The 40,560-nt window shown below is 71.6% G+C and carries 33 protein-coding genes; 16 read left to right on the top strand and 17 right to left on the bottom strand.

Annotated elements, in window-relative coordinates; genetic code table 11:
• Positions 1 to 138 precede the first annotated feature (138 nt).
• The 4 genes from ACFW6B_RS38965 to ACFW6B_RS38950 all read left to right on the top strand — a co-directional run bounded on the left by ACFW6B_RS38965 (position 139) and on the right by ACFW6B_RS38950 (position 2,567).
• Positions 139 to 477: a YnfA family protein gene (locus ACFW6B_RS38965; protein ID WP_386604243.1), complete on the top strand. Its 339-nt coding sequence runs from the start codon at positions 139 to 141 to the stop codon at positions 475 to 477.
• A gap of 68 nt (positions 478 to 545) precedes the next feature.
• Positions 546 to 1,313 carry an SDR family NAD(P)-dependent oxidoreductase gene (locus tag ACFW6B_RS38960; RefSeq protein WP_386604241.1) on the top strand — a complete coding sequence of 256 codons (768 nt, stop codon included), beginning with the start codon at positions 546 to 548 and terminating at the stop codon, positions 1,311 to 1,313.
• Positions 1,310 to 1,513, top strand: coding sequence for a hypothetical protein (locus ACFW6B_RS38955; RefSeq protein ID WP_386604239.1), 204 nt, complete (start codon positions 1,310 to 1,312; stop codon positions 1,511 to 1,513). The genes ACFW6B_RS38960 and ACFW6B_RS38955 overlap by 4 nt, the downstream gene beginning before the upstream one ends.
• A 184-nt stretch (positions 1,514 to 1,697) precedes the next feature.
• Positions 1,698 to 2,567, top strand: coding sequence for a hypothetical protein (locus tag ACFW6B_RS38950; RefSeq protein ID WP_386604237.1), 870 nt, complete (start codon positions 1,698 to 1,700; stop codon positions 2,565 to 2,567).
• 42 nt (positions 2,568 to 2,609) lie between these two features.
• Here ACFW6B_RS38950 and ACFW6B_RS38945 read toward each other — a convergent pair whose 3' ends face one another.
• Entirely contained in the window at positions 2,610 to 3,803 is a 1,194-nt protein-coding gene (locus ACFW6B_RS38945; protein ID WP_386604236.1) for an RtcB family protein, read from the bottom strand.
• 202 nt (positions 3,804 to 4,005) lie between these two features.
• On the opposite strand from ACFW6B_RS38945, the gene ACFW6B_RS38940 reads away from it, so the two are divergent.
• The 3 genes from ACFW6B_RS38940 (at position 4,006) to ACFW6B_RS38930 (ending at position 7,533) form a co-directional block, all read left to right on the top strand.
• A complete protein-coding gene (locus ACFW6B_RS38940) occupies positions 4,006 to 4,878 on the top strand; it encodes a DUF3558 domain-containing protein (protein WP_386604234.1) in 873 nt (290 codons plus the stop codon).
• A 147-nt stretch (positions 4,879 to 5,025) separates the two neighbouring features.
• On the top strand, positions 5,026 to 5,928 hold the full coding sequence (locus ACFW6B_RS38935) for a DUF3558 domain-containing protein (protein ID WP_386604232.1): 903 nt from the start codon (positions 5,026 to 5,028) through the stop codon (positions 5,926 to 5,928).
• Between the two features lie 162 nt (positions 5,929 to 6,090).
• Positions 6,091 to 7,533 carry a DUF2637 domain-containing protein gene (locus ACFW6B_RS38930; protein ID WP_386604230.1) on the top strand — a complete coding sequence of 481 codons (1,443 nt, stop codon included), beginning with the start codon at positions 6,091 to 6,093 and terminating at the stop codon, positions 7,531 to 7,533.
• A gap of 46 nt (positions 7,534 to 7,579) precedes the next feature.
• Here the strand turns inward: ACFW6B_RS38930 and ACFW6B_RS38925 are convergent, their stop codons facing one another.
• The 4 genes from ACFW6B_RS38925 to lysS all read right to left on the bottom strand — a co-directional run bounded on the left by ACFW6B_RS38925 (position 7,580) and on the right by lysS (position 13,354).
• Complete coding sequence (locus ACFW6B_RS38925; RefSeq protein ID WP_386604228.1) at positions 7,580 to 8,347, bottom strand: helix-turn-helix transcriptional regulator; 768 nt, start codon at positions 8,345 to 8,347, stop codon at positions 7,580 to 7,582.
• A gap of 79 nt (positions 8,348 to 8,426) precedes the next feature.
• Positions 8,427 to 8,810 (bottom strand): hypothetical protein, encoded by a 384-nt coding sequence (locus tag ACFW6B_RS38920; RefSeq protein WP_386604226.1) that lies wholly within the window; start codon positions 8,808 to 8,810, stop codon positions 8,427 to 8,429.
• A complete protein-coding gene (locus tag ACFW6B_RS38915; protein ID WP_386604224.1) occupies positions 8,807 to 11,206 on the bottom strand; it encodes a nitric-oxide reductase large subunit in 2,400 nt (799 codons plus the stop codon). Before ACFW6B_RS38915 ends, ACFW6B_RS38920 begins: the two co-directional genes overlap by 4 nt.
• A gap of 405 nt (positions 11,207 to 11,611) precedes the next feature.
• Positions 11,612 to 13,354, bottom strand: a complete 1,743-nt coding sequence (gene lysS, locus ACFW6B_RS38910) for a lysine--tRNA ligase (protein ID WP_386604222.1) — start codon at positions 13,352 to 13,354, stop codon at positions 11,612 to 11,614.
• Between the two features lie 167 nt (positions 13,355 to 13,521).
• Between lysS and argS the strand changes: the two genes are divergently transcribed.
• A complete protein-coding gene (gene argS, locus ACFW6B_RS38905; RefSeq protein ID WP_386604247.1) occupies positions 13,522 to 15,288 on the top strand; it encodes an arginine--tRNA ligase in 1,767 nt (588 codons plus the stop codon).
• A gap of 22 nt (positions 15,289 to 15,310) precedes the next feature.
• Here the strand turns inward: argS and ACFW6B_RS38900 are convergent, their stop codons facing one another.
• A complete protein-coding gene (locus ACFW6B_RS38900) occupies positions 15,311 to 19,498 on the bottom strand; it encodes a hypothetical protein (RefSeq protein ID WP_386604220.1) in 4,188 nt (1,395 codons plus the stop codon).
• Between the two features lie 143 nt (positions 19,499 to 19,641).
• Here ACFW6B_RS38900 and ACFW6B_RS38895 point away from each other — a divergent pair, with 143 nt between their 5' ends.
• From ACFW6B_RS38895 to ACFW6B_RS38885, 3 genes are all read left to right on the top strand, one after another.
• Positions 19,642 to 20,535, top strand: coding sequence for a DUF4253 domain-containing protein (locus ACFW6B_RS38895; RefSeq protein WP_386604218.1), 894 nt, complete (start codon positions 19,642 to 19,644; stop codon positions 20,533 to 20,535).
• Positions 20,536 to 20,657: 122 nt separating this feature from the next.
• Positions 20,658 to 21,350 (top strand): RNA polymerase sigma factor, encoded by a 693-nt coding sequence (locus ACFW6B_RS38890; protein ID WP_386604217.1) that lies wholly within the window; start codon positions 20,658 to 20,660, stop codon positions 21,348 to 21,350.
• Positions 21,343 to 22,473, top strand: coding sequence for a CU044_5270 family protein (locus ACFW6B_RS38885; RefSeq protein WP_386604215.1), 1,131 nt, complete (start codon positions 21,343 to 21,345; stop codon positions 22,471 to 22,473). The genes ACFW6B_RS38890 and ACFW6B_RS38885 overlap by 8 nt, the downstream gene beginning before the upstream one ends.
• On the opposite strand, the gene ACFW6B_RS38880 is transcribed toward ACFW6B_RS38885, so the two are convergent.
• From ACFW6B_RS38880 to ACFW6B_RS38870, 3 genes are all read right to left on the bottom strand, one after another.
• The gene (locus tag ACFW6B_RS38880; protein ID WP_386604213.1) at positions 22,406 to 23,632 is read right to left on the bottom strand and encodes a PLP-dependent aminotransferase family protein; all 1,227 of its coding nucleotides are present in this window, start codon (positions 23,630 to 23,632) and stop codon (positions 22,406 to 22,408) included. The genes ACFW6B_RS38885 and ACFW6B_RS38880 overlap by 68 nt on opposite strands.
• Positions 23,633 to 23,794: 162 nt before the next feature.
• A complete protein-coding gene (locus ACFW6B_RS38875) occupies positions 23,795 to 24,697 on the bottom strand; it encodes an SAM-dependent methyltransferase (RefSeq protein WP_386604210.1) in 903 nt (300 codons plus the stop codon).
• A 75-nt stretch (positions 24,698 to 24,772) separates the two neighbouring features.
• Positions 24,773 to 26,251, bottom strand: coding sequence for a helix-turn-helix domain-containing protein (locus ACFW6B_RS38870; RefSeq protein WP_386604208.1), 1,479 nt, complete (start codon positions 26,249 to 26,251; stop codon positions 24,773 to 24,775).
• A gap of 211 nt (positions 26,252 to 26,462) precedes the next feature.
• On the opposite strand from ACFW6B_RS38870, the gene ACFW6B_RS38865 reads away from it, so the two are divergent.
• Positions 26,463 to 27,215, top strand: coding sequence for a DUF4232 domain-containing protein (locus ACFW6B_RS38865; RefSeq protein ID WP_386604206.1), 753 nt, complete (start codon positions 26,463 to 26,465; stop codon positions 27,213 to 27,215).
• Positions 27,216 to 27,272: 57 nt separating this feature from the next.
• On the opposite strand, the gene hemB is transcribed toward ACFW6B_RS38865, so the two are convergent.
• Complete coding sequence (gene hemB, locus ACFW6B_RS38860) at positions 27,273 to 28,265, bottom strand: porphobilinogen synthase (protein ID WP_386604204.1); 993 nt, start codon at positions 28,263 to 28,265, stop codon at positions 27,273 to 27,275.
• Between the two features lie 244 nt (positions 28,266 to 28,509).
• Between hemB and ACFW6B_RS38855 the strand changes: the two genes are divergently transcribed.
• Positions 28,510 to 30,537, top strand: coding sequence for a fibronectin type III domain-containing protein (locus tag ACFW6B_RS38855; protein ID WP_386604201.1), 2,028 nt, complete (start codon positions 28,510 to 28,512; stop codon positions 30,535 to 30,537).
• A 12-nt stretch (positions 30,538 to 30,549) separates the two neighbouring features.
• On the opposite strand, the gene ACFW6B_RS38850 is transcribed toward ACFW6B_RS38855, so the two are convergent.
• Positions 30,550 to 31,587 carry a helix-turn-helix domain-containing protein gene (locus ACFW6B_RS38850; RefSeq protein ID WP_386604199.1) on the bottom strand — a complete coding sequence of 346 codons (1,038 nt, stop codon included), beginning with the start codon at positions 31,585 to 31,587 and terminating at the stop codon, positions 30,550 to 30,552.
• A gap of 288 nt (positions 31,588 to 31,875) precedes the next feature.
• Positions 31,876 to 32,307 carry an ATP-binding protein gene (locus ACFW6B_RS38845; protein ID WP_386604245.1) on the bottom strand — a complete coding sequence of 144 codons (432 nt, stop codon included), beginning with the start codon at positions 32,305 to 32,307 and terminating at the stop codon, positions 31,876 to 31,878.
• A 60-nt stretch (positions 32,308 to 32,367) separates the two neighbouring features.
• Between ACFW6B_RS38845 and ACFW6B_RS38840 the strand changes: the two genes are divergently transcribed.
• Complete coding sequence (locus ACFW6B_RS38840; RefSeq protein WP_386604197.1) at positions 32,368 to 33,252, top strand: helix-turn-helix transcriptional regulator; 885 nt, start codon at positions 32,368 to 32,370, stop codon at positions 33,250 to 33,252.
• A complete protein-coding gene (locus ACFW6B_RS38835; protein WP_386604195.1) occupies positions 33,249 to 33,446 on the top strand; it encodes a DUF397 domain-containing protein in 198 nt (65 codons plus the stop codon). Before ACFW6B_RS38840 ends, ACFW6B_RS38835 begins: the two co-directional genes overlap by 4 nt.
• Before the next feature lie 69 nt (positions 33,447 to 33,515).
• Here the strand turns inward: ACFW6B_RS38835 and ACFW6B_RS38830 are convergent, their stop codons facing one another.
• The 5 genes from ACFW6B_RS38830 to ACFW6B_RS38810 all read right to left on the bottom strand — a co-directional run bounded on the left by ACFW6B_RS38830 (position 33,516) and on the right by ACFW6B_RS38810 (position 39,277).
• A complete protein-coding gene (locus tag ACFW6B_RS38830) occupies positions 33,516 to 35,219 on the bottom strand; it encodes a uroporphyrinogen-III synthase (RefSeq protein ID WP_386604193.1) in 1,704 nt (567 codons plus the stop codon).
• A complete protein-coding gene (hemC, locus tag ACFW6B_RS38825; protein ID WP_386604191.1) occupies positions 35,216 to 36,175 on the bottom strand; it encodes a hydroxymethylbilane synthase in 960 nt (319 codons plus the stop codon). The genes ACFW6B_RS38830 and hemC overlap by 4 nt, the downstream gene beginning before the upstream one ends.
• Positions 36,172 to 37,872 (bottom strand): glutamyl-tRNA reductase, encoded by a 1,701-nt coding sequence (locus ACFW6B_RS38820; protein ID WP_386604189.1) that lies wholly within the window; start codon positions 37,870 to 37,872, stop codon positions 36,172 to 36,174. Before ACFW6B_RS38820 ends, hemC begins: the two co-directional genes overlap by 4 nt.
• Positions 37,869 to 38,633: a redox-sensing transcriptional repressor Rex gene (locus tag ACFW6B_RS38815; protein WP_386604187.1), complete on the bottom strand. Its 765-nt coding sequence runs from the start codon at positions 38,631 to 38,633 to the stop codon at positions 37,869 to 37,871. Before ACFW6B_RS38815 ends, ACFW6B_RS38820 begins: the two co-directional genes overlap by 4 nt.
• Positions 38,634 to 38,986: 353 nt before the next feature.
• The gene (locus ACFW6B_RS38810) at positions 38,987 to 39,277 is read right to left on the bottom strand and encodes a glutaredoxin family protein (protein ID WP_386604185.1); all 291 of its coding nucleotides are present in this window, start codon (positions 39,275 to 39,277) and stop codon (positions 38,987 to 38,989) included.
• A 213-nt stretch (positions 39,278 to 39,490) separates the two neighbouring features.
• On the opposite strand from ACFW6B_RS38810, the gene ACFW6B_RS38805 reads away from it, so the two are divergent.
• Complete coding sequence (locus tag ACFW6B_RS38805) at positions 39,491 to 40,432, top strand: HAD family hydrolase (protein WP_386604183.1); 942 nt, start codon at positions 39,491 to 39,493, stop codon at positions 40,430 to 40,432.
• Positions 40,433 to 40,560: the final 128 nt, after the last annotated feature.

Raw genomic sequence — 40,560 nt, 5'->3', positions numbered from 1 at the left:
GTACATCACATGCCCGTCGCCACCGACGCTCACATCTCCGTCCAACGGCGACGGGCGGATGTACCGGCACGGCCCCGACCCACCCACCGGCCCGGCTCCGCCCCACCCACCGGCCGAGCCCCCTGACACAGTGACCCCATGCTGATCGCCCGCTCCGCGCTCCTCTTCGCCCTCGCCGCCCTCCTGGAGATCGGCGGCGCCTGGCTCGTCTGGCAGGGCGTCCGCGAACACCGCGGCGCCCTCTGGATCGGCGCCGGAGTGATGGCGCTCGGCCTGTACGGCTTCGTCGCCACCCTCCAGCCGGACGCCGAGTTCGGCCGCGTCCTGGCCGCGTACGGCGGAGCCTTCGTGGCCGGCTCCCTCGCCTGGGGCGTGGTCGCCGACGGCTACCGCCCCGACCGCTGGGACGTCACCGGCGCCCTGATCTGCCTGGCCGGAGCCGCCGTGATCATGTACGCCCCCCGAGGAGGCAGTTGAGCCCCGCCTATCCTGGCCGGAGAAAACCCGCAGACCGCATACCGCAGACACCTCCGAGGAGCAGCCGTATGACTCCCGCCGCCCCGTCCCGTATCGCCGTCGTCACCGGTGCAAGCAGCGGAATCGGCGCCGCGACGGCCCGGCAGCTCGCGGCCGAGGGCTACCGCGTCGTCCTCACGGCCCGCCGCAAGGACCGCATCGAGGCACTGGCGGAGGAGATCACCGCGGCGGGCGGCCAGGCCACCGCGTACGCCCTGGACGTCACGGACCGCACGGCGGTCGACGAGTTCGCGACCGCCTTCAAGACGATCGGCGTGCTGGTGAACAACGCGGGCGGCGCGCTCGGCGCCGACCCTGTCGCGACGGGCGACCCGGCCCAGTGGCGCCAGATGTACGAGACGAACGTCATCGGCACCCTGAACATCACCCAGGCCCTCCTCCCGGCGCTCACCGCGAGCGGCGACGGCACGGTCGTCGTCCTGTCCTCCACGGCGGGCCACGGCACGTACGAGGGCGGCGGCGGCTACGTGGCCGCCAAGCACGCCGAGCACGTGCTCGCGGAGACCCTGCGCCTGGAGATCGTCGGCACGCCGGTCCGGGTCATCGAGGTGGCCCCCGGCATGGTCAAGACCGAGGAGTTCGCCCTCACCCGCTTCGGCGGCGACAGCGAGAAGGCGGCCAAGGTCTACGCGGGCGTCGCCCAGCCCCTCACCGCCGACGACGTCGCCGAGACGATCACGTGGGCCGTCACCCGCCCCAGCCACGTGAACATCGACCTCCTCGTCGTCCGCCCCCGCGCCCAGGCGTCGAACACAAAGATCCACCGAGAACTGTGACAACGGACGAGACACCCGCCCCACAGCCGCCGCAGCAGCCGCAACAGGCGCCCCAACCGCCGCCCCCGGCCGACGAACAGGCCCGCCTGGCCCTGGAGAAGAAGCGCGAACGGTATGTCTGGTACTACCTGGCGTACTTCCTCTTCGGCATCCACATCGTGGCCTTCGTCATGATCTACGCGGTCATGTCCACGAAATGACCCACCACCCGAGAACAAAGCAGACCTGTTCCGGACATAACTCACACGAGTGAACTCACTCGATCACCCGCACGTCCCCCGAACCCCCGACCTAGGCTCGCGCCACAACATCAAACACGACGGCCCTCGGCCGGGACTGCCATCCCGCCCGAGGGCCTGACCAGCACGGAAGTGAGGCTTCCTGGTGGCTGAACGCGAGCCTAACGCGGTCCCCCGCGCTCCGGAGCAGACCCGCAGCACGGCAACGGGTTTCATGGACCTCGAAAACCCCGAGTACGCCTACATGTTCGGCTTCCTGCAAGCCGATGGGCATCTCTCCGGGGGAACGGGTCGGAAAGGGCGCATGACCGTCGAACTCAGCGCTCGCGACGTCGACATTCTGCGCGAGTTCCAACGCCTGACCCCGTACAACAGCAGCATCAGGGGACGGACTCGAGCCACGAACTTCGCCGCGTCGCACGAATCTTCCATCTGGACCCTGTGCGCCCTCGACGCAAGGACGAAGCTGAACGAACTCGGCCTGCCGTACGGCCGCAAGTCCAGGACCATCGCACCCCCTCGCGTCCCGTTCTCGCAGCGCGACTATCTCCGAGGAATGATCGACGCGGACGGCTCGCTGGGCTTCACGGCCAAGGGCCTCCCCTTCGTCTCGCTCACCACCGCCAGCGCCGCCGTCAGCACCTACCTGTGTTCCTACGCAGGAAAGATCACCGGAGCCGAGCGGTCCACCAGGCGCAACACCCGCGACGGCATCTTCAACATCCTGTACACAAAGGAAGCGGCCCAGAAACTGGCCGCCCATCTCTACTACCCGGACTGCCTGTCACTGGACCGCAAGCGGACTGCCGCTGCGTCTCTCGGCACATGGTCCCGCCCGGCCGACATGCGCATCGCACCCGACCGCCGCCGTTGGACGGAACCGGAGGACCGAGTGCTGCTGGCGCTGAAGAACGACGCCGCCGCCGCCAAGGAACTCGGCAGGACCGAGAAGAGCTGCTACATCCGCCTCTGGCGCCTGCGGACCGGCAAGACACCTCTCCCGGCCGACATCTGACCGCTCGAACGGCGAGGCCCCGGGGCCGGGGCCTCGCCGGCATCAGCCCTTCACGCAGATGAACTGCTTCAGCTTCGCCACGACCTCCACGAGGTCGCGCTGCTGCTCCATCACCTGCTCGATCGGCTTGTAGGCGCCCGGGATCTCGTCCACGACACCGGAATCCTTACGGCACTCCACGCCCCGCGTCTGCTCCTCCAGGTCCTTCGTCGTGAAACGGCGCTTCGCGGCGCTCCGGCTCATGCGTCGACCCGCTCCGTGCGAAGCCGAGTTGAAGGCCTTCTCGTTGCCGAGACCCTTGACGATGTACGAGCTGGTGCCCATCGAGCCCGGAATGATGCCGAACTCCCCGCGGCCGGCACGAATCGCGCCCTTACGCGTGACCAGCAGGTCCATCCCCTCGTACCGCTCCTGCGCAACGTAGTTGTGGTGGCAGCTGATCTCCGGCTCGAAGACCGGCTTCGCCTTCTTGAACTCCTTGCGGACCACGTCCTTGAGGAGCGCCATCATGAGCGTGCGGTTGTACTTCGCGTACTCCTGGGCCCAGAACAGGTCGTTGCGGTACGCCGCCATCTGGGGCGTGTGCGCGACGAAGACCGCGAGGTCCCGGTCGACCAGACCCTGGTTGTGCGGGAGCTTCTGCGCGACACCGATGTGGTGCTCGGCGAGTTCCTTGCCGATGTTCCGGGAACCGGAATGGAGCGTAAGCCACACCACACCCTCAGAATCGAACAGGAGCTCGATGTAGTGGTTGCCGCTGCCCAGCGTCCCCATCTGCTTCACGGCCCGCTCCTCGCGGAACTTCACCGCGTCCGCCACTCCGTCGAACCGCCCCCAGAAGTCGTCCCACCCGGCGGTGGCCAGGCCGTGGAAGCGGCCCGGGTCGACCGGGGAGTCGTGCATCCCCCGGCCCACCGGGATCGCCTCCTCGATCTTCGAGCGGAGCCGCGAGAGGTCGCCCGGCAGGTCGTTGGCGGTGAGGGAAGTCTTGACCGCGGACATGCCACAGCCGATGTCGACGCCCACCGCCGCCGGGCACACCGCGTCCTGCATCGCGATGACGGAGCCGACCGTCGCGCCCTTGCCGAAGTGGACGTCCGGCATGACGGCGAGCCCCTTGATCCAGGGCAGGGTCGCCACGTTCTGGAGCTGACGCAGCGCGACGTCCTCGACCGAGGCGGGGTCGGTCCACATGCGGATGGGGACCTGCGCCCCCGGCATCTCTACGTACGACATATAGTCCTCTATCCACACAGAACCAGCAGAAGTCTTAAATCGCAAAACCGGCGCCCAGGTCGACGTATAGGACAACGGACCGGCGTCCACGGCTGTGCGTGCGATACACATTGTCTCCAGGAGCCGCCCCCGCGCGGCAACCCAATAACCACAGGACACCCGGGCCGAAGCGCCGTCGGGAACCGTCGAGAGGAGCCTGACCGTGCAGCGGAAGGCGTATGTATCCGGCGCCGCTGTGCTCCTCGCAGCGGTGCTGGCGGGCTGCACGGGCGGTTCGGGCGTGGGCGGTTCGGCTCCGGACTCCAAGGGCGGCGGCACCGGCACGACGGCCCCGGTCGCCCAGCCGGGCAAGTACCGCACCCTCCCGGAGGCGTGCGCCGCGGCCGATCGCGACACGCTCGACGAGCTGCTGCCCGGCATCCAGGAGACCACCGACGAGACGCAGCAGGAGAAGGCGTACGAGGGCGAGGCCACGCTCACGTACGACACGGACCGGCGCGACGGCTGCGACTGGAAGGTGACGTCGGCCACCGGCACCGACCACCTCTTCGTCGACTTCGAGCGCGTGGTCTCGTACGACAACACGGTGAGCGACGAGGGCAAGGCCGAGGACCTCTACGCCGCCAGGCTGACGGCGGCCGACCTCCCGGAGCCCGCCGCGTCCGCGTCGGGCGAGGCCGGCACGAGCCCGAGCCCGAGCCCGACCCCGAGCTCCGGCGGCCCGGCCGAGGGCGACGACGGCGACGGCGGCAAGAGCGGAAACCCCTCGGACAACCCCTCCGGCGCACCGTCCGACGCGCCGTCCGCCCCCTCCGCCTCGCAGACCCCGGCCGAGCTCCAGTCCCGCGTACTCGACGACCTCGGCGACGAGGCGTTCCTCGACGACAAGCTGAACACCGGTTCGTCGACGGCCCGGCAGCGCACGGTGACTGTGGTGTTCCGCACGTCCAACGTGATCGTGACGATCGAATACGCCGAGCAGCCGACGGCTTCCGCGGACGCCCCCGACAGCAAGGAAATGCAGGACAGGGCGCAGAAACTGGCCCAGCAACTGGCCTCCCGGCTCAACGGCTAGCGCCCACGCGGCCGATGGGGGCGCCCCGGCGCAAACCCCCCGAACGGGAACCGCCCCGGCGCCCCACCGCGTACCGTGGCCCCTCGGACCCGACCGGTCGCACGCCCCATGTGCGGCCGTACCACGAGCGCCACGAGTGAAGGAACCATGCACCGACCAGTACAGCGAGCAGGCCGAGCACAGCGACTCACCCGCATCCTTGTCAGCGCGGCCGCCGTCCCGGTGATGCTCGTCGTCGCGGGCTGTTCCTCGGACTCCGGCTCCGGTGACGACGCGCAGAAGAACGAGAGCGCGGCCCCGGGGCCGACGGTGTCCGAGACCGCCTCGACCCCCGCCATCCAGCCCGCCGCGTACACGACCCTGCCCGAGGCGTGCTCGGCGCTGTCGAAGAAGACGCTGGACGAACTCATACCGAAGGGCTCCAGCACGGGCAAGCCCGGCAAGCTGGACGAGCCGAAGCAGCGCGGCAACTGCAACTGGGACAGCCTCGACAACAACGGGGTGAAGGGCTCTCAGTTCCGCTGGCTGAACGTGGCGCTGCTGCGTTTCGACTCGGACGCGCGCGGCTCGGGCGAGGAACAGGCCCACGAGTACTTCCAGAAGCAGGTCACGGCCGCGCAGACGGTGGAGGGCGCGCTGGACGGCAAGTCGGCGCCGGTCACCGGTACGGGCGACGAGGCGACGTCCGTGCGCTACGGCCTGAAGAAGAAGGAAGGCTCCTTCAAGCAGCAGACGATCGTGGCGCGCGTGGAGAACGTGGTCGTGACGGTCGACTACAACGGCGCGGGGCTCGCGGGTGAGAAGACCCCGGACGCGGCCGCGCTGCTGAAGGCGGCCGAGAAGGCCACGAAGGAGGCGGTGGCCTCGGTGGCCGCCGCGAACGGGGACGGCGGCGCGGCGGGCACGGGCTCGTCGGAGCCGGGCTCCTCGTCGAAGGCTCCGTCCTCGTCCGCGCCGTCGGCCTCGCCGTCCAAGAGCGCCGCCGGGAGCACGTCCAAGACCGGCTCGAAGAGCGCCTCGCCGTCGCAGTCGGCGACGAAGAAGAGCTGACCGGGCCGCGACCGGCCACGGAGCCCCGGCCGGGGCTCCGGCAGACAAGTTCACGGGGCCCGGTTCCCACCGGAACCGGGCTCCTTCCATACCGCGCATCCGTATGCCACACACATGTGCCACTCTGTTGCGCGCAACAACACGCAAGGGAGGGGAGTACAGGTGGCCGCGCCCATACAGCTGACACGGATGCACAAGGTTCTCATCGGCGTGGTCGTCGCCGGTGCGCTCGTCATCGCCGGGATCGGCTTCGCCGGTTCGTACGCGGCGGTCCGTGAGCTGGCGATCAAGAAGGGGTTCGGGAACTTCAGCTACGTCTTCCCGATCGGCATCGACGCGGGCATCTGCGTCCTGCTCGCCCTGGACCTGCTGCTGACCTGGATCCGTATCCCGTTCCCGATGCTGCGCCAGACGGCGTGGCTGCTGACGGTGGCGACGATCGCGTTCAACGGCGCGGCGGCCTGGCCGGACCCGCTGGGCGTCGGGATGCACTCGGTCATCCCGATCCTGTTCGTGGTGGCGGTGGAGGCGGCCCGGCACGCGGTCGGCCGGATCGCCGACATCACGGCCGACAAGCACATGGAGGGCGTGCGCATCACCCGCTGGCTGCTCTCCCCGGTCCCCACCTTCCTGCTGTGGCGCCGGATGAAGCTGTGGGAGCTGCGTTCCTACGAACAGGTCATCAAGCTGGAGCAGGAACGTTTGGTCTACCAGGCCCGCCTGCACTCCCGCTTCGGCCGCTCCTGGCGCCGCAAGGCCCCCGTCGAAGCGCTGATGCCGCTGCGCCTGGCCCGCTACGGCGTTCCCCTCGCGGAGACGGCACCGGCGGGTCTCGCCGCGGCCGGCATCGAGCCCGCGCTGCTGCCGCCGGCGCCCGCGCCCGCCCCGGTCCAGGCGGCCGTCCAGGCGGCCGTCCCGGCCGCCGCCCCGGCGCCGGAGCCCTTGGAACTGGAGTCGAACGGCGGCGGCGAGCAGCAGCGGTCACAGCCGCAGCCCCAGCCGCAGGCCGCGTACGCCCAGCAGAACCAGGCCCAGAACCAGCCCCAGAACCAGAACCAGGGTCAAGGCCAGTACCAGGGACAGGGCCAGTACCAAGGCCAGTACCAGGGGCAGGGTCAGTACCAGGGCCAGGGCCAGTCCGCCGGGCCGGAGTCCAGCCCGTGGTTCGCGGCCATGGATCCCCAGGAGATCCCGTACGACGGCGGTTACGACCCGGCGTACGCGGCGGAGCAGCAGTACCAGCAGTGGTTCGCCGAGCAGCAGGCGCAGGCCTACGAGCCCGGCCCGGAGGAGACGGGCACCTTCCCGATCCCGGCGGGTCCCGGCCGTACGCGCCAGCTCGGTGAGGGCGGCGGTCCCGAGCAGCTGCCGATCCCGTCCCCGCGGGAGGAGCAGGCTGCGGTCCTGGACGAGAAGGCCCAGGAGGAGGCGTACTACCAGGTGTTCCGTCAGTCGATAGACGGCAGCTTCCCCACGCCGCGGGTGCTGGGCGACAACATCGAGGCCACCTACGGCACGGCGCTCAGCCCGAGCGCGCTGAAGAGCCTGACGGACCGCTTCCAGAACCGCTTCAACGCGGAGCTGGAGGAGGACCACATCGCCTAGGACCTGTCCGGTCCCAGGCGCTCCGTTCCGGGAGGCCGCGGACGGCTCAGCCGCCTTCGGCCTCCGGGTCCGTACGCCTCAGCGTCGCGACGCACAGGTGCGGGGTGACGAAGGGCTCCAGGCTCTCGGCGACCAGTGGTGTGCGCAGGACCTCGACGGTGCCCCGCATCAGGCCGAGGTGGATGGCGCAGACGATGTCCGGGCGGCGCTGCGCGACCTCGCGGAAGGGGCAGTGGTGCAGTTGGAGCCGCTGGTCCCTTCCGCCGTCCGCGTCGGCATCCGCACCCGGGTCGGCGCCCGCACCCGCGTCCGCACCCGGATCGGTGGCCGGGCCCGCTTCCTCCGTGATGAAGCCCATGCCCTCCAGGGTCGCCACCAGGCGGCGCCGGCCCTCGTCCGCGCCGACGCGCTCGGTGGGCGCGGGCGGGTCGGTCAGATAGGCGCCCCAGGTGCGGCCGGCCTCCGTGGCGGCGGCGACCGGGTCGTCCACCGAGGCGGACACGACGCCGAGAAGGATGTCCGACAACAGACGGAAGCTGCGGGAACCGTCGGGACCCTCGCTCTCGACGGCGGAGTAGACGACCTTCGGCCGGCCCGGTTCCTCACGGGGTGCGGTGCCGCGCGCCGCCAGTTCCTCGGTGACCAGGGCGTCCAGGTGGAACCGGGCGGTGTTGAGGTGGACGCCGACGCGCTCGGCGACCTCGGCCGCGCCCACCGGTCCGCCGGACTCGCGCAGGAGCTGGAGGACGGCGGCCCGTCTCCCCCGCTGCGCCGGGGCGGTGCCGGGGTCGGTGAGCTGTCGCTTCGTGGCCATAAATCGATCCTACAACCGCGAAGAGTAGAAACAATGTTTACTGTTTCTACTCTTCGCGCATGCCGATCACACCGCCTGATCACACCGCCTGTTCGGGCGGCAGCACCTTCGCGCTGCGCAGCCTCCTCACGAGGACGACGGCCAGCAGACCGTGCGGGACGCTGACCGCCACGAGGACCACGGCTTCCGCCGGCCGGTGGTGGCGGACCAGTTCCGCGCCCGCCAGCACGACCGCGATCACGGAGACGAACAGGGAGACGGCCCGGTGGAAGCGGCCCACCTCCGAGTGCGGCCAGTCGTCGGGGTCGGCCGGGGCCGGGGCGTCCTCGACCGCACGCCGGTACCCGGCGAAGATGCGGGACGCCCAGGCGCTGGTGGTCTGGCGCCCGTAGACCTCCAGTCCGAGGGCGACGACCAGGAGCACCCCGACGTACCCGGCGGCCAGCAGCACCTCCGCGGTCACGGCGCCACCGCTTCGTCGGCCTCGGCCGCCCCTTCGTCCGTACCCGGGCCGACCTCGGTGAACAGCAGCGGCTGCTCGGCGTCCTCCGGCTGCCTGGTCGCACGGGCCCGGTGACGCACGCCGAGCCAGGTCATCCACAGCAGCGGCAGGATGCCGCCGACGAGGAACACCACGTCACCCGGGAGCCGCAGCCATTCCAGGAACACGTTGGTGTCGCCCTGGAGGTAGCCGAGGCTGCGCGCGTCGGCGTAGCCGCTCTCGACGACCTTGTAGAGCTGCAGGGCACCGCTGGGCAGCAGGGTGGCGAACGTCATCCAGGCGAGGCCCAGGTTGAGGCACCAGAAGGAGAGCCGGGGCCAGCGGTCCGACCAGCGGTTCTCGGGGATGAAGTAGCGCAGCGCGAACACGGCGAAGCCGACCGCCAGCATGCCGTAGACGCCCATCATGGCGCCGTGCGCGTGGTTGGCCGTCAGGCCGGTGCCCATCTCGTAGTAGGAGACGATGGGCAGGTTGACGAGGAAGCCGAAGACCCCCGCGCCCAGGAAGTTCCAGAAGCCGACTGCGGCCAGGAACATCACCGCCCAGCGGTGCGGGAACGGCGTGCTCGATGCCGAGCGGCGGCGCGCCCCGATCTGCAGGAAGCTCCACGCCTCGACGGTCAGGAACAGCAGCGGCACCACTTCGAGCGCGGAGAACGTCGCGCCGAGCGCGAGGTGTTCGGCCGGTTCGCCGGAGAAGTACAGGTGGTGCATGGTGCCGATGACGCCGCCCGCACCGTAGAGCACGATGTCGAGGAAGATCACGGACAGCGCCACGCGCTCGCGCACCACTCCCAGCAGGACGAAGAGGTACGCGACCGTCGCGGTGGTGAACAGCTCCATGAAGTCCTCGACCCACAGGTGCACCACGACGAAGCGCCAGAAGTCCGCGGCGGTGAACTGCGTGTGCGGCGTGGCCAGCAGCCCGACGGCGTAGAACGCGGGCAGGGCGAGCGCGGCCAGGAAGAACAGCCACGGCATGTTGGCGACGCTCTCCTGCCTCAGCCTGCGGCGCAGACCGCGGAAGAGGATCACGACCCAGATGACCATGCCGAGCGTCAGCAGTACCTGCCACAGCCGCCCGAGGTCGAGGTACTCCCAGCCCTGGTTGCCGAGGACGCTCCACAGGTCGCCGAACCAGCCGCGCTGACCGGCCAGTTCGCCCAGCATGCTGCCGACGACCACGACGACCAGCGCGCCGAGCAGCGTCTTGGTCAGCAGTGCCTGCCTGCGGGGCTCCCAGCCGCGGGCGATCAGCGGGGCGATGAAGATGCCGATGGCGAGGAACGAGGTGACGACCCAGAAGATCGCCAGCTGGGTGTGCCAGGTGCGGGCGAGGTTGTACGGCAGCCACCGGTCGAGCGGAATGCCGAAGAAACTGCCGAGGTCCGCCCGGTAGTGCTGGGTGGCCGCCCCGAGCAGGGCCTGGACCAGGAACAGTCCGGCCATGGTGAGGAAGAACCAGGCGGTGGCGCGCTGCGCCGGGGTGAGCCGGACCTGGTCGGGTGAGTGGAAGCGCAGTTCCCGGTGGTCACGGTGGTGCCAGCCGAGGAAGTTCCAGCGCCCGAACGCGGCGAACAGCACTCCGGTGCCCACCAGCAGGAAGACCAGGGACAGCACGCTCCAGGTCACCGTGTGGCCGGTCGGCTTGTTGTCGACCTTGGGTTCCGAGGGCCAGTTGTTGGTGTACGAGTAGTCGTGGCCGGGGCGCTCCGCCGAGGCGGTCCACGCCGTCCATCCGAAGTAGGCCGTGATGTCGTGGATCTCGGCCGGGTCGGTGATCGCGTCCGGCCGCAGCCCCTGCTTGCCGTCGGGGCGGCCCAGCAGGTCGGCGTAGTGCTCGGTCAGTTCGGCGAAGGCGGCGGCCTGCGCGTCGGTCCACACCAGGGTGCGGGTCTTGTCGTCGTAGCGGTTGGTGCGGTAGTCCTCCACCGTCCGTTCGCGGGCGTCGTTCGAGTCCGCGCCGCCGTAGTACTTCTGCACGGACCTGGCGCTGCGGTCGAGGTAGTCGGCGGTGAAGTCGGGACCCAGGTAGGCGCCGTGGCCGTAGATCGAGCCGTACTGCATGAGGCCCGTGCGCAGGAAGACCTCCTGGCCCGCGCGGACGTCGTCCCCGGTGAACACGACCTCGCCGTCGGCGGTGACCGTGCGGTCGGGTATCGGGGGCTGGGCCTGGTAGGTCCGGATCGCCAGGAACCCGAGGACGAAGAACCCGCAGAGCGTGACGAGGACCGCCGCCTGGGTCCAGCCCCGGGCGATCATCCGCTTCCGCTTGCCCGCCACGGGTCTGCCGGCCCCTGCGTCGTCGGCCGGTCCGGCGGTGGGAGGTGGCCCTCCGGCCGGGGGTGCTGCTGTCATGCGAGATGCCCTCCTCAAGACGCGACGGCCGCCCACAGCGTCCGCCGACTCCTGCGAGGAGAGTAGTACCGACAAGTATTCGTATTTAACAGGCCCCATCGTCTAAACTAAGTCGCAGAGCGGCCACCGGACTGGGACCCACCGCTCGCGGTATGAGCGTGCGCCCGAAAGGGGACACTTTGGCAGGACAGAGCAAGAACTAGGGGCACCCCCGGCGTTGGGACGGGAGTGCCCCCAAGGCACCGCTGGTCGAGCGGGTGCCCGCATCCCCTGGAGAGCGGATGCGGGTACCGGCGGACCACAGGTGTCACGCCACAGAAGGGGCGCCCGGACATCCGGGCGCCCCTTCGGCGTGAACTTCTTTCGGAACGGCTCCGGCGAGAACCGGGCCGACCGTGGTGAGACCTACGCGCTGAGCAGCTTGCGCACCCGGTCCTGGCCCACGGCCAGCAGCAGCGTGGGCAGGCGCGGCCCGGTGTCACGGCCGACGAGCAGGTGGTAGAGCAGCGCGAAGAACGTGCGCTGGGCGACCTTGATCTCGGCGGGGAGTTCCTTGGCGGTGGCGTCGGCGGAGAAGCCCGCCTGGACCTTGGGAACGCCGTAGACGAGGTGGGTCAGGCCGTCCAGGGACCAGTTCGTCTCCAGTCCTTCGAGGAGCAGGCGCAGCGACTCGCGGCCCTGGTCGTCGAGGGACTTCAGGAGCTCGGCGTCGGCCTCGTCGCGCACGACGGTGCGCTCCTCGGCGGGGACCTGGGTGTTGATCCAGGTCTCGGCCTTGTCGAGGCGGGGCCGGACCTCGTCCAGGGAGGCGAGCGGGTTCTCGGGGTCGAGTTCGCTCAGGATGCGCAGGGTCTGGTCCTCGGCGCCGGCGGTGATGTCGGCGACGGAGGCGAGGGTGCGGTACGCCATCGGGCGGGCGGTCCGGGGCAGCTCTCCCGCGGCGGTACCGACGGCACGGCTGTACGCGGCGGCGTCGGCGGGGAGGACCGAGCCGTCGGCGACCTTGCCGGCGAGCTTGTCCCACTCGTCGTAGAGCCGCTGGATCTCCTGGTCGAAGGCGATCTTGAACGACTGGTTGGGGCGGCGGCGGGCGTAGAGCCAGCGCAGCAGCTGCGGCTCCATGATCTGGAGCGCGTCGGACGCGGTGGGGACCCCGCCCTTGCTGCTGGACATCTTGGCCATGCCGGAGATGCCGACGAAGGCGTACATCGGGCCGATGGGCTGCTCGCCGCCGAAGATCCCGACGATCTGGCCGCCGACCTGGAAGGAGGAGCCCGGGGAGGAGTGGTCCACGCCGCTGGGCTCGAAGATCACGCCTTCGTAGGCCCAGCGCATGGGCCAGTCGACCTTCCAGACCAGCTTGCCGCGGTTGAACTCGCTGAGCAGGACGGTCTCGGCGAAGCCGCAGGCGGAGCAGGTGTACGACAGCTCGGTGGTCGTGTCGTCGTAGGCCGTGACGGTGGTCAGGTCCTTCTCGCACTGCCCGCAGTAGGGCTTGTACGGGTAGTACCCGGAGGTGGAGCTGCCGTCGTCCTCGGCGGCGGCGCCGGAGCCCTCGGCGGCCTCCAGCTCGGCCTCGTCGACCGGCTTCTGGCCCTGCTGCTTCTTGGCGGGGGCCTTCTTGGTGCGGTACTGGTCGAGGATCGCGTCGATGTCGCCGCGGTGCTTCATCGCGAACAGGACCTGCTCGCGGTAGGTGCCCGCGGTGTACTGCTCGGTCTGGCTGATCCCGTCGTACTCGACGCCGAGTTCGGCCAGGGCCTCGGTCATGGCGGCCTTGAAGTGCTCGGCCCAGTTCGGGTACGCCGAGCCGGCCGGGGCCGGGACGGAGGTCAGCGGCTTGCCGATGTGCTCGGCCCAGGACTCGTCGATGCCCGCCACGCCGTTGGGGACCTTGCGGTAGCGGTCGTAGTCGTCCCAGGAGATCAGGTGGCGCACGGTGTGCCCGCGGCGGCGGATCTCGTCGGCGACCAGGTGCGGGGTCATGACCTCGCGGAGGTTGCCGAGGTGGATCGGGCCGGAGGGGGAGAGGCCGGACGCGACGACGACCGGTTTGCCCGGGGCCCGACGCTCCGACTCCTCGATGACCTCATCCGCGAAACGGGAGACCCAGTCGGTGGTCTCGGTGCTCTGAGCCACGATCGGCACGTCCTTCTTCCTCATACACGAGTACGGCTGACGCGCCCATTCTCCCAGCTGGGGCCCGAACCGCGAAAACGGCTTTTCACCGCGTGGGATACTGGCTTTCCTGTACTGAGCTCGTACTCATCGTGTACGCGCACTCTCCGGAACCCGAGCAGAACGGCAGCCACTCCATGGCCTCGGTCACGTCCCTCACCGCTTCCGTCCACCAGCGCCTCGCGGACGCCCTCTCGGCAGCCCTGCCGGAGGCCGGTTCCGCGGACCCGCTGCTGCGCCGAAGCGACCGGGCCGACTTCCAGGCCAACGGGATCCTGGCCCTCGCCAAGAAGGCGAAGGCGAACCCGCGCGAGCTGGCGACGCAGGTCGTGGCCCGGGTCGAGTCGGGTGACGTGATCAAGGACATCGAGGTCTCCGGGCCCGGCTTCCTGAACATCACGATCACCGACCGGGCGATCGTGTCGAACCTGGCCGAGCGGTACGCGGACGGTGAGCGCCTCGGGGTGCCCCTCGCGGAGAACCCGGGCACGACGGTCATCGACTACGCGCAGCCGAACGTGGCCAAGGAGATGCACGTCGGGCACCTGCGGTCCGCGGTGATCGGTGACGCGGTGGTGCAGATCCTGGAGTTCACGGGCGAGTCCGTCGTGCGCCGGCACCACATCGGCGACTGGGGCACGCAGTTCGGCATGCTCATCCAGTACCTGATCGAGCACCCGCACGAGCTGGACCACAAGGGCGGGGAGGTCTCCGGCGAGGAGGCCATGTCGAACCTGAACCGGCTCTACAAGGCGGCGCGGACCGTCTTCGACTCCGACGAGGAGTTCAAGACGCGGGCGCGGCGCCGGGTGGTGGACCTCCAGGCGGGCGAGCCCGAGACGCTGGCCATGTGGCAGAAGTTCGTGGACGAGTCGAAGATCTACTTCTACTCGGTCTTCGACAAGCTGGACATGGAGATCCGGGACCCCGACGTGGTCGGCGAGTCCGGTTACAACGACATGCTGGACGAGACGTGCCGCCTCCTGGAGGAGTCGGGCGTGGCGGTCCGCTCGGACGGCGCGCTGTGCGTGTTCTTCGACGACGTGAAGGGCCCGGACGGCAACCCGGTGCCGCTGATCGTGCGGAAGTCGGACGGCGGTTACGGCTACGCGGCCACCGACCTGTCCGCGATCCGCGACCGTGTCGTCAACCTGAAGGCCGACAGCCTGATCTACGTCGTGGACGCCCGGCAGTCCCTGCACTTCAAGATGGTCTTCGAGACCGCGCGCAGGGCCGGCTGGCTGAACGACGACGTCAAGGCCCACCAGCTCGCCTTCGGCACGGTGCTGGGCAAGGACGGCAAGCCGTTCAAGACGCGTGAGGGCGAGACGGTCCGGCTGGTCGACCTGCTGGACGAGGCGGTCGAGCGGGCGACGGCCGTGGTCGGCGAGAAGCGCGAGAAGGTGGGCCTGACCGACGAGGAGGTCGTGGAGAACGGCCGGTACGTCGGCATCGGCGCCGTGAAGTACGCGGACCTGTCCACCTCGGCGGTGCGGGACTACAAGTTCGACCTGGACCAGATGGTCTCGCTGAACGGTGACACGTCCGTGTACCTCCAGTACGCGTACGCCCGTATCCGGTCGATCCTGCGCAAGTCCGAGGGCGCCGCGCCGGTCGCCCACCCGGAGCTGGAACTGGCCCCGGCGGAGCGGGCGCTGGGTCTGCACCTGGACCAGTTCGGCGAGACGGTCCTGGAGGTGGCGGCGGCCTACGAGCCCCACAAGCTCGCGGCGTACCTCTACCAGCTGGCCTCGCTGCTCACCACGTTCTACGACCAGTGCCCGGTCCTGAAGGCGGAGACCGCGGAGCTGAAGGAGAACCGCCTCTTCCTGATCGGCCTGACCGCCCGCACGCTCCACCAGGGCATGGCCCTGCTGGGCATCAGGACGCCCGAGCGCCTCTGACGCCCCGCCGGGGGGCCTGGGTTCAGGCCCCCCGCGCCCAGGCCCTTTCGAAGAGCACCGGTACGGGCACGCACGGCACGACCGCCGTGTGTGCCGTGGACCGGTGCTCTCGTGCGTAGGGCAGCAGGGGGAACTTGGCCCGTTCCAGCGGCAGCCGGGGTGCCTTGGCCTCCTGCCAGGGTCCGGGCACGAACAGGGTGCGTCCGGCCCGTGCGCGGGTGACGTGTACGACCCGTCCGGACGCGGCGAGTTCGCCGTGGGCCGCTTTGAAGCGGGCGGGCTTCCAGCCGGTCCACCGTTTGACGTTCCGGTCGGTCGGGTCGGGCAGCGCGAGCACCATCAGCCACAGGGCGGCGGCGTCGGTGCCGAGCCCGTACGCCGTGGCGCACGCCTCGACGAGGTGGGGGACGCTGCGGCCGGGGTCCTGCTCCCAGCCGCCGGCCCTGCCGTCCTCGGCTTCGAGGTGTTTTCCGAGGGCCGCGAAGTCCGGGGAGAGCAGGGTCCGCAGGTCGGCGAGGCCGGGCAGTCCGGAGGGGCCCGGCAGCCACTGGGAGGGCAGCACGCCGTCCAGGTAGGCGTCCAGCCGGTCCAGGACCGGGTCGTCGGGGCCGGTGAGCGCGGCCGGGTCGACCCGTACGTGCCGGACGGCGTACGCGGTGTCGTCCTGCCAGGACACGGCCGGGTGGGTGTCGAGGCCCTGGGAGGAGAGCGGGGCCGGTGCCCCCATCAGGTGGTTGCTCTGGGTCGAGAACACGGTGAGCGGCCCGGGACCGGCGTCGAGGGCGGCCCTCAGCCGTGCGACGGCGGCCCCGGCCGCCGGGCGCAGCGGGTCCCCGACCGGGGTGCGGTACGCCGTCCACACGGCCGCCCGGACGAGACCGAGGGGGTCGGGGACGCGGGCGGGGTGCCGGCTCGCGGTGCCGTCTGCCCCGGCCCGGTCCGGCGTTCCCCCGTCCGACGCCCAGTTCGACGCCACCGGGCCCGTCGTCCTTCCGCCCGATGCCACACGGCCCAGGAGGGTGGCGACGCGCAGGGCGGGCCGCCACGGCTCCACCGCCGGGTCCTCGCCCGAGGGGCGTGCGGGTTCGCCCTTGGGAGGGACGAACTCCTTGTGGGCCAGGGGCAGCAGGTCCGTCGGCACGGGCAGCGGCGCGCCGAAGCGGTCCCGCCACCATGCGACGGCCCGCTCGACGTCCGGACCGTCGGTCCACAGGCGTCCGGGGTCGTCGGGCAGCAGCCGGTCGTAGAAGGCGGCGAGGTCGTCGGCGGTGAGCAGGCCGCGCAGGCTTTCCATCGCCGTGCCGCGCTCGTCGCGGCTCAGCCCCCACGCCTGCTCCGACAGGCCGGGGTCGGGGAACTTGCCGAAACCCCATCCCTCGACCTGGTGCGGGGCGCAGTTCCGCCTCCCCGCGAGCAGGAGGGCCGCCTCCGCGGGCAGGACACCGAGCCGTTCGGCGAGGGGCCCGGCCAGCTCCGGTCGGGCGGGCATCTTCTCGTGCTCCTGGAGCAGTTCGGCGAAGCGCGTGTACCAGGAGGCCGGGCGCACGGGCCGGAGCACCTCGGCGTGGGCCGTCTCGAACCCGGCCGCGGCCAGCGGCCCGCCTTCCGGGAAGTCTCCCCCGGGGGCGTACTCCAGCAGGATCTGTCCCTGCCAAACGGCGCCGATGACGACGGCGGCCGAGGTGGCGGTGCGGACGGCCCAGCCGAGGAACGGCCGCCACCCGGCCTCGGGCGGCCTGTTCGTCCGGACGATCCGCCAGCACCCGGCGTGGTCGGCCCGCGCGACGAACGGCAGCCGGGCGTAGGCGGCCCAGGTCTCGCTGCCCGGGGCGTACCGGGTGTCGGCGGCCCCGGCGCGCGTCAGGGTGGCGCGCGGGGTGTGGGCGTGCAGGAACAGCAGTTGGTCGGGGCCCCGTCCCACGGCGATGTCCGCGGTGCGGGAACCCGGCTCGCCCGTCCACACGGGCCGGTCCGAACCGGCGAGCTCGATCAGTTCGTCGCAGATCAGGGTGAGCCCGGTGCGCGGTCGCGGCTTCGGGACGGCGACGGGCGGGGGTGCCTGGTCCGCCGCGTCCTCGGCCGCCGCGCCCTCGGGTGTGAGGCGCCGGACCAGTCGTGCCAGTCCGTCCTGGCAGTTGACCGCCGTCTGCAGGGTGTTGCCGACCTTCCAGGACTCCGAACGTTCCAGCCCGGGCCACAGCCGTTCCACCACGGCCATGATCTCGGGGCCCGGACGGGCGGTCGACACCCAGGCGGTGGGCAGACCGGTGATCAGTTTCTCCACTTCGGCCCGGTCCGTGCCGGCCGGCAGCTCGGGCATCACCAGTGCGAGCACGTCCACCGCCGCGAACTCGGCCGCCGCCCCGGGGTCCTTGAGCACGGCGTCCACCGCGCCGCCGACGTGCACGAACCGGCCGATGAGCAGAACCAGCGCCGCCAGGTCGACACCGGCGCGCAGCGTGGCGCGTTCGTCCGCGCACCACTCGCGCAGGAGCGCCCGGCCGTCGTCGTCCGCGTACAACGGGTGGAGCCGCCCCCAGCCCTTGGTCTCGTGCGGCTGGTACCAGTCGTTCCCGCCCATGCCGTCGGACCCCTGGTCGAGGGCGCGGCGCAGCAGTGCGCGCAGCTCGCGCCCGAACCGCGGGTCGGCCCGCAGGTGACGCAGCTCGGGACGGTGCACGACGACCAGGTCGACGAGGCCGGCGGGCGCCAGCCGCTCCGGCGGGTCGGCGAGCGGGACCCCGTGTTCCAGGAAGAGGTCGATCAGGTCGAGCGGCAGGCGCCGTGACAGGCCCGGCCGCTCGGGCGCGTAGCGGATCTCCACCGGGACCTTCTCGGCGGCCAGGCGGGGCGCGACGCGTGCCACGACGCCGAAGAGGCTCGGGCCGAGCCGTTCGAAGTCCCGGTGCGCGTAGATGCGGTCGGTCAGCCAGCGCGCGGCTTCCTCCGCCGTCACCCCGGGTATTTCTCCGGCCAGTCGGGCCACGACTCCCGCGCGCTCCAGTGTCTCCGTCCAGAGCTTGTTGGCCCGTTCCCCGTAGTACATCCCCTTGTGCAGCAGCAGGTCCGCGCGCACCGCCCGCGGCTGCCGCTCGCACAGCACGTCGAAGGCGCGGCCCTTGAGCACGTCCGCGCAGAACGTCTCGTCGAACCTCAGCCTCCGGATCAGTCCGGACTCCTCCAGGACGGTGGCCAGTTCCTCCTCCGGGTCGAGCCCGGCGGCCTTGGCCACCTTGCGCACGTCGGCCGCGAGCTGCGGGTACGCCCCGCCCATCTCTCCCTCGGCGCCTGCCCGCCGTGTCACGAGGTCCCGGAACACGGCCGCTCTCTCCGGCGTGGCCGTGCCCTTGGCGCTGAGCTCCTTCGCCCGGGCGCGCACCGCGGTCGTGGACAGCGCGCCGGACCCGGCGAAGGCGGTGTACCGCGCGTCGAGCCAGCCCGAGTCCATCACCAGGGCCTGCTCCCGCTCCGCCTTGCGGGCCCGCCCGAAGTAGGCCGCGGCAGGCGCGCGTTGCCAGTCGTGGCCGTCGGTCCGATAGCGCTCGGCGGCCTCGTCCAGGAACAGCGGGAGCAGTTCCGGCCGGGACTTCTCCAGTTCCTTGAAGAACAGGTCGGTGTCCTTCTTCCACAGGCCTGCCTCCCGCAGCCGCTCGGCCTCCTCCAAGACGGCGTCCTCCTGGCCCGGGAACGCGGCGAGGGCCCGCTCGGGGAAGGGGAGTTCGCGCGGCCGGGCGTCCTCGCCGGTCTCGGGCACACCGGTGCGGAAGCCGCCGACCCGCTCCCACTCCTCGTACGCCATCGCCTTGTCCCGGTACGGCGCCACCTCCTCCGGCATGACGCGCACGATCCGGCGTCCGGTCACGACGTGTTCGTAGATCCGGGCGACCGCCCCGTCGTCGGAGGCCGGTCCTCCGGTGACGGGGACACCGGCTCCGGTGAGCGCGTCCTTCCACACCGGGTCGCTCTCCGCCAGTTCCGCCGGGGCCTCGACCCCGGCACCCGCCCACTGCCGGGCCAGTTCGGCGCACTCGCCCGTGTGCTGCTCGATCCACCGCCGCAGCCTGCGCATCCGCCCGAGCTCCGGGTGCCCCTCCAAGGCCGTCGGAAGCTGTTTGAGCGCCCGCCCCCGCGGGTTGCGCCACGGCACGAACTCCAGGTCCTCGTCCAGCCCGCCCCAGTACCCGTCCGCCTCGACTCGCCACACCAGCAAGACAGTTCCCCCGTTTCCCTCACCTGCTGCCACTGTAGGAGCCGCCACCGACAGCGGGTCCCGGCAGCCCGGCACGGGGCGCGGGACCGCGAACGGGTACCGCGCCCGGGGCGGTGTCAGTGCCGGGTCCTACAGTCACCGGCATGGCGACCCTTCCCAATCCGCTGCCGCGGCTGACGGCAGACCCGAGCGGGCGCGCGCTCGGACTCGACCTCCCGCCCGGCAGGCTGGTCGAGGCGACCATCGACGGCCCGTGGCACGAGCCGCTGCTGTGGCACGCCGAGGACCGGTCGGCTCCCGGGAGCTGGGCGGCCCTGTCCCCGGCCCGGTCCTCGGGCCTGCTGCCGGTGCTGCTGAACGTGGACGACTCGCGGGACGACCTGTCCGGATGGGGTCTGGCTCCCGACGAGATGTCGTACGCCGGGGATCACGACGCCGAAGAGGTGCTGGCGGAATTCTGGGAGGAGAAGGCCGCGTACGGATCCGACGCGGAGGAGGAACACCCCGGCGAGGGTGAGGGCGAGGAGATCTACGGGAAAGGGCCGACCATCGCCGAGATGCTCGCCCCGTACGGGCCGCTGTGGCCGGGCCTGGCCACGGCGTCCCCGCTCGACGCGGATCCGGACGCCCGCGCCGCCGAGACCGCCGACTCCCTGACACGGCCCGGATCCCGGCTGAGGCGGCTCCTGCTGGACCGGCCCCGGCTCGCCCTGGTTCCGGCGCGCCGCAGCGCCGACATCCCAGCGGTGATCGGCTGGTCGGCGCCCATGAACCACGAGAACGACGTGGCGCGCCTGTGTGCCGTGCTCCGCTCGTGGGAGGACCGCTTCGGCATACGCGTGGTGGCCCTGACCCTCGACGGGCTGGTGCTGTCCGTCGCGGCTCCGCCGGCCACCGTGGCCGAGGCCGAGGCGGTCGCGGCGGAGCACTTCGCGTTCTGCCCGGACAACATCGCCCAGGGCGACCACGACACCCTGCGGGAGTACGCGGAGCACGAGGTGCTGAACGGACGGGTGTGGTCCTTCTGGTGGGACTGAGCCCCCGGTCCGGCCGCCGTGGATCCCGGTGCTCCGGGACGGGAACTCGAATGCGGGCTTCGGCGGACAGGAGGTGACCTGTCCCCGTCTTCGAGGAGACCCATGAACCTGAGAGGCGACCGATGACCCTCTCACCGGACGTCGGAGTCCACAGTCCCCCCACCGTCGCCGGCACCGGCTCGGACGCGGTCGCCGGCGCCGGGGCCTGCGGGGACGGCGACTCCGACGCCTCGGTGATCGAGCGGTCCTTCGACGAACCCGACGTGTTCGCCGAGCTGTTCCACCGCTACGCCGACGACATCCACCGGTACGCGGCACGGCGGCTGGGCACCGAGGCGGCCGACGACCTGATGGCCGAGACCTTCGTGATCGCCTTCCAGCGGCGGCGCCGGTACGACCTGTCGAAGCCGCACGCCCGGCCCTGGCTGTACGGGATCGTCACGCGGCTGATCGGCGGGCACCGCCGGGCCGAGGCGCGGCGGCTGCGGGCGCTGTCGCGGGCCGCCTCCACGGCTCCGGCCGACGAGGGCGGCGGCGAACCGCTGGCGGAGCGGGTGGCCGCCCGGATCAGCGCCGAGAGCACGCGCGGGGCCCTGTCGGCGGCCCTGGCGAAGCTGCCCGCGCGCCACCGGGACGTCCTGCTGGTCATCGCGTGGGGAGACCTCGACTACGCGGAGGCCGCCGAGGCCCTGGGCATACCGGTGGGCACGGTGCGCTCCCGGCTGCACCGGGCCCGGAAGAAGCTGCGCGAAGCACTGGGCGGATCGGATCCCACAGCCTTTCGAGAGGAACAGGAGGAACCCCGCCGTGGATGACCTCACCCTTGTACGCGACCTCGCGGCCGACCAGGCCGGACCGACCGACCGGGCGCGCGCCGTCGCCTTCGCCCGGCTGCAGAACGCCATCGGCGAGGAGACCCGCGACGGGGGCGGGGCCCTCGCGCGGCAGCGTCCGCTGTCCCGGCGGCTGGTGTTCCGCGCGGCGGTCGCGGCCACCGGCACGGCCGCGGTGGCCGGCACGACCCTGCTCGCCGTCCGCGCCGGGGGCGGCGGGGGACCGCGGTTGCCCGCGCTCACCGCCGCCCAGGTGCTGCACAAGGCCGCGGACCGGTCGCGGTCGGACGGCACCGACCTGCCGATCCCCCGCGACGACCAGTACATGTACGCCAGGGAGATCACCCACCGGACCTACGACAGGGACGGGCGGAAGATGCGGCTCGTCGACGAGTACTGGCTGTCGGTGGACGGCTCGAAGACCTCCCGGTACGTCTACAACGGCAGGATCAAGGACGACCCGCCCCTGGGCAAGCACGAGGTGCAGTCGATCCCCCTCCAGTACTCGAAGCTGAAGAAGTGGCCGACCGACCCCGACGAGCTCCTCAAGTGGCTCGGGTCCGGGACGACTCCGGGTGACAGCCTCGAGGAAGGCATGCACGTGTACTTCGAAGCGTGCATGCTCCTGCGGGGTCCCCGGGTCCTGCCTCCGGGTTTGCGGGCCGCCGCGTTCGAGGTCATCGCGAAGCTGCCCGCCGTCAAGATCGACCACGACCGGGTGAACGCGCTCGGCCGGCACGGCATAGGGGTCTCCTACCCCAGGATGGCGATGGGTTTCGTCTTCGACTCGACGACCTACGCGTACCTCGGGATATTCGAGCGGGGACACTCGGACAAGAACGGGGGGTTCTCGCAGGTCAGAGGCGTCGCGGTGCAAGGTGTGGTGGACAGGATCGGCCAGCGGCCGACCACCCGGGACGCGACCCGGAGGACTCCCTCGGCGACCCCGTCCCCGGGCGAGGCGTCCCCGTCACCCACCTCCGCGTCCCCGTCCGCGACCTCTGCGAACCCGTCGCCCGCTTCTCCGTCCCCGTCCGCTACTGCTTCCGCAAGCCCGTCCCCAACCGCCGCAACCCCTCGGCGATCTCCTCCGGCGTCTGGGTGACGAAGCACAGGCGCAGGGTCGACGTCTCCGGTGCGCCCGCGTAGAAGGGGGCGCCGGGGACGTAGGCGACGCCCCGGTCCACCACCGGGCGGAGCAGGGCCGTGGTGTCGTACCCCTCGGGGAGACGGGCCCAGAGGAACATGCCGCCTTCCGGGCGGGTCCAGGTGGACCCGGCGGGGAGGGCGGCGCCGATCCCCGCGAGCATGGCGTCGCGCCGCTCGCGGTAGACGGCCGCGACCTGGGCCACGTGGGAGTCCAGGTCGCGGTCGGCCAGGTAGCGGGCGGCGGCCAGCTGGTTGACGGTCGGGGTGTGCAGGTCGGCGGCCTGCTTGGCGACGGCGCAGGCGCGCCGCAGCGCCTCGGGGGCCCGCAGCCAGCCCAGCCGCATCCCGGGTGCCATCACCTTGGAGAAGGATCCGAGGAGGACGGTCCGGTCCCCGGCGCCGTCGTGGGAGGCGATCCACGGGACCCGCTCGCCCTCGAAGCGGAGCTCTCCGTACGGGTCGTCCTCGACGATCCACAGGCCGTGGACGGCGGCGACGCGGGCGACGGCGGCCCGTCGCCCGGCCGGCAGGGTGCGTCCGGTCGGGTTCTGGAAGGTGGGCACGGTGTAGAGCAGCTTCGGGCGCTCGCGGACCACGAGTTCGCCGAGGGCGTCGGGGTCGAGCCCGTCCTCGTCGCCCGGCACGGCCAGTACGCGCGCTCCCGCGAAGGCGAACGCCTGAAGTGCCGCGAGATAGCAGGGACTTTCGACCAGGACGGTGTCGCCGGGCTCGATCAGTGCGGTGGCGAGCAGCGAGAGGGCCTGCTGCGAGCCGGTGGTGACCAGGACGTCGTCGGGCCCGGTCGGCAGTCCGCGCGCGCTGGTGCGGTCGGCGAGGGCCGCCCGCAGTGCCGGTTCGCCCTCGGTCGTCGAGTACTGCAGGGCCTGTTCGGGCCGTTCGGCGAGGACGTCACGGTAGGCGGCCGCGATGCCGTCCGTGTCGAAGAGCTCCGGTGCGGGCAGCCCGCCCGCGAAGTTGATCACTTCGGGGCGTGCGGTGACCGCGAGGATGTCCCGTACCGGTGAACCGCCGATCGCGGTGGCTCGCGCGGCGAGCGGGGGCACGGGCGCGGTGGTGGCGGGTTCGGTGGTGGCGGCGGGTTCGGTGACGGTCACGGTGACGGCTCCTTGTCCTCGCGGGACGCGCCCTCGCGGACGGCGCCCTCATGGGCGGCCCCGTCGTGCCGGGGCCGCCCCCGACCGCACCCTAGGCCGGTACGTGGCGTCTACATACATAGATTCCGGGATGCGGACGTCACGGCAACTCGCCCACGGCGTCTAGGGCTTGACGCCCGTGGCCGCGTAGATGTTGATGTCCGCGTCCGTGACGTCTCCGATGCCCAGGTAGCGGACCTTGTCGACGGCGTCGAGCGTGTCCAGGAAGGCGGGGTCGACGGCCTCGGGGACCGGGGCGTTGCCGTCGGGACGCCAGTGGTGGACGGGGACGAGACCGGGCTCGTCCAGGATCAGGCCGTTCTCGGTGAAGAAGCGCTCGACCTCGGCCTTCGAGCGCAGGACGAAGGTGAACCCGCGCTCGGTGAAGGTCCGCTGGACCGCGCGGATGCTCTCGGCGTTCAGGTCCTCGGTGAGGTGGCTGATGACGACCCGGCTGCCGGAGGGCAGCGCGTCGACGAGCCCGCGCACGATCGGGTAGGCCTCCGCGTCCTCGACGAAGTGCAGGACGGCGACGAGGACGAGGGCGACGGGCTGCCCGAAGTCGAGCGTCTCGGCGGCCTGTTCGAGGATCCGCTTGGGCTCCTTGAGGTCCGCGTCGATGTAGTCCGTACGGCCCTCGGGTCCGCTGGTGAGCAGGGCGCGCGCGTGGGCCAGGACGACGGGGTCGTTGTCGACGTACACGACCCGCGCGTCCGGGGTGATCCGCTGGGCGATCTGGTGGACGTTCTCCTGGGTGGGCAGCCCGGTGCCGATGTCCAGGAACTGCCGGATGCCGCCCTCCGCCGCCAGGTCGTTCACGGCCCGGCGCAGGAAGTCGCGGTTGTGCCGGACGTCGAGGTAGCCGCGCGGGTTGGCGGCGATCGCGGCGGCGGCCGCGTTCCGGTCGACGGGGTAGTTGTCCTTGCCGCCGAGGAGAACGTCGTAGACCCGGGCGGGGTGCGCCTTGGTGGTGTCGATCCTCCTTCTCAGCTCGGCGGGATCCTGACTGAGGGCGTCACCGGGCATCGGGCATCTCCCTGGAGGGTCGCGTCACCTGACGACCAACAACCTAACTCCTGAAGGGACTTGATGGTGCCGTCATCACCCTGTGGAAGCCGGTACCCATTCGCTGCCGCCGAGCGGATGCTCGTACGCCGGCCGTCCCGCGTTCCCGCTCGTACGGAACGGCTTGCCGTGGTCGTCGACGCGCACCGTGCCGCTCCTGGTCCCGCTGGACCAGTCGATCTCCAGGTACCAGCTCACGTCGTGCGCCTGCGCGTCGGCGAACACGTAGAAGACCTCGGGGTCCGACTCGCTGACCTTGTAGGGGAAATCCCGCTGTCCGCCCTTGAGCGCGGTCGCGGGGCGCCCCGCGTCGAGGTCCACGGTGAAGGACTCCGTCTCCACGTCGCCGCCGCAGCCCACGCCCATCACGTAGTCGTTCCAGGCGAGCGGCGCGCCCTTCTGCACCACCCGCACGTGCAGCGCCTCCAGGACGACGGTCGCCCTGCCGGTGCCCTGGACCGTCAGCGCGATCATCTGCTCACCGCTCGCGACCCCGCCGAGCGCGGTGACCCAGCCCCGGGCGTCCGACTCGTTCGGCGGCGGCGGAGGCACCTGCGGGGCGTCCCGGTTCAGCAGGTAGTGCTGGCTGCACGGGGTGTCCCACTTGTACGCGTCCGCCACGACGATCGGCGCTTCGGCCCCTTCCCCGCTCCTGCCGGCCGTACCGCCGTCGACCGTGCCGCCGTCGGCCGCCCGGTGCTCGTCGACGGCCCCGGCGGTCGTCGAACCGGTCGGCCGGGGACGGGCGGTGTGCGACGGGGAGGCCGAGGCGGACCCGTGGGGCGTGCCGGGTGCCGCACCGGTCCGGCTCGCGCTCGGGGCGGACGGCGCGCCGAGGGCGACGGACTTCCCCTTCGTGTCGTCCTCACCGCCACCGGGCCCGAACCGCGCGGTCAGCGCGGTGGACACGACCGCGGCCGCCACGACGGCCCCGGCTCCGGCGAGCACCACGGCCCGGCGGCTCCATCGCACCGGCGCGGAAGCGACGGTGTCGCGCCCCGGCTCCCGCCCGGTACCGGTCTCGCTCCCGGCCCCGTCCCCGGGCCTGTGCTCCTGCCCGTTCCCGGAGCCGGAGCCGGAACCGGGCCCGGTCCCCCGCTTCTTCCCGGACCCGGTCTCCGGTGCGGGACCCGGCACGTCCGCCGCGCGGCCGTCGGGTTCGTCGGCCGCCCCGGAGGAGCCGCCCGAAGTCCCGGCCTCCCCGGCCCCGTTCGCCTCGACCCGACTCGCCTCGGTCCGACTCGCCTCGGCCCCGTTCGCCTGTCCCCGCAGCGCGTCCGCGAGGACCCACCGGCGGTGCAGCTCCACCAGCTCCTCGGGGGTGGCCCGGCACGCGCGCGCCAGCCGCTCCACGGGCGCGTAGTCCGTCGGTACGGCATCCCCGTTGACGTACCGGTGCAACGTGGACGTGCTCACGTGCAGCCGTTTGGCGAGCACCCCGTAACTGAGCCCGGAGCGCTGCTTCAGCTCCCCCAGTAAGCCCGCGAAATCGTTCCCCGCCACCTGTTCCTCCATCCCCCGCGTTCCAGGCCGGTGTTCCAGGGGCCTGCCGTTCCCCCAGGTCAGACCCCATGCCGACGTTCCGGCTTTCCGTATCCGCCGCCGGTCGTGGCGGCCGGGACGGATCACCGCCCAAGCTGTGGCCATCCAAGCACGCCGCCCTTCCCGACCGGCCGGGCGGCCGTTCCATCAAGCCACTCACAGGCACATCCACAGGGGGATCACCATGTCCGCACGCACCACCCGCACCCGACTGCTCGCCGCCACGACGGTCGCACTCGCAGCGCTCGCCCTCTCGGCGTGCGACAACGGCAAGGGCGTACGCAGCGAGGGCCCGGGCAAGGGCTCGTCCACCGCGTCCGAGTCCTCGGCACGACCGACGGCGCCGACGGCAGGTGGAGGAACGACGGCGAAGCCCGCGGACACCGGCACCGGCACCGGCGGCTCGGCAGGCGGCTCACAGGCGGGGGAAAGCGGCTCCGGCACCGGTTCCACCAGGGGTTCCACGGGCGGCTCGGCCGGAAAGAACAGCGCCGGTTCCAAGGGGGGCTCGCCCGCGCAGGCCGACACCAGGCACGTGGCCTGCGACGGCTCCAACACCAAGACGACGGCGACCGTCGTGTCCCGTCCGCTCAACCACCTGCTGCTCACCGTCACCAACACCGGTACGCGCAACTGCGACCTGACGGGCTATCCGATCGTCCGCTTCGGCGAGGCCCAGTCCGTTCCGCCGGTCGCGGAGGAGACCCGCCCGCAGGCGGTCGTCACCCTCGCCCCCGGTGAATCCGGCTACGCGGGTGTGCTGCTCTCCTCTGCCGACGGCAGCGGGGGCGACGGCTACACGGCCAAGACCCTGGAGGTCGGCTTCGACAGGGGCCGCGGGGCGACTCCGGCCCTGCCCGCGAAGGGCGTCCACGTCGACGACCGCCTCACGGTGACGTACTGGCAGCAGAACCTGGACGACGCGCTCGGGTACTGAGTCCTCGGTCACCGAGCGGGTCCGGTTCCGGCGGAGGCCGCCGGAACCGGACCGGCGTCAACGCAGGCCGCGGGCCACCTCGGTCGCCCAGTACGTGAGGATGTTCTGCGCGCCGGCGCGCTTGATGCCGGTCAGCGCCTCCATGATCGCCTTGTCCCGGTCGATCCAGCCCCTCTCCGCGGCGGCCTCGACCATCGCGTACTCGCCGGAGATCTGGTAGGCGACGACCGGCACGTCGGACACGTCGGCGACGCGGGCGAGGATGTCGAGGTAGGGACCGGCGGGCTTCACCATCACCATGTCGGCACCCTCCTCCAGGTCCAGCGCCAACTCCCTCATGGAATCACCGATGTTGGGCGGGTCCTGCTGGTACGTCTTGCGGTCGCCCTTCAGGGACGAGCCGACGGCCTCCCGGAACGGGCCGAAGAAGGCGGAGGCGTACTTCACGGTGTAGGCGAGGATCGCGACGTCCTCGCGGCCGATCTGGTCGAGGGCGTCGCGGATGACACCGATCTGACCGTCCATCATCCCGCTGGGACCCACGACGTGGGCGCCCGCGTCGGCCTGCACCTGGGCCATCTCGGCGTACCGCTCCAGGGTCGCGTCGTTGTCGACCCGGCCCTGGTCGTCGAGCACACCGCAGTGCCCGTGGTCGGTGGTCTCGTCCAGGCACAGGTCGGACATCACGAGCAGTTCGTCGCCGACCTCGGCGCGCACGTCGCGCAGCGCGACCTGGAGGATCCCGTCCGGGTCGGTGCCGGGCGTCCCGACGGCGTCCTTCTTCGACTCCTCGGGAACCCCGAACAGCATGATCCCGGAGACCCCGGCCTCCAGCGCCTCCACGGCGGCCTTCTTCAGGCTGTCCCGCGTGTGCTGCACGACCCCGGGCATCGAGGAGATCGGCACCGGCTCGCTCACGCCCTCGCGGACGAACGCGGGGAGGATGAAGTCGGCCGGGTGCAGCCGGGTCTCGGCGACCATCCGGCGCATGGCGGGAGTGGTACGCAGCCGCCGCGGACGCGTACCGGGGAAGGATCCGTACTTGGTCATGCGCTCTACGCTACGCCCGCCCCGGCCACCACTTTGCCGACGTTCCGTCGGCCCGGAGGCGTCGCGCACCGTGGGCGCACAACGGTCCCGGGCCCGCCCGCACACCCTCGCGGTCCGGTGCCCGGCCCGCGGAAAGACCCGGGTCCGACCCGAGACCCACGCGTTACCTGCCTCGATGCAACCAACCGCCCCGGCCGCCGGTCTAGTCACCGCCCCCTCGAACGGCCCGAAAGGCACCCCTTCCGTGAAGACCCCCACCCGGCTGAGACTCGTCGCCGCCGTCGCCGTCACGCTGGCGACGAGCGGCGGTCTGCTCGCCGTCGGCACCGCCCCGGCCGCCGCCGTCGACTGTGCCTCCCCGGTGTTCAAGCGCCAGTACTTCGCCAACACCGCCTTCTCCGGAACCCCGAAGAAGACCGACTGCGACAGTGCGATCGCCGAGAACTACGGCACCGGCGACCCGGCGGGCGTCACCCTGCCCAAGGACAACTTCTCCGTCCGCTGGACCGTCACCCGTGACTTCGGCTCCGGTGGGCCCTTCACGTTCGCCGCCGAGGCGCAGGACGGCATCCGTGTCTACCTCGACGGTGTCCGCAAGATCGACGTGTGGAAGAACGTCTCGTCCACGCAGAAGAAGTCGGTCGCCCTCACGGTTCCCTCGGGCAAGCACACCCTGCGCGTCGACTTCGTCGCCTGGACGGGCGCGGCGAACGTCAAGTTCACGTACATGCCCCGGACTTCCGCGACCGTCGACAAGGTGAAGCCGCTCGCTCCGACCGGGGCGAGCGCGCGGCTCGACAACGCCACCGCGCGGGCCGTGGTGTCCTGGGCCGCGAACAAGGAGATGGACCTCGCCGGCTACCGCCTCTACCGCCGCGAGGAGGGCAGCAGCACCTGGCTGAACGTCGGGTACACCACCGGCACCACCTACTCCAACCTCCCGACGGTTCCCGGCCGCACGTACTACTACGAGGTCCGGGCCTACGACAAGGCGGGCAACGTCTCCGCGGGCAGCACCGACCAGCGGGTGGAGACCGTCGCCGTCACCGCGCCGACCGGCCTCACCGCCCAGGGTCTGGACGAGGGCAACAAGCTGACCTGGAACCCGGTGCCCGGAGCGGTGCGCTACACCGTGTCGCGACGTGACCAGGACGGGGCCCTGAAGGCCATCGCGAGCACGTCCGGCACCGGCTTCACCGACACCGCGGCAGCGCGGTCGCTGGCCTGGAGCTACAAGGTGCAGGCCGTCGACGGGGCGGGCCGTGTCTCCACGTACTCCACCGTCGTGACGGCGACCCGGCCCGTCGCCGCCCCGCGCGACCTGACCGCGACGCCCGACGCCCACCGGGTCGTCCTCAAATGGACCGTCGACCCCGACACGGACGGGAAGTACTACGACTTCAACGTCTACCGGTCCCTGTCCCTGCCGGTGAAGACCTCCATCGAGCCGTCGCGGTGCGACACCACGTACACACGACTGGCCGACGGCCGGTACCAGTACACCTGCACCCAGACCATGGCCCCGAACACCACGTACCACTACGTGGTCAAGGGCTACGACAGCGCCTCCCGCGAGTCCGTCGCCTCCCCCACCGTCACGGTCACCACCCTCGCCTCCGACCAGGACACCACCCCGCCCGCCGCCGTCACCGGGCTGACCGCCGAAGCCACCGAGTACGGCGTCGTCCTGGACTGGAGCGCCAACACCGAGAAGGATCTCAAGCGGTACACGGTCTACCGCGGAGAGGTGCTCAGGGACGAGGAGGACGGCACCGCCGTGTGCTTCGGCTCCGAATGGGACTACCTGAGCCCGACCACCACGCACTACGTCGACGCGACCCTGCCCGACGGTGACGAGCACTGCTACTGGATCGACGCCGTCGACACCAGCTACAACTCCAGCTTCAAGTGGACCGGCGAGGCCCGGGCCGTCGCCCTCACCGAACTCGACCTGACCCCGACCGTCGCCACGCCCGAGGGCTCCCCGGTGTCCCTGGAGGCGTCCGCCGCAGACGCGGGCGGCGCCGTGGACCTGTCCTGGAACGTGGTCCAGGGCGCCACCGGCTACCGCGTCCTGCGCTGGGACCGGGCTGCGGGCCAGTACGTGAGCCTGACGGGCGACACCCCCGTCACCGGGACCTCGTACACGGACACCACCGCTCCCTCCGGCACCACCCACTACTACTGGGTGACCGCGCTCCTCGCGGACGGCACCGAGACCGCGCCGGGCGCCGACTGGGCCATCCTGGTTCCGCCGGGGTCCGACGGGTAGACGCGGATCGCTTCAGGAGACTCGGACGAGGGCCGCGATGCCCACCGGCGCCACGGGGGCTTCCCCGGGTCTGGCGGTGCGGCAGTCGCGGCACCAGGCTCCGGGGAACGGGGCTCTGAAGCCCCTGTCGCAGCCGCCCTCGCAGGTCGCCATGGCGGGTGGTGGGGGTGCGGGCCGGGTCGGGAGCGGCCCGGTCCCGTCGGCCCCCGCGAGGGGTGGCAGCGCCGGCGGGAGCAGGTCCAGCAGGCGGTTGCGGAGGAAGCCCGCCGGGTTCCGCACCTGGAGGGGGAGGCCGTCGGTCAGGGCGTGGATCACCGACGCCCTGCCGAGACCGTTCTCGAACCAGGCGACGACCAAGGGAGCCAGCCGCCGCACCTCCCGCCCCGACAGCGTCAACCGGATGTCGGTCCGGCGCAGCCCGGCGAGCAGCGCTTCGGCCTTGTCGTGGTGCTCGGCGCCGGGAGGCCCCGACTCGCCGGCCGGTCCACCGGCGCGTACGGCATCGGCCGCCACGGCAGGCTCGGGCGCGGGGGCAGAGGGCGAATCGCCGGAGGAGGAGCGGTCCGGGACCGTGAGGTCCGGGGGCGGCGGAGCCGTGACCGCCGGAGCCGGCCGGGGTGCCGGGACCGTCGGGGGTGCCGGGAGGTCGACGGCTTCCGGGGCCGCCTCCCGTCGGGCCCGGGTGAGCGCGGGGGCGTGGTACGCGAACGTACGCGTGATCAGCCGCCCGGAGGGGAGCCGTTCCCGCACCCGCTCGACATAGCCGCGCTCCTCCAACTCCCGCAGCGCGCAGGCGATCCGGGCCCGTCCCTCGGGGAACCACTCCGTGAGGCTGCGGATGTCGACCCGCGCGCCCTCGGGCAGCGACAGGATGTGCACGGCGATCCCGACCGCGGTCGCGGAGAGCCCCCGGTGCTGGGCGAGGTGGTTACCGACGATCGTGTAGCGGTCGGACTGGTACTCACGTACGTGCGTGACACCGAAGTGAGTGGCGTTGCGCCGTACTCCCTGACTCGGGCGCAGGGCATCGATAAGCTTGGACACAGCCATGGGGAAGGGTCTGACTTCCTCTTTGGTGAGGCCCTCGCATTGGGATTGCAGTCCCGGCGGGGGCCGAAGCATGTGCGGGCATGTGGAGTTGTGGGTGTTTCCTGCGGTGAGCGTGCACGCCCGAACCGCCCCCGCGCCACCCGCACCGGCCCGTTTCACCCGCCCGTGTGACATGGGCCCGGTTTGGTCGGTTGGTCGGTCTTTCCCCCGGGTTCTTTGGTCTTTTACCGCCCGCCGCCCCGGCGCACCCACCACCGGAGGACATGCCACCGGGCTCCGGTGCGGACGTCACCGGCGGGGCCCGAGATCGAGTTCCGCCCACACCGTCTTGCACGGCACGGGGCCCGACCGCACACCCCAGCGGTCCGCGAACTCCTCCACGAGCAGCAGCCCGTAACCGGACTCGGACTCCGTCCCGGCGACCCGCACCCGGGCGGGCCACCGTTCGCCCCGGGCGTCGGTGACCTCCACGCTCAGCGTCCGGGGAGCACGCACGGACAGGGTGAGGCGGAAGCTCCGGCCGGGGACCCGGCCGTGCAGGACGGCGTTCGCGGCGAGTTCGGCGACGACGAGCCGGGCCGGGTCCGACGGCAGCCCCCAGTCGTCCAGCCGCTCGGCCGCCAGCAGCCGCGCGAGGCGCGCACCGCGCCGGGTGGCGGACAGCGGCACCGAGAAGTGGTGGAGCGGAAGGCACGGAGTTCGCTGATTCACGTCACTCAGCGTGTTCTCGCGTACGTAATCTGTGAAGTGCGGCAGCCCGTGCGGACGGTGTCTGTCCGGATGACGTCCGGTTCTGTCCGGGCCGTACGGGGTGACCAGGAGGCGGGCGTGGGCGAGTGGGACGCGGGGCCGGAGGACGACGAAGAGGCCGGGGCGGTTCTGCGGACCGTCCAGCGCCAGCTGAAGCTGTGGCGCGAGTCGGCGGGTCTGACCCAGGCCGAGTTCGGCGCGGCCATCGGGTACGGGGAGGAACAGGTCTCCTCCGTGGAGCGGGGGCGGCGCATCCCCCGGCCCGAGTACCTGGACCGCGCGGACGAGATCCTGTCGGCCGGCGGCAGGCTCGCGGCGCTGAAGGAGGACCTGACGGAGGTCCGGTACCCGAAGAAGGTACGGGACCTGAAGAAACTGGAGGCCGACGCGATCGAGCTCTGCGCGTACAACAACTCCGTGGTTCACGGGTTGTTGCAGACCGAGGACTACATTCGGGCCTCGGTCGCCACCCGGCGACCCCCGTTCACGGAGGACGACCTTGAGCGGCACGTGGCCGCCCGTGTGGCCCGCCAGGACATCGTCGGCGATCAGGCGCCACTGCGCGTCTTCAGCTTCGTGCAGTGCGAATCAACGCTACGGCGCCCCATCGGCGGCAGAATGGTGATGCGAAAGCAGCTCGAACACTTGCTGGCAGTAGCCGAGTTGGGCAACGTCGACCTGCAAGTACTGCCACTGGACCGCGAGGACAACGCGGGCTTGGCGGGCTCGTTCAGACTGCTCAGACTGCGGGACGGAAGCACCGTCGGCCACAACGAGGTCCAGCTCATCAGCCGGGTTATCACCGACCCCAAGGAGGTGCAGATCCTGGACATTCGCTACGGGACCATCCGGGCGCAGGCTCTCGCACCCCGGGAATCGGCGGCCTTCATCGAAACAGTGCTGGGAGAAACATGATCCGCACGTCCGCAAGAGAAGACGGACCGGCTCTGGAGTGGATAAGGAGCAGCTACAGCACTCCTGACGGCCCCGACTGCGTCGAAGTGGCCGCCCGTCCGGACGGGATCCTCGTCCGGGACTCCAAGGACCCCGACGGCCCCCGCCTCGCCCTCACCCCGGCCGCCTGGGCGGCCTTCCTGTCGTCCGCCTGACCGGGCCGGGCACACAACGAAGAACGCCCCGCCGTCTCCCTAAGAGACGGCGGGGCGTTCTCACCTGCGTCAGGTGGTCCGGCGCCTGCGCGAGCCGGGACGACGCTCGCTCGGGCGGGTCACCGGGTCGCCGGCGTCCAGCGCGGCGGCACGGCGGCGCAGGCCGAACTCGGCCAGCGCCTCCGCCAGCTTGTGCACCGACGGCTCAGGAGCCATCACGTCGACCCGCAGCCCGTGCTCCTCGGCCGTCTTGGCCGTGGCGGGGCCGATACAGGCGATCACCGTCACGTTGTGCGGCTTGCCCGCGATGCCGACCAGGTTGCGGACCGTGGACGACGACGTGAAGAGCACCGCGTCGAAGCCGCCGCCCTTGATCGCCTCACGGGTGTCGGCCGGCGGCGGCGACGCGCGCACGGTGCGGTACGCCGTGACGTCGTCGACCTCCCAGCCCAGCTCGATCAGCCCGGCGACCAGGGTCTCCGTGGCGATGTCGGCCCGGGGCAGGAAGACGCGGTCGATCGGGTCGAAGACCGGGTCGTAGGGCGGCCAGTCCTCCAGCAGGCCCGCGGCCGACTGCTCGCCGCTCGGCACGAGGTCCGGCTTCACGCCGAAGGCGATCAGCGCCTTGGCCGTCTGCTCGCCCACCGCGGCGACCTTGATGCCCGCGAAGGCGCGCGCGTCGAGGCCGTACTCCTCGAACTTCTCCCGGACCGCCTTGACGGCGTTGACCGAGGTGAACGCGATCCACTCGTAGCGGCCGGTCACCAGGCCCTTCACCGCGCGCTCCATCTGCTGGGGCGTGCGCGGCGGCTCGACGGCGATCGTCGGCACCTCGTAGGGCACGGCCCCGTACGACCGCAGCTGGTCGGAGAGCGAGGCCGCCTGCTCCTTCGTACGCGGCACGAGCACCTTCCAGCCGAACAGCGGCTTGGACTCGAACCACGACAACCGGTCGCGCTGGGCGGCGGCGGAACGCTCGCCGACCACGGCTATCACCGGACGGCCGCCGTCCGGGGACGGCAGCACCTTCGCCTGCTTCAGCGTCTGCGCGATCGTGCCGAGGGTGGCCGACCAGGTGCGCTGGCGGGTCGTCGTACCGGCGATCGTCACGGACATCGGGGTGTCGGGCTTGCGGCCGGAGGCCACCAGCTCACCGGCGGCCGCGGCCACGGAGTCGAGCGTCGCCGACACCACGACGGTGCCGTCGGAGGCGCCGACCTCGGTCCAGCAGCGGTTCGACGCGGTCCGCGCGTCGACGAACCGTACGTCCGCGCCCTCGGCGTCCCGCAGCGGAACACCCGCGTACGCGGGCACGCCGACGGCGGCCGCGATGCCGGGCACGACCTCGAACGGCACGCCCGCGGCGACGCAGGCGAGCATTTCCTCGGCCGCGTACGTATCAAGTCCCGGGTCACCGGACACCGCACGCACGACCCGCTTGCCGCCCCGCGCGGCCCCCATGACAAGATTGGCAGCGTCCCTCGACGCGGGGTCACCAACGGTCGTCGACGTGCCGTCGACAACCGTGAGCTGAGGCGTGCCTGTGCCCGGGTACGGAACCGGCGAAGTGTCCGGATCCGTGTTCAGAACGGTGACGCCTTGTCTGGCGTGGACGCGCACCACGTCGAGCACGTCGTGCTCGGCGACGAGTACGTCCGCGTTCGCCAGCGCCTCCACGGCGCGCAGTGTCAGCAGCCCTGGATCTCCGGGTCCGGCACCCAGGAAGGTGACGTGCCCGTGGACCGGATTGGTGGGAAGGGTGGTGGGGCTCAAAGTGCTCGCTCCCCCATCAGACCGGCCGCGCCCTTGGCAAGCATCTCGGCAGCGAGTTCACGGCCGAGCGACATCGCCTGGTCATGCGTCTCGGGCACGGGACCGGTGGTGGACAGCTGCACCAGCGTCGAGCCGTCGGCCGTGCCGACGACGCCGCGCAGGCGCATCTCCTTGACAATCTGCCCGTCGGCCAGAAGATCGGCGTACGCGCCCACGGGAGCGCTGCAGCCGGCCTCCAGGGCCGCGAGCAGGGACCGCTCGGCGGTCACGGCGGCCCGGGTGAACGGGTCGTCGAGCTCGGCGAGCACGGCGACGAGGTCCGCGTCGTCCGCGGCGCACTCGATCGCCAGGGCCCCCTGGCCGGGGGCGGGCAGAACAGTATCAACCGACAGGAAGTCGGTGACCTCGTCGATGCGGCCGAGCCGGTTGAGTCCGGCCGCGGCGAGGACGACGGCGTCGAGCTCCCCGGAGCGGACGTATCCGATGCGGGTGTCGACGTTGCCCCGGATGGCGACCGTCTCGATCGACATGCCGTGGTTGCGCGCGTAGGCGTTCAGCTGCGCCATGCGGCGCGGCGAACCGGTGCCGACGCGCGCGCCGTCCGGAAGCTGCTCGAAGGTCAGTCCGTCGCGGGCGACGAGCACGTCACGGACGTCCTCGCGCACCGGCACGGCCGCCAGCGCGAGGTCCTCGGGCTGCGCGGTCGGCAGGTCCTTGAGGGAGTGCACGGCGAAGTCGACCTCCCCGCGCACCAGTGCCTCCCGCAGGGCGGTCACGAAGACACCCGTGCCGCCGATCTGCGCGAGGTGCTCGCGCGAAACGTCGCCGTACGTCGTGATCTCAACGAGCTCGACGGGCCGTCCGGTCACCCGGCTCACGGCATCCGCCACCTGCCCGGACTGGGCCATGGCGAGCTTGCTGCGCCTGGTCCCGAGCCTCAAAGCCTGCTCACTCATGCTCGCCCTCGGTTCTTGGCGTTCTCGGTGTTGTTCTCGGCCCGCGAGACGGCGGCGACCGTCTCCGGGTCCAGGTCGAACAGGGTCCGCAGCGCGTCCGCGTACCCGGCGCCGCCGGGCTCGGCGGCGAGTTGCTTGACCCGTACGGTCGGCGCGTGCAGCAGCTTGTCGACGACGCGCCGCACGGTCTGGGTGATCTCGCCACGCTGCTTGTCGTCGAGGTCCGGCAGCCGTCCTTCCAGTCGCGCGATCTCGTTCGCGACGACGTCGGCGGCCATGGCGCGCAGCGCGACCACGGTGGGGGTGATGTGCGCGGCCCGCTGGGCGGCGCCGAACGCGGCCACCTCGTCGGAGACGATCCGGCGCACCTGGTCCACGTCGGCGGCCATCGGCGCGTCCGCGGAGGCCTCGGCGAGGGTCTCCAGGTCGACGAACCGTACACCGAGCAGCCGGTGCACGGCGGCGTCGATGTCACGGGGCATCGCGAGGTCGAGCAGCGCGAGCACCGGCGCGGGGCGGGGTGCCTCGGCGACGGGTTCGGGCCTGCGGCGCTCGGGGATGCGGCCGACCGTCGCGGCGGCCGCGGCCAGCGCGGCGATGAGGTCGGCGTCGGCCTCGGCGTCCTCTCCGGGCGTACGACGGACATCGCGGCGCGGGACGGTTCCGGTGCCCTTGTCCACCCAGGCCGCGTGCTGCTCCAGGGTGGCCGCGTCCATGCCGGCGACGGCGGCCTCGCCCATGACGGAGAAGCCGGTGGCACCCTGCACGGCGGACAGGTCCAGCGGGCAGGCGTCGGCGGGAGCAAGGTGGGCGGCCGGGGCCTGCGGCGTCTCGCGCAGTGCCGCGGGCGTTCCCGTACGTCCTTCGACGGCGGCGGCGACGGTCTCGGCCGTCAGGACGAGCCCGGTGGCCCCGGTGCACGAGACGGCGATGTCGGCACGTGTCAGCTCGACCGGCACCGATTCCATCGGTACCGCGCGGGCCAGCACGTCCGTGTCGTCGCCGCCGGTGAGGATCTCGGCGAGCCGCTCGGCGCGGTCGGGGGTGCGGTTGGCGATCACGATCTCGCCGACGCCGACGCGCGCGAGCGTCGCGGCGGCCAGCGAGGACATCGAGCCCGCGCCGATGACCAGGGCCTTCTTGCCCTTGGCCCACGCCTCGACGGCTTGCCCCGCGGAGAGCTGCTCCAGGCCGAAGGTGACCAGGGACTGTCCGGCGCGGTCGATGCCGGTCTCGGAGTGGGCGCGCTTGCCGACCCGCAGGGCCTGCTGGAACAGGTCGTTCAGGAGACGGCCCGCGGTGTGCAGTTCCTGCGCGGTGGCGAGCGCGTCCTTGATCTGGCCGAGGATCTGGCCCTCGCCGACGACCATCGAGTCGAGGCCGCAGGCCACCGAGAAGAGGTGGTGGACGGCCCGGTCCTCGTAGTGCACGTACAGATGGGGGGTGAGCTCCTCCAGCCCGACGCCGCTGTGCAGGGCGAGGAGCGTGGACAGCTCGGCGACGCCCGCGTGGAACTTGTCCACGTCGGCGTACAGCTCGATGCGGTTGCAGGTGGCGAGCACCGCACCCTCGGCGGCGGGCTCGGCGGCGAGGGTGTCCTGGAGCAGCTTGACCTGCGCGTCCGCGGACAGCGCGGCCCTTTCGAGGACGCTGACCGGAGCGCTGCGGTGGCTCAGCCCGACGACGAGGAGACTCATGCCGGCATCACCGCGGGAACGTCCCCGTCGGGTCCCTTGTCGTTGTCGTTGTTCTCCCGCTCGGCCGGGGCGGGGGCGCCGGCCTGCGCCTCGGCCTCCTCGCCGGCCTTGCGCTGCTCGTGGAACGCGAGGATCTGCAGCTCGATGGAGAGGTCGACCTTGCGCACGTCGACGCCGTCCGGGACGGACAGGACGGTCGGCGCGAAGTTCAGGATGGAGGTGACGCCGGCGGCGACCAGGCGGTCGCAGACGGGCTGCGCGGCCCCGGCGGGCGTGGCGATGACACCGATCGAGACACCGTTCTCGTCGATGATCTTCTCCAGGTCGTCCGTGTGCTGCACCGGGATCCCGGCGACGGGCTTGCCGGCCATCGCGGGATCGGCGTCGATGAGCGCCGCCACACGGAATCCACGGGAGGCGAACCCTCCGTAATTGGCCAGTGCCGCACCGAGGTTGCCGATGCCGACGATCACTACCGGCCAGTCCTGGGTCAGGCCCAGCTCACGGGAGATCTGGTAGACGAGATACTCGACGTCGTACCCCACACCACGCGTCCCGTAGGAACCGAGGTAGGAGAAGTCCTTGCGGAGCTTCGCGGAGTTGACCCCCGCTGCGGCCGCGAGCTCCTCGGAGGAGACCGTGGGCACCGAGCGCTCCGACAGTGCGGTCAGGGCACGGAGGTACAGCGGAAGCCGGGCGACCGTGGCCTCGGGAATTCCTCGACTGCGGGTCGCCGGTCGGTGAGAGCGGCCAGTTGCCACGGTGCTCCTGCGGGTAGAGCGGGGCTGCGGGCGGTCGCTTGTCCCCAGACCGCCCCGTCGAAGGCAGGCTATGTCTTTGTGAACGCGTGCACAAAGATTGTGTCCGATTTGCCCGGCCAACGTGACCGGGCTCACGCGCGCCCGGCACGCCGGTGCGCAACCGGCGTGCGGACGACTCCGCTCCGCACACGAAGGGGGCAAAACCGCAACACTCTCCTCAACGATTCCCGCCCCCGAGACCGACTCGCCGTCGATCCTAGGCGACTTTCCGGACGCCAAGGACTCCTCGGACAGGTCACAAGTCGGGATACGTCACGGCCGCCACGGCCACCCACGGCCGCCCCGCGCACGGCTCACCCCGCGAGCGCCTTGCGGAGGCGCTCCTCGTTCACGCGCCAGAAGGTGTGCTGCGCGCCGTCCACCAGCACGACCGGGATCTGCTCCCAGTACTGGCGGTGCAGCTCCTCGTCCTCGGTGATGTCCTTCCCCTCCCAGGGGACCCCGAGATCGGCGCACACCTTCTCGATCACTTCCTGTGCGTCATCACACAGATGACACCCGGGCTTCCTGATCAGCGTGACCAGGTGATCCGCGGGCGCCTTCGTCTCCGTACGGCGGTCGCTGCGCCGGAACATGGGGCTCATGCCGCCATTGTCCCGCCGCGGGGGCCCTGGCGGGCGCGCCCGGCGCATCACGCGGCGGGGGCCGGCGCGATCACGCGGCGGACCTGGCACGGGGGCGACGCGCCGGGGGCGGGGTGTGTCCGGCCGCCCGTTTAACGGCATGGCCGCGGAGAGTTCACAGCACCGAATCCTGCCGACTCCGGAAGCGGCGAACAGACTGGCTATGCTCACGACATGGCCGCTCTCGGATGGCTCACTCCCCGTAGGCGCTCCGCCACGGCGCGGAGCGTGTTGGCAGGCGAGGCCTCGGCGGAGGCAGCGCGCAAGTCCTCGCAGGAACTGCGGGAACTCGAAGAACTGGCGCCACCGGACGCCGTGGAGGAACCCGACTTCCCGGTGCTCGGCGACGACAGGGCCGCCGCGTTCTTCGACCTCGACAACACCGTGATGCAAGGTGCCGCCCTCTTCCACTTCGGACGCGGGCTGTACAAGCGGAAGTTCTTCGAGACCCGCGACCTCGCGAAGTTCGCCTGGCAGCAGGCGTGGTTCCGGCTGGCCGGCGTCGAGGACCCCGAGCACATGCAGGAGGCGCGCGACTCCGCGCTGTCGATCGTGAAGGGCCACCGGGTCTCCGAGCTGATGTCGATCGGCGAGGAGATCTACGACGAGTACATGGCCGAGCGGATCTGGCCCGGTACCCGCGCGCTCGCCCAGGCGCACCTGGACGCCGGCCAGAAGGTGTGGCTCGTCACGGCGGCGCCGGTGGAGATCGCCACGGTGATCGCCCGGAGGCTCGGCCTCACCGGGGCGCTGGGCACGGTCGCGGAATCCGTGGACGGGATCTACACCGGCAAACTGGTCGGCGAACCCCTGCACGGGCCGGCGAAGGCGGAGGCCGTACGGGCGCTGGCGTCCGCGGAGAACCTGGACCTGTCGCGCTGCGCGGCGTACAGCGACTCGCACAACGACATTCCGATGCTCTCGCTCGTGGGGCATCCGTACGCGATCAACCCCGACTCGAAACTGCGCAAGCACGCGCGGGACTTCGACTGGCGGCTGCGGGACTACCGCACCGCGCGCAAGGCCGCGAAGGTCGGGATTCCCGCCGCGGCCGGGGTCGGCGCGGTGGCCGGCGGCACGGCGGCCGCGATCGCGTTGCACCGCCGCCGCCGGTAGCTCGCCTCTGGCGTTCACGGGCGCGGTGCCGGTCCGGTGGGTGGGTCGGGGCCGTGCCGGTACATCCGCCCGTCGCCGTTGGACGGAGAGGTGAGCGTCGGTGGCGACGGGCATGTGATGTACCGGCA

The organism is Streptomyces sp. NPDC058751 (genome assembly GCF_042746485.1).
GTDB lineage: Bacteria > Actinomycetota > Actinomycetes > Streptomycetales > Streptomycetaceae > Streptomyces.
The sequence above is the reverse complement of the archived record's forward strand: the minus strand, read 5'-3'. Positions and strand labels throughout refer to the sequence as shown.

Bases quoted from the DNA above. Each gene is read 5' to 3' on its own strand.
- ACFW6B_RS38935 (WP_386604232.1), top strand. From the start codon at position 5,026: ATGCACCGACCAGTACAGCGAGCAGGCCGAGCACAGCGACTCACCCGC.
- ACFW6B_RS38870 (WP_386604208.1), bottom strand. From the start codon at position 26,251: ATGGAGGAACAGGTGGCGGGGAACGATTTCGCGGGCTTACTGGGGGAG.
- ACFW6B_RS38850 (WP_386604199.1), bottom strand. From the start codon at position 31,587: ATGGCTGTGTCCAAGCTTATCGATGCCCTGCGCCCGAGTCAGGGAGTA.
- ACFW6B_RS38965 (WP_386604243.1), top strand. From the start codon at position 139: ATGCTGATCGCCCGCTCCGCGCTCCTCTTCGCCCTCGCCGCCCTCCTG.
- ACFW6B_RS38875 (WP_386604210.1), bottom strand. From the start codon at position 24,697: ATGCCCGGTGACGCCCTCAGTCAGGATCCCGCCGAGCTGAGAAGGAGG.
- ACFW6B_RS38840 (WP_386604197.1), top strand. From the start codon at position 32,368: ATGACGTCCGGTTCTGTCCGGGCCGTACGGGGTGACCAGGAGGCGGGC.
- argS (WP_386604247.1), top strand. From the start codon at position 13,522: ATGGCCTCGGTCACGTCCCTCACCGCTTCCGTCCACCAGCGCCTCGCG.
- ACFW6B_RS38960 (WP_386604241.1), top strand. From the start codon at position 546: ATGACTCCCGCCGCCCCGTCCCGTATCGCCGTCGTCACCGGTGCAAGC.
- ACFW6B_RS38925 (WP_386604228.1), bottom strand. From the start codon at position 8,347: ATGGCCACGAAGCGACAGCTCACCGACCCCGGCACCGCCCCGGCGCAG.
- ACFW6B_RS38810 (WP_386604185.1), bottom strand. From the start codon at position 39,277: ATGAGCCCCATGTTCCGGCGCAGCGACCGCCGTACGGAGACGAAGGCG.
- ACFW6B_RS38835 (WP_386604195.1), top strand. From the start codon at position 33,249: ATGATCCGCACGTCCGCAAGAGAAGACGGACCGGCTCTGGAGTGGATA.
- ACFW6B_RS38820 (WP_386604189.1), bottom strand. From the start codon at position 37,872: ATGAGTCTCCTCGTCGTCGGGCTGAGCCACCGCAGCGCTCCGGTCAGC.
- ACFW6B_RS38945 (WP_386604236.1), bottom strand. From the start codon at position 3,803: ATGTCGTACGTAGAGATGCCGGGGGCGCAGGTCCCCATCCGCATGTGG.
- ACFW6B_RS38895 (WP_386604218.1), top strand. From the start codon at position 19,642: ATGGCGACCCTTCCCAATCCGCTGCCGCGGCTGACGGCAGACCCGAGC.
- hemC (WP_386604191.1), bottom strand. From the start codon at position 36,175: ATGAGTGAGCAGGCTTTGAGGCTCGGGACCAGGCGCAGCAAGCTCGCC.
- ACFW6B_RS38805 (WP_386604183.1), top strand. From the start codon at position 39,491: ATGGCCGCTCTCGGATGGCTCACTCCCCGTAGGCGCTCCGCCACGGCG.
- hemB (WP_386604204.1), bottom strand. From the start codon at position 28,265: ATGACCAAGTACGGATCCTTCCCCGGTACGCGTCCGCGGCGGCTGCGT.
- ACFW6B_RS38915 (WP_386604224.1), bottom strand. From the start codon at position 11,206: ATGACAGCAGCACCCCCGGCCGGAGGGCCACCTCCCACCGCCGGACCG.
- ACFW6B_RS38865 (WP_386604206.1), top strand. From the start codon at position 26,463: ATGTCCGCACGCACCACCCGCACCCGACTGCTCGCCGCCACGACGGTC.
- ACFW6B_RS38890 (WP_386604217.1), top strand. From the start codon at position 20,658: ATGACCCTCTCACCGGACGTCGGAGTCCACAGTCCCCCCACCGTCGCC.